Source organism: Paenibacillus sp. LS1 (assembly GCF_026013365.1).
Taxonomy (GTDB): Bacteria; Bacillota; Bacilli; order Paenibacillales; family Paenibacillaceae; genus Paenibacillus.
The window spans coordinates 173,015-230,430 of record NZ_JAPDOE010000009.1; the positions used below are offsets into that span (position 1 = coordinate 173,015).

At 45.6% G+C, this 57,416-nt stretch carries 48 protein-coding genes (1 of these 48 cut by a window edge); 44 read left to right on the forward strand and 4 right to left on the reverse strand.

Annotation, left to right across the window (positions count from 1 at the left end; all coding sequences use genetic code 11):
- The 20 genes from OM416_RS24570 to OM416_RS24665 all read left to right on the forward strand — a co-directional run.
- Window positions 1-355 carry the end of a YheC/YheD family protein gene (locus OM416_RS24570; protein WP_264933948.1) on the forward strand. It extends 407 nt beyond the left edge of the window, so the window shows 355 of its 762 coding nt (coding positions 408-762); its start codon lies beyond the left edge, outside the window; the stop codon is at window positions 353-355.
- Between the two features lie 210 nt (window positions 356-565).
- The gene (locus OM416_RS24575; RefSeq protein WP_319951930.1) at window positions 566-1,729 is read left to right on the forward strand and encodes a GntR family transcriptional regulator; all 1,164 of its coding nucleotides are present in this window, start codon (window positions 566-568) and stop codon (window positions 1,727-1,729) included.
- Window positions 1,730-1,961: 232 nt separating this feature from the next.
- Window positions 1,962-3,263, forward strand: coding sequence for a glycoside hydrolase family 125 protein (locus OM416_RS24580; protein ID WP_264933952.1), 1,302 nt, complete (start codon window positions 1,962-1,964; stop codon window positions 3,261-3,263).
- Between the two features lie 96 nt (window positions 3,264-3,359).
- The gene (locus OM416_RS24585; RefSeq protein WP_264933954.1) at window positions 3,360-4,739 is read left to right on the forward strand and encodes an extracellular solute-binding protein; all 1,380 of its coding nucleotides are present in this window, start codon (window positions 3,360-3,362) and stop codon (window positions 4,737-4,739) included.
- 67 nt (window positions 4,740-4,806) lie between these two features.
- Window positions 4,807-5,673 carry a carbohydrate ABC transporter permease gene (locus OM416_RS24590; protein WP_091016580.1) on the forward strand — a complete coding sequence of 289 codons (867 nt, stop codon included), beginning with the start codon at window positions 4,807-4,809 and terminating at the stop codon, window positions 5,671-5,673.
- Window positions 5,674-5,695: 22 nt separating this feature from the next.
- Window positions 5,696-6,520: a carbohydrate ABC transporter permease gene (locus tag OM416_RS24595; RefSeq protein ID WP_036608291.1), complete on the forward strand. Its 825-nt coding sequence runs from the start codon at window positions 5,696-5,698 to the stop codon at window positions 6,518-6,520.
- 18 nt (window positions 6,521-6,538) lie between these two features.
- On the forward strand, window positions 6,539-9,331 hold the full coding sequence (locus OM416_RS24600) for an alpha-mannosidase (RefSeq protein WP_264933959.1): 2,793 nt from the start codon (window positions 6,539-6,541) through the stop codon (window positions 9,329-9,331).
- 245 nt (window positions 9,332-9,576) lie between these two features.
- The gene (locus OM416_RS24605; protein WP_264933961.1) at window positions 9,577-10,581 is read left to right on the forward strand and encodes a Gfo/Idh/MocA family protein; all 1,005 of its coding nucleotides are present in this window, start codon (window positions 9,577-9,579) and stop codon (window positions 10,579-10,581) included.
- Between the two features lie 24 nt (window positions 10,582-10,605).
- Entirely contained in the window at window positions 10,606-11,529 is a 924-nt protein-coding gene (locus OM416_RS24610; protein WP_264933963.1) for an AraC family transcriptional regulator, read from the forward strand.
- Between the two features lie 12 nt (window positions 11,530-11,541).
- A complete protein-coding gene (locus OM416_RS24615; RefSeq protein ID WP_264933965.1) occupies window positions 11,542-12,639 on the forward strand; it encodes a Gfo/Idh/MocA family protein in 1,098 nt (365 codons plus the stop codon).
- A 312-nt stretch (window positions 12,640-12,951) separates the two neighbouring features.
- Window positions 12,952-13,665: a glycosyltransferase gene (locus OM416_RS24620; RefSeq protein WP_264933967.1), complete on the forward strand. Its 714-nt coding sequence runs from the start codon at window positions 12,952-12,954 to the stop codon at window positions 13,663-13,665.
- A 272-nt stretch (window positions 13,666-13,937) separates the two neighbouring features.
- Entirely contained in the window at window positions 13,938-14,690 is a 753-nt protein-coding gene (locus OM416_RS24625; RefSeq protein ID WP_062834241.1) for a FadR/GntR family transcriptional regulator, read from the forward strand.
- The gene (locus OM416_RS24630) at window positions 14,687-15,898 is read left to right on the forward strand and encodes a M20 metallopeptidase family protein (protein ID WP_264933970.1); all 1,212 of its coding nucleotides are present in this window, start codon (window positions 14,687-14,689) and stop codon (window positions 15,896-15,898) included. Before OM416_RS24625 ends, OM416_RS24630 begins: the two co-directional genes overlap by 4 nt.
- A complete protein-coding gene (locus tag OM416_RS24635) occupies window positions 15,895-17,460 on the forward strand; it encodes an ABC transporter substrate-binding protein (protein ID WP_145147470.1) in 1,566 nt (521 codons plus the stop codon). The genes OM416_RS24630 and OM416_RS24635 overlap by 4 nt, the downstream gene beginning before the upstream one ends.
- Window positions 17,461-17,679: 219 nt before the next feature.
- Entirely contained in the window at window positions 17,680-18,597 is a 918-nt protein-coding gene (locus tag OM416_RS24640) for an ABC transporter permease (protein ID WP_062834244.1), read from the forward strand.
- Between the two features lie 16 nt (window positions 18,598-18,613).
- Window positions 18,614-19,543, forward strand: coding sequence for an ABC transporter permease (locus OM416_RS24645; RefSeq protein ID WP_153028184.1), 930 nt, complete (start codon window positions 18,614-18,616; stop codon window positions 19,541-19,543).
- Window positions 19,544-19,564: 21 nt separating this feature from the next.
- Window positions 19,565-21,583: an alpha/beta hydrolase family protein gene (locus OM416_RS24650; protein ID WP_264933978.1), complete on the forward strand. Its 2,019-nt coding sequence runs from the start codon at window positions 19,565-19,567 to the stop codon at window positions 21,581-21,583.
- Window positions 21,580-22,056, forward strand: coding sequence for a hypothetical protein (locus tag OM416_RS24655; RefSeq protein ID WP_264933980.1), 477 nt, complete (start codon window positions 21,580-21,582; stop codon window positions 22,054-22,056). The genes OM416_RS24650 and OM416_RS24655 overlap by 4 nt, the downstream gene beginning before the upstream one ends.
- Before the next feature lie 163 nt (window positions 22,057-22,219).
- Window positions 22,220-22,582, forward strand: a complete 363-nt coding sequence (locus OM416_RS24660; protein ID WP_264933982.1) for an Asp23/Gls24 family envelope stress response protein — start codon at window positions 22,220-22,222, stop codon at window positions 22,580-22,582.
- 32 nt (window positions 22,583-22,614) lie between these two features.
- The gene (locus OM416_RS24665; protein WP_264933984.1) at window positions 22,615-23,223 is read left to right on the forward strand and encodes a GNAT family N-acetyltransferase; all 609 of its coding nucleotides are present in this window, start codon (window positions 22,615-22,617) and stop codon (window positions 23,221-23,223) included.
- 100 nt (window positions 23,224-23,323) lie between these two features.
- On the opposite strand, the gene OM416_RS24670 is transcribed toward OM416_RS24665, so the two are convergent.
- Window positions 23,324-24,208, reverse strand: coding sequence for a LysR family transcriptional regulator (locus tag OM416_RS24670; protein WP_264933986.1), 885 nt, complete (start codon window positions 24,206-24,208; stop codon window positions 23,324-23,326).
- A 116-nt stretch (window positions 24,209-24,324) separates the two neighbouring features.
- Here OM416_RS24670 and OM416_RS24675 point away from each other — a divergent pair, with 116 nt between their 5' ends.
- The 4 genes from OM416_RS24675 to uvrA all read left to right on the forward strand — a co-directional run bounded on the left by OM416_RS24675 (window position 24,325) and on the right by uvrA (window position 29,857).
- On the forward strand, window positions 24,325-25,764 hold the full coding sequence (locus OM416_RS24675; protein ID WP_264933988.1) for an MFS transporter: 1,440 nt from the start codon (window positions 24,325-24,327) through the stop codon (window positions 25,762-25,764).
- A gap of 200 nt (window positions 25,765-25,964) precedes the next feature.
- On the forward strand, window positions 25,965-26,570 hold the full coding sequence (locus OM416_RS24680; protein ID WP_264933990.1) for a pentapeptide repeat-containing protein: 606 nt from the start codon (window positions 25,965-25,967) through the stop codon (window positions 26,568-26,570).
- 101 nt (window positions 26,571-26,671) lie between these two features.
- Window positions 26,672-27,184: a hypothetical protein gene (locus OM416_RS24685; protein ID WP_264933992.1), complete on the forward strand. Its 513-nt coding sequence runs from the start codon at window positions 26,672-26,674 to the stop codon at window positions 27,182-27,184.
- An 81-nt stretch (window positions 27,185-27,265) separates the two neighbouring features.
- A complete protein-coding gene (gene uvrA, locus OM416_RS24690; RefSeq protein ID WP_264933994.1) occupies window positions 27,266-29,857 on the forward strand; it encodes an excinuclease ABC subunit UvrA in 2,592 nt (863 codons plus the stop codon).
- A gap of 211 nt (window positions 29,858-30,068) precedes the next feature.
- Here the strand turns inward: uvrA and OM416_RS24695 are convergent, their stop codons facing one another.
- A complete protein-coding gene (locus tag OM416_RS24695; protein ID WP_264933996.1) occupies window positions 30,069-31,574 on the reverse strand; it encodes an MFS transporter in 1,506 nt (501 codons plus the stop codon).
- Between the two features lie 139 nt (window positions 31,575-31,713).
- Between OM416_RS24695 and OM416_RS24700 the strand changes: the two genes are divergently transcribed.
- The 9 genes from OM416_RS24700 (at window position 31,714) to OM416_RS24740 (ending at window position 41,799) form a co-directional block, all read left to right on the forward strand.
- Window positions 31,714-32,553 (forward strand): MerR family transcriptional regulator, encoded by an 840-nt coding sequence (locus OM416_RS24700; protein WP_264933998.1) that lies wholly within the window; start codon window positions 31,714-31,716, stop codon window positions 32,551-32,553.
- Between the two features lie 388 nt (window positions 32,554-32,941).
- Window positions 32,942-34,420, forward strand: coding sequence for an Lsa family ABC-F type ribosomal protection protein (locus OM416_RS24705; RefSeq protein ID WP_264934000.1), 1,479 nt, complete (start codon window positions 32,942-32,944; stop codon window positions 34,418-34,420).
- A gap of 208 nt (window positions 34,421-34,628) precedes the next feature.
- Window positions 34,629-35,195 (forward strand): TetR/AcrR family transcriptional regulator, encoded by a 567-nt coding sequence (locus tag OM416_RS24710; protein WP_264934002.1) that lies wholly within the window; start codon window positions 34,629-34,631, stop codon window positions 35,193-35,195.
- A gap of 352 nt (window positions 35,196-35,547) precedes the next feature.
- The gene (locus OM416_RS24715; protein ID WP_264934004.1) at window positions 35,548-36,702 is read left to right on the forward strand and encodes a glycosyltransferase family 2 protein; all 1,155 of its coding nucleotides are present in this window, start codon (window positions 35,548-35,550) and stop codon (window positions 36,700-36,702) included.
- Between the two features lie 37 nt (window positions 36,703-36,739).
- Complete coding sequence (locus tag OM416_RS24720) at window positions 36,740-38,047, forward strand: aminotransferase class III-fold pyridoxal phosphate-dependent enzyme (RefSeq protein WP_264934006.1); 1,308 nt, start codon at window positions 36,740-36,742, stop codon at window positions 38,045-38,047.
- Window positions 38,048-38,088: 41 nt separating this feature from the next.
- Window positions 38,089-39,120 carry a zinc-dependent alcohol dehydrogenase gene (locus OM416_RS24725; RefSeq protein ID WP_264934008.1) on the forward strand — a complete coding sequence of 344 codons (1,032 nt, stop codon included), beginning with the start codon at window positions 38,089-38,091 and terminating at the stop codon, window positions 39,118-39,120.
- 80 nt (window positions 39,121-39,200) lie between these two features.
- A complete protein-coding gene (locus OM416_RS24730; protein ID WP_264934010.1) occupies window positions 39,201-40,445 on the forward strand; it encodes an MFS transporter in 1,245 nt (414 codons plus the stop codon).
- A gap of 79 nt (window positions 40,446-40,524) precedes the next feature.
- Window positions 40,525-41,118: a DUF1349 domain-containing protein gene (locus tag OM416_RS24735; protein ID WP_264934012.1), complete on the forward strand. Its 594-nt coding sequence runs from the start codon at window positions 40,525-40,527 to the stop codon at window positions 41,116-41,118.
- A gap of 39 nt (window positions 41,119-41,157) precedes the next feature.
- Window positions 41,158-41,799, forward strand: a complete 642-nt coding sequence (locus OM416_RS24740; protein ID WP_127548321.1) for an HAD family hydrolase — start codon at window positions 41,158-41,160, stop codon at window positions 41,797-41,799.
- On the opposite strand, the gene OM416_RS24745 is transcribed toward OM416_RS24740, so the two are convergent.
- A complete protein-coding gene (locus OM416_RS24745) occupies window positions 41,796-42,611 on the reverse strand; it encodes an AraC family transcriptional regulator (RefSeq protein ID WP_264934015.1) in 816 nt (271 codons plus the stop codon). The genes OM416_RS24740 and OM416_RS24745 overlap by 4 nt on opposite strands.
- A gap of 294 nt (window positions 42,612-42,905) precedes the next feature.
- On the opposite strand from OM416_RS24745, the gene OM416_RS24750 reads away from it, so the two are divergent.
- The 3 genes from OM416_RS24750 (at window position 42,906) to OM416_RS24760 (ending at window position 45,777) form a co-directional block, all read left to right on the forward strand.
- Window positions 42,906-44,048, forward strand: a complete 1,143-nt coding sequence (locus OM416_RS24750; protein WP_264934018.1) for an NAD(P)/FAD-dependent oxidoreductase — start codon at window positions 42,906-42,908, stop codon at window positions 44,046-44,048.
- Window positions 44,045-44,332, forward strand: a complete 288-nt coding sequence (locus OM416_RS24755) for a hypothetical protein (RefSeq protein WP_264934020.1) — start codon at window positions 44,045-44,047, stop codon at window positions 44,330-44,332. The genes OM416_RS24750 and OM416_RS24755 overlap by 4 nt, the downstream gene beginning before the upstream one ends.
- Before the next feature lie 212 nt (window positions 44,333-44,544).
- Window positions 44,545-45,777: a cytochrome P450 gene (locus OM416_RS24760; RefSeq protein ID WP_264934022.1), complete on the forward strand. Its 1,233-nt coding sequence runs from the start codon at window positions 44,545-44,547 to the stop codon at window positions 45,775-45,777.
- A 106-nt stretch (window positions 45,778-45,883) separates the two neighbouring features.
- On the opposite strand, the gene OM416_RS24765 is transcribed toward OM416_RS24760, so the two are convergent.
- The gene (locus OM416_RS24765; protein WP_264934053.1) at window positions 45,884-47,323 is read right to left on the reverse strand and encodes a DHA2 family efflux MFS transporter permease subunit; all 1,440 of its coding nucleotides are present in this window, start codon (window positions 47,321-47,323) and stop codon (window positions 45,884-45,886) included.
- 281 nt (window positions 47,324-47,604) lie between these two features.
- On the opposite strand from OM416_RS24765, the gene OM416_RS24770 reads away from it, so the two are divergent.
- From OM416_RS24770 to OM416_RS24805, 8 genes are all read left to right on the forward strand, one after another.
- Complete coding sequence (locus tag OM416_RS24770; RefSeq protein ID WP_062834267.1) at window positions 47,605-48,210, forward strand: TetR/AcrR family transcriptional regulator; 606 nt, start codon at window positions 47,605-47,607, stop codon at window positions 48,208-48,210.
- 45 nt (window positions 48,211-48,255) lie between these two features.
- Entirely contained in the window at window positions 48,256-48,789 is a 534-nt protein-coding gene (locus OM416_RS24775; RefSeq protein WP_264934023.1) for a GNAT family N-acetyltransferase, read from the forward strand.
- A 76-nt stretch (window positions 48,790-48,865) separates the two neighbouring features.
- Window positions 48,866-49,540, forward strand: a complete 675-nt coding sequence (locus OM416_RS24780) for a response regulator transcription factor (protein ID WP_264934024.1) — start codon at window positions 48,866-48,868, stop codon at window positions 49,538-49,540.
- The gene (locus tag OM416_RS24785) at window positions 49,537-50,907 is read left to right on the forward strand and encodes a sensor histidine kinase (protein WP_264934025.1); all 1,371 of its coding nucleotides are present in this window, start codon (window positions 49,537-49,539) and stop codon (window positions 50,905-50,907) included. Before OM416_RS24780 ends, OM416_RS24785 begins: the two co-directional genes overlap by 4 nt.
- Window positions 50,908-51,136: 229 nt before the next feature.
- A complete protein-coding gene (locus tag OM416_RS24790) occupies window positions 51,137-52,126 on the forward strand; it encodes an alpha/beta hydrolase (RefSeq protein ID WP_264934027.1) in 990 nt (329 codons plus the stop codon).
- Between the two features lie 164 nt (window positions 52,127-52,290).
- On the forward strand, window positions 52,291-53,274 hold the full coding sequence (locus OM416_RS24795) for an alpha/beta fold hydrolase (protein ID WP_264934029.1): 984 nt from the start codon (window positions 52,291-52,293) through the stop codon (window positions 53,272-53,274).
- A gap of 158 nt (window positions 53,275-53,432) precedes the next feature.
- A complete protein-coding gene (locus tag OM416_RS24800) occupies window positions 53,433-54,887 on the forward strand; it encodes an alpha/beta hydrolase family protein (RefSeq protein ID WP_264934031.1) in 1,455 nt (484 codons plus the stop codon).
- A gap of 39 nt (window positions 54,888-54,926) precedes the next feature.
- The gene (locus OM416_RS24805; protein WP_264934033.1) at window positions 54,927-57,017 is read left to right on the forward strand and encodes a serine hydrolase domain-containing protein; all 2,091 of its coding nucleotides are present in this window, start codon (window positions 54,927-54,929) and stop codon (window positions 57,015-57,017) included.
- Window positions 57,018-57,416 lie beyond the last annotated feature (399 nt).

The window sequence follows — 57,416 nt, forward strand, 5'->3', positions numbered from 1 at the left end:
ATGGGAAGCAACGGGGGTCATCGGCCGGCTGGGTCATCCGAAGAAAATTGTGACCAACTACCATAGTGGTGCCAAGCCAATGAGCATTCACACCTTGCTGAAATCCCATGCTTCTGACAACCGGATTAATGAATTAATCCAGGAGATGAACCGCTTGGGCATTGACATCGCTCGACACATGAGTAAGAAATATACGCGTTTGAAGAGCATTGGGGTGGATATCGGGCTTGATCGAAGTCTAACGCCATGGATTATTGAGGTGAATGCCAAGCCAGATCCCTATATTTTCAATCAGTTAAAGGACAAGACGATGTATCGTAAGGTAATTCGATATGAACGTCAGAACAGACAATAAAAGATACCGGTGTCAAAAAGAAGCTAGAAAATATAAGGTTTTGCAAGGGGCGGATGGGAGTAAGACAGAACCTGTGAAAATGAAGCATCCACCGGGATGCTTTTTCTTTTGCTCTCATAGGACAGAAGGTGAGGCGTCTCTTTCTTCACATTAATGATATAACATGATATATTAGGATGTAGAACATGAGAAGTATGGGTATTTATGGAGGTGCTTGTATTGGGGAAAGACTCGGCATCCAAGCCGATGTATGAACAGATCTTTGAATCCTTGCGCGAACGGATACAGCTTCATCAATATCAAGTGGGTGAGCGTGTTCCTTCGGAAAAGGAATTATGTGATGAATTCGGAGTTAGCCGGATTACGACGAAAAAAGCGCTTGAGATGTTGGTGAGTGAACAATTAATTGTTCGTCAGCCGGGACGGGGTTCTTTTGTAGCTGATACGGCAGATATGTTACAGGAAAGACCTGCCAAATCTGCTCCGCGTGCTGCGGTTAAAGATCCGGAGAAGAAGCTGCTCATTGGCCTAGTCATGACCAACTTCAGTGACATGTATGGTACAGAACTGTTATATGGGATGGAAGAAGCTTCGCGAGAGCATGATTGTTTTCTCGTCCTTAGACGATCCTTCGGGATTCCAGAGCAGGAGGAACAGAGCATTCAGGAACTGCTGGAACTGGGTGTGGACGGATTGATTATCTTCCCCGCACAGGGTGAGTACTTCAGCGATGAGATTCTTAAACTGGTCGTTAACAAATTCCCGTTTGTCCTGATTGATCGGTATTTGAAAGGCATTCCAGCTTCATCTGTCAGTACGGATAACGTAGGCGCGGCGAGAGAAGGGACGAATTATCTGTTCAACCTAGGTCACCGACACATCGCTTTTCTGACACAGCCTCCAGCGAACACCACTCCAATTGAAGAACGAATTGAAGGCATCATTGAGGCTCATCACGATCAAGGAGTGCTGGTAAACAGGGAACTGTGGTTAGAATCTTTTCTTTCGACACTGCCCAGTGTGTTCGATCCTCAAGTCGAGGTCCGTGATGTGGAGACACTGGCGGAACATTTACAGAAATACCCACAGATTACCGCACTCTTTGCTGCGGAGTACCATATTGCTTTACTTGCAGAGCAGGCAGCAGATCAGCTTGGTCTGAGGATTCCGGAAGATGTGTCCATCATATGCTTTGATAGTCCGAACGCTGCCGAAGGCAGTCGTGTAACACATATGAGACAAAGCCAGTTTGATATGGGAAAACAAGCATTCGAAATGGTGCTTCAAAGTATGCAGAACAACGAAACTGCAGTGAATAGAGTCGTTCTTCCTGCCCGCTTGGTGAAGGGGAAATCGACGAGTACGGTGAGATAAAAAGGTGATTTTTAATGGCTTAATATTCATTGTGTTCAATCAGGGGCTTCGTGTAAACGAGGCCTCTTTTTTGTGCGGATAAAATGGGGAGAATTGCTTTGAATGGTATACTATTTAGTGTCGTTTAATTAAAATAACATGCTAATATATAAATAAATATATTGACATAACATTATATTCGTTTTAGGATGATGAAAGCGGTTAACAAACTGGATTACATAAGGAGGACAACATGCTGACACCCAGAGATAATCAAGAAATTTCCCCCTCGATATACGACATGGTTGATCAGGTTAACAAACGTATGCCGGACCATCCGGAACTTAACCAAATGTTCAAAAATTGTTTCACCAATACGATGGCGACCACAATTCAGCGCAAAGAAGATGGAACAACTTTTGTGATTACAGGAGATATTCCTGCGATGTGGTTACGTGATTCTGCCGCTCAGGTCAGACCTTATCTGCTTCTCGCTTCAGAGGATGAAGATATCGCTGACATGATCGCTGGGCTGGTTGAACGTCAACTGAATTATATTCTCCTGGACCCTTATGCAAACGCTTTTAATGAGACGGAGAGTGGAAAAGGACATCAGGAAGACCTGACGCAGATGAATGATTGGATCTGGGAACGGAAGTATGAGATCGACTCACTGGCTTATCCGATTCAGCTCAGTTATCTCCTGTGGAAGAACACGGGGAGAACAGCTCAATTCAATGATACGTTCCGCAAAGCAGCCGAGATTATTATGCAGTTATGGCAAGTGGAGCAGCATCATGAGACGAAATCACCCTATACGTTCCAACGTCTGGATGCTCCCGAAACCGATACACTCAGTCGAGAGGGACGAGGTACTGAAACGGTATACACAGGCATGACCTGGTCGGGATTCCGTCCCAGCGACGATCGCTGTGAATATGGATATCTGATTCCATCCAATATGTTCGCCGTTGTGGCGCTTCGATATCTGCAGGAAATTGCTGAAGCTGTGCTCAAGGATGAATCGCTGGCAGCGACCGCTAATCAGTTGGAGGAACAGATCAACAAAGGTATTCAGGATTACGGCACCGTTGAACATCCGGAATATGGAACCATATATGCGTACGAAACGGATGGGAAAGGCAATCACAATCTGATGGATGATGCCAATGTGCCGAGCCTGCTGTCTTTACCTTATCTCGGATATGTGGAGGAGAACGACGAGGTGTATCAGAATACACGCCGTTTCATTCTTTCCTCGCACAACCCGTATTTTTATGAGGGAACAGCTGCAGCGGGAATCGGTAGTCCACATACACCGGAAGGGTACATCTGGCATATCGCTTTATCGATGCAGGGGCTGACTACAGAGGATCGCAATGAAAAACTAAGATTGCTTCAGCTCATCCATAAGACGGACGCGGATACCGGACTGACTCATGAGGGCTTTTCGGCTAACGATCCACATGAATATACTCGTTCATGGTTTTCATGGTCCAACATGCTCTTTAGTGAACTGATGATGGATTATTGCGGATTCCGCGTACAGAAATAGAATTGCGTACAGAAATAGATAGGGAAGCAAGAGAGAACCTGCGAGTACATCATAACGTTCGGAGTTCGTTGAATTTCGACAAGAGGAGAGCGAATCATGAGAAAAATATCATTGAAAATGCCGGTAGCAGCAGTTATGACATCCTTGCTCATTCTAACTACAGCCTGTTCGGGCGGAAGCTCAAGTACAGGTACAACCAGTGATGGCAAGAAGGAAGTAACCGTATCGTTCCGTTCTTCAGGATCTGAAGATACTCTTACGAAGTTTTTCCAATCAGGTTTGGTAGATCAATTCGAGAAAGAAAATCCGGATATCAAAATCAACATCGCGCCTGTATTGGCAAGTGAGGGTGATTATACGTCCAAAATGGTTTTGCAGATGAAATCGCCTGATACGGCGCCAGATGTCATTGCAGAAGATACCTCCATCATTAAATCCGATGCTGCTGCCGGATATCTGGAGCCGCTGGATACACAGGTTCAGGGATGGCCCGATTGGAAAGAACATATCATCGACAACCTTAAGGCGGGGGTTACAGGTGAAGACGGCAAGGTGTATGGCGTTCCGGCTACCTCGGATACACGCGGGATCTGGTACAACAAGGAACTGTTCCAACAGGCGGGCCTCGAAGTTCCATTCAAACCTGCAAGCTGGGCAGAAGTACTCGAAGCAGCACGTACCATCAAGCAAAAACTTCCGGGTGTGACGCCACTTAATATGATCGTGGGCAAAGCAAACGGTGAGGGTGTGACCATGCAAACGCTGGAAATGCTGCTCTATGGTACGGCGGATACGCTGTATAACGACACCAGCAAGAAATGGGTCGTGAACAGCCCGGGACTGCTGGATTCCTTCAAATTCATAGATCAAGTGTTTAACACGGATAAAACAGGTCCGACCATGCAGGTGGCCTTGAATGGACAAGCTGGCAGTATTGCATTCCAGCAACAGTTCCCACAAGACAAACTGGCGATGGCAGTAGATGGTAGCTGGGCAGGTTCAACATGGGCCGAGAACGGTGCTGCTCCAATCGCCAACGTCGAAGAGAAAATAGGCTTTGCGCCATTCCCAACACAAAATGGGGAAGAACCGGGGGCAACTACGATGTCTGGAGGCTGGGCTTGGTCTGTTCCTGCACAAGCGAAGAACAAGGAAGCAGCTTGGAAATTTATCGAGTTTCTGATGAATAAGGAAAATGCGACTGCACGCGTAGTAGCGGAAGGCAGCCTCAGTCCGCGTAATGATTCCACAGAAGTTGAAGGGTATACGGATCGTCCATATACCAAAGAAGCACAGGAACTCTTGAATGTGGCCCACTTCCGTCCAGCGAATGATCAATATGCAGCGGTATCCGCACAATTGCAAAGCATTGTTGAGAGTATTGCCTCTGGCAAGCTGACGCCGGAAGAGGGAATTACGCAATTGAAGGACAACGTATCCCGTTCCCTTGGCGCGGACAGCATCGAAGAGAAATAAGGATATCGATATATTCGGAGGGGGAGGCACAATCTCCCCTTTTTCCGGTTCGAATGGAGAGTGACTTATGAAAAGGAAAGCACCAGGCTCATTTCTGTTTCTAATGCCTTCCGTACTGTTATTACTTGTGTTTTTCATTGTTCCCATCATTCTGACGATCTGCTTTGCCTTTACGAATATGGCTCTGACCGGGGCGGCAGCCAAGAGTTTGGAATTTGTCGGATTCCAGAATTTCATTAATATGTTCCATGATCCGGACTTCCGCATTAGTGTCTGGCGCACGCTGGTCTTTCTCATCTTCTCCGCAGTGATTGGTCAGGTATTGCTTGGATTCATTCTGGCGCTTCTAATGAAGGAGAAAAATGTGACGTTCCGCCGCGTCATCGGCATCATCGTCATTGCCGGTTGGGTAACACCCGAGATTGTCGTGGCATTCTGTATGGTGGCCTTTTTCAGTGACAATGGTTCATTGAATCAGATTCTCGGCTGGTTCGGGGCAAATCCAATCTCATGGTTGTTCAGTTTCCCTATGGTTAGTGTCATTATCGCGAATATCTGGCACGGCACAGCCTTTTCAATGATGGTCTATCAGTCGGCACTGGATGATATCCCGAAGGAAGTCGAAGAAGCTGCCATTATTGACAGCGCCACCGGGTTCCAGATTGTCAGACACATTACGATTCCAATGGTAAAAGGGTCCATCGTGACCAACATGATGTTGGTTACTCTACAGACACTGGGTGTGTTCACGCTGATCTATACGATGACCGGTGGTGGCCCGGGTACTTCGACACAAACCTTGCCGATCTTCATGTACAACCAGGCCTTTGTGAACTATCAGTTTGGATACGGCACAGCCATATCTCTGGTTCTGTTGTTCATCGGTATTATCGCCAGCCTGTTCTACATGCGATCTATGAAAGTGAAAGTGTAACCATGAAGGAGGTTCGATCCCTATGGTCAAACATGGGCTTCAACGCAAAATCCAGTACGGGATTCTAGTTTTTCTAGGGCTCTGTTTTTTATTGCCGCTGCTCTGGATCATTCTGGCTTCATTTGACCCGAACGCGCAACAGGGCATCAAAATGCCCAGTACCTGGACCATTCAAAATTTTAAGGATGTACTCGGGGATTCGAGCAATCTTCGTTCATTCGGTGTGGGCCTGATTCTGTCGGGAGGGCAAGCGATCTTGGTTGTTCTGGTATCGGTTCTTGCTGCTTATCCATTATCCCGTTATGAAATGAGATTCAAAAAAAGCTTCCTCTTATCCATTCTGTTCATGACAGCTCTTCCGATTACTGCCGTGATGGTTCCGGTATTTCAAATGTTTCTGTTCTTCAAAATGCAAAATAGCATCATTGCCACGATGCTGTTCCTGACGGCATCTTCACTTCCTTACGGCATCTGGATGATGAAAAACTTCATGGATTCGGTGCCGATTGATCTGGAAGAATCGGCATGGATTGATGGAGCGTCCGTGTGGAGTAGTTTGAGACGAATCGTAGCGCCATTGATGTTACCTGGTATCGCAACGATAGCGATATTTACCTTTTCGGGAAGTTGGGGCAACTTCTTCGTGCCCTATATCCTGCTCCAGACACCGGAAAAACTTCCGGCATCGGTCACAATTTATCAATTCTTCGGCAGCCACGGTATGGTTGAATACGGCAGATTGGCTGCATTTTCACTACTTTACACGATGCCTTCGGTTGTGCTATATATCTTCTCCCAGCGTTACATGTCCAAGGGCTTCAGCATGGGCGGGGCAACCAAAGGTTAATGACAGGAGGTACGCAACATGACAACCAAAAAGACGGCACATCTTATCTCGCATACCCATTGGGACCGTGAATGGTATATGCCTTATGAACATCATCATGTACTGCTCATTGAGCTGATGGATAAACTGCTGGACACGCTTGATCAGGACCCGGAATATCGTTATTTCCATCTGGATGGACAGACGATTATTCGTGAAGATTATTTGCAGGTTCGGCCCGAACAGCAGGAGAGGCTCGACCGTTATATTCGTGAAGGACGCATTCATTTTGGCCCATGGTATGTGTTACAGGATGAATTTCTGACCAGCAGCGAGGCCAACTTGCGTAATCTGCTCATCGGTCATCGTGATGCTCGACCTTTGGGCGTGATATCCAAGACGGGATATTTTCCAGACTCGTTTGGAAATATGGGACAGGCACCGCAGATTCTGCAACAGGCGGACATTCATAACGCGATCTTCGGGCGCGGGGTAAAGCCTACGGGATTCAATAATGCCGTGGTTGATGCAGACAGTTATGAATCTCCCTATTCCGAGATGATCTGGCGTTCGCCGGATGGTTCGGAAGTACTCGGAATTTTGTTCGCGAATTGGTACTGCAATGGGATGGAAGTTCCGGTTGATCCGGAGAAAGCCCGAGCCTATTGGGATAAAAATCTGGAAGACGCCGAGAAATTCACATCGACTCCACATCTGTTGTTCATGAATGGTTGTGATCATCAGCCGATCCAGACGGATCTGCCCGAGGCTTTACGCACAGCAGCTGCGTTGTACCCTGACGTGGAATTTATTCACTCCAATTTTGATGATTACATTGAGGCTGTTACGAAGGAAGTCCCTGAGCATCTGGCGACCATTGAGGGGGAGCTTCGCAGTCAGCACACGGATGGTTGGGGAACACTGGTGAATACGGCATCCGCAAGGGTTTATCTGAAACAGTTGAACCAGCAGGGGCAGACACTGCTTGAAAAAGTAGCCGAACCTCTGGCCGCTATGGCCCATATTGCCGGAGTAAAAGATTATCCGCACCATCTGTTGACGCATGCATGGAAGATGCTGATGCAGAACCACCCGCATGATAGCATCTGCGGATGCAGTGTCGATGAGGTTCACCGTGAGATGGTGACCCGCTTTGCGAAGAGCAGACAGCTTGCAGAGAAATTGGTTTCCCAGAGCGCGCAGGCGATTGCTGAGTCTATACAAGTGCAACCTGCTGAGGCTTGGGGAGAGGAAGCGGTGCTGTTCACCGTGTTCAACACGAGTGGATGGAATCGGAATGGGATCATTGAGATGGACCTGATTGTGGATAAAGCATTCTTCCCGGAAGGGCCTAATCCTCAGGCACTTGCGCAGAAGGTGGAAAAAGATGCATTGCCAACGTATCAGCTAGTCGATTCGGATGGACACGTGTATTCGGCAGAAATCAAGGATCTGGGTGCACATTTCGGCTATGAACTTCCGAAGGACCGTTTCCGACAGCCCTATATGGCTCGTAAAGTAAGAGTTACTTTCCAGGCGGCGGATGTACCTTCTCTAGGTTATAAGACGTATGCTCTCATTCCAGTCGCGAAACAAGCAGAAATTGCTGAAGTGCCCCATTCGAGCCAACTCATCCAGGTTCAGGGAATGATGATGGAGAACGGTCAATTGCGGGTGACAGTTGAAGAGAATGGTACGGCAACGATTGAAGATAAGGTCTCCGGTGCTATATACAGGGGATTGAATTCATATGAGAATACCGGTGATATCGGCAATGAATATGTCTACCGTCAACCCGAGGGAGAGACAACGCTGACCACGGAGCATCTGAAGGCAGACCTGCGGATTGTGGAGCAGTCTCCGTATCGAGCAGTTATGGAGAGTGTATTACGCTGGGATATTCCTGCTGGAGCAGATGATCTGTTCGAGCTGGAGAAGCGACAAATGGTTCCTTTTACAGAACGGAAGGCACAGCGAGTTAAGAACACTGTTCCCTTGGTGATTACGACAACGTATACGTTGGAGGCGGGCAGTAATATGGTCAAGGTAAAGGCTGACTTTAACAATCAGGCCAAGGATCATCGACTTTGCGCACTCTTTCCATCAGGACTAGTGACAGAGGATCATTATGCGGATTCCATTTTTGAGGTTGCCAAACGCTCCAATACACCGGCAAAAGAATGGGTAAATCCGAGTAATGCGCAGCATCAGCAAGCATTTGTACATGTGACGGATGGTGATCATGGCTTGATGATTGCGAACAAAGGGCTGAATGAATACGAAATTTTACAGCATGAAGATGGGAGTACGATTGCGGTTACACTGTTGCGTGCCTCTTCAGAGTTAGGAGATTGGGGTGTGTTTGAAACACCAGAAGCTCAATGTCTGGGACATCAGAGCGTGGAATATGCCATTATTCCATTTGCGGGCGATGCTGCGGAGTCAGGTGCATGTGCATCCGCATATGTGTATCCGATTCCTTGGACGACTGTGCAACTAGGGACGCTTGCGTATACATTTGAGCGAGAAAGTCATGCCGGAGCTGATGGGTACAAGGTGGAACTGCCTCTGTCCAAGCAATGGTTGGCGTGGAATACACAGGGTTCGACACTGGCGTTCTCTACACTGAAAATCGCAGAGGAAACCGGAGATTTGATTGCTCGCTGGTATAATTTGAACTCCGAACCGGTTGAGTTAAACGTACAAACTGGATTCGAATGTGCCTCCGTCTATGAGAGCGATGTGCTGGAACGGGTTAAAGACACGTTGGAGGGGCAAAGCCAGACGGTATCGGGGTACAAGATTGTTACACAAGGGTATGCGTTACGGTGAGTTGATTTTTGAATATGATAATTATAGAAACCTCCTGTTCACGGTAGTGTGGACAGGAGGTTTTTGTTATGTGAACTGGTTATGTAGAATATATCAGGGATTTGGACAAGTATATAAATGTCTAATAACATTCATGTCGTGATTTTATACATTAATTGTCGTGAGTTTCTATTAAAAATAGATTAAGTCTGTGATAACTTATAGATAAATGTCAGAATATTATATAGTATGGAGGTAAGACAACAGTGACCATTCGAATTGGAAAAATTAGTTTGTGGCATGTTCATGCATGGGATTACATCAAGCAAGTACAGGAACATGAGGATACGGTCATCGCAGCCGTCTGGGATGAAGATGCCAAGCGGGGGCAGGAAGCGGCTGAACGTTTAAACGTACCCTTCTATGCTTCACTCGAAGATATGCTGGCCAAGGACGACATCGATGCCGTTATTGTAGATGCGCCAACTCGCATCCATGAAGAGGTGATTACCGCTGCTGCAAAAGCAGGTAAACACATCTTTACAGAGAAGGTAATTGCGTCGACACAGGCGGAATCCAACAGAATCCTTAATGAGGTAAAGGCAAGCAAGGTCAAGATGACAGTCTCCTTACCACGACTGAATGCAGGATACACGTTAACGATTCAGGATGTACTTAACCAAGGATTACTTGGCAAAGTAACTTATGTTAGAGCGCGTTTATCGCATGATGGAGCGATTTCTAACTGGTTGCCTGAACACTTCTATGATCTGAAGGATTGTCAGGGCGGTGCGCTGATTGATCTGGGTTGCCATCCGATGTATCTGACCAAACTGTTTCTGGGTCAGGAAGTAACCGCGGTTAACGCGAACTTCGGATATATTACAGGCAAAGAAGTGGAAGATAATGCAGTCGCAACCTTGTTCACGGATTCAGGAGCAGTTGGCGTTGTTGAAGCTGGTTTTGTGAACAGCCATTCTCCGTTTACGATTGAGGTTCATGGTACGGAAGGTACACTTCTGTATGGAACACCTGATGACAAGTTATTGATTCGCACGAAAGCAGCACAGGGACAGTATCAAGAGTGGACTGGACTTCCTTTGGCAGACCAAAGAGAAAGCGCATTCAATCAATGGGTTGCACATATACAGAATGATACAGATGCAACTGAAAACGTGCAGATCGCTATAGAGCTAACCCGATTAATGGAAGCTGCGAATCTCTCTGCCAAGGAAGGGCGCAGAATCGCTCTGAATGAGTTGAAGGATTAGGTTTTATTAGGGAGGTGTGCAATCTTGAGCCTGTATCCTTATGAGAAAATGCTTGAGCGGCAGGATCTCCTGGAGAGACTGGATATTTTAATGGTTTGGGGACATTATGAGATTCGTGTGATGCGATTTCATCTGACTTCTTTTCCAGCGGGCCGAGTTGTGGATTTCCATAATCATGCGGAGTTCGAGTTTCATTTTATCCCAAGAGGTAAAGGTCAAGTTATTTTGGATGATGAGACACATGCACTCTCCGAAGGTATGCTGTATTTGACAGGACCGGGAGTCGTTCATTATCAGGAGGCGGACGCCGAAGAGGATATGGATGAACTATGTCTTCATGTGGATATTGTCCATAAGCCAAGAGAGCATGTGGATCCCTGGGAAGCCGCTGAATCCGAGGAAACGATGGAGAAGCTGAGAACGCTTCCGCTGGCTCCGGTGAATGATTATCATCGAGCGATGCATTGTTTTTTGGAAGCCTATGAGGCTTGTGATCACAAATTAATAGGATATTATACGTCCATTAAACAACTGGTCATCAGCATATTACTTAAAACCGTGCGAGCCTACGACACCGGCGGGAATCGACCGGAAGCCCCTGTGCGGGATATGTCGGTGTATCGCTATGAGTATGCAGTGCAGTATATGGAGGCGAACCACCCTACAGTGGTCACGCTGGAGCATGTAGCTGAGAAACTTCATATTAGCAGCAGACAATTGCAGCGAATCTTCTATCAGGTACAGCCAGAGATGCCGTTCAGCCGCGTACTGGAGGATATTCGTCTGCGCGCCGTGTGCCGCAATCTGGAGGAAAGCAACGTATCCATTGAACAGATCGCTCTTGCTTCAGGTTTCAATAATGCCAACTATTTGCATGCTGTATTTCGCAAACGTCTGGGGATGACCCCGTCGGCTTTTCGTAAAATGAAACAACCAATACTTAAGTGAGGGTGAATATATATGAGTAAAGTATATCGTATCGGAATTATTGGCTGTGGTGGAATCGCGAATGGTAAACATCTGCCGAGTCTGAGTAAACTGGATAATGTTGAACTGGTGGCTTTCTGTGATATCGTTCAGGAACGTGCGGATGAAGCCAAGCAGAAATATGGCACTACTGAAGCCGAAGTCTACACGGATTATCAGGAATTGCTTAAGGATGAGTCTTTGGACATTGTGCATGTGCTTACACCGAATATTTCTCATGCCGAGATTTCTATTGCTGCTCTGGAGGCAGGCAAACACGTGATGTGTGAGAAGCCAATGGCGAAGACATCTGCTGAAGCACAACTCATGTTGGAAGCGGCAGAACGTACCGGCAAGAAACTTACCATCGGATACAACAACCGTTTCAGAGAAGACAGTCAGTACTTGAAGAAGGTGTGCGAAGCGGGTGACCTGGGTAATATTTATTTTGCCAAAGCACATGCGATTAGACGTAGAGCAGTACCAACTTGGGGTGTTTTCCTGGATGAGGAGAAGCAAGGTGGCGGTCCACTGATTGATATTGGTACGCACGCACTCGATCTGACGCTCTGGATGATGGATAACTATCAACCGAAGGTTGTGCTGGGTACGACCTATCATGAGCTTTCGCAACGTGAAAATGCGGCCAATGCTTGGGGCCCGTGGGACCCAAAACAATTCTCTGTAGAGGACTCGGCCTTCGGCATGATTGTGATGGAGAATGGCGCAACGATTATGCTCGAATCCAGTTGGGCACTGAACTCTCTGGATGTGGATGAGGCCAAATGTAGCTTGAGCGGCAGCGAAGCAGGTGCGGATATGAAGAACGGACTGCGCATCAATGGCGAGAAATTCAGTCGTCTATACACGAACGAGATTGAACTGAGTGCAGGTGGGGTAGCTTTCTATGATGGTAAAAGCGAGAGTGCACCGGACGTTGAGATGAGAAAGTGGATTGAAGCGATTGAGAACGATCAGGAGCCTGTGGTCACACCAAGACAAGCGCTGGTTGTATCTCAGATCCTGGAAGCCCTCTATGAATCTGCTCGCACTGGCAAGGCTGTATACTTGAATAACGCTAGCGAAGCATAGAACAGACAGAAAAAATAGATTACAGAACCCTTTGTCCCGTTATTGGGGACAGAGGGTTCTTTAGTGTTTTGGTTACTAGGGCGTGTCTGAAAACTCCGAAGGAAGAAGATTTTGCCGAATTTTCGTTCCAAGCCAGGAAGTTTTCCGCAGGCGTGCCGGGGCACGTCAAGGGAAAGTGACGCAGCAGGGGGCGAAAAGGCGGTAAAAGATGCACTTCAGCGAGTTTTGAGACACGCCCTAGCTATTGGTCCATACCAGACTCTATTTCGGCACATATGATAGGAGAAAATTGAACTGAAAAGAGGGTATGTCTTGACTAAACACAAAACGGGTCATGGTGTTTCCATTGTTGTATGTACCAATCGGCCGCAATTTTTTGACAACATCCTGCAAAATTACAGTCGGCAGCGTTATAAAAGCAAAGAGCTGATCATTGTCCTGAATCATGACAGTATGAATCTGGCATTATACCAAAAGCGCGTTCGAAATCTTGCCAATGTTCATGTATATCAAGTACCGGAGAGCATTTCGTTAGGACAAAGCCTGAATGCTGGGATAACAAGGGCTCGCTTTTCGTTGATTGCCAAATTTGATGACGATGACTACTATTCGCCGTATTATTTGACAGAACAGGTGAGAGAACTCAGGCGGACCAAAAGTGATATTGTGGGCAAACATTCATGCCTAGTCTATTTGGGTGCATCCAAGACACTGTTGGTCAGATCTCCAGCAGAAAAGAATAAACCGGTTGAATTTGTACAAGGGGGCACACTCTTATTCAAAAGGGAGGTCTTGAAAAAAGTCCGTTTCACGGACCGTTCAATAGGGGAAGATGTAACCTTCCTTAGACAATGCAGGAAAAGAGGATTCAAAGCGTATGCGACCTCACCATACAATTATGTCTATCACCGCAGACAGAACAAAAAAAGTCATACGTGGAGAGCGGATGATAGCTTTTACCTGGAGGGAAGCACAAAACTTGCGGTAACAGAGGATTTCAGACCCTATGCTAATAAAAAGTTATAGAGGAGAGAGCTAGATATATTCAACTCAACACTTTACAAAACAGCGATCGGATGGTCGTTCTGTCATCGTAGTGACCCGTGTATGCCGTCAAATAGCGAAAGTAAAGATGCATCTGCTTAATACAGATGCGTCTTTTTTGTGGCAAAATGGTTCAATTTGGAGGTGGTGAAAAAAAAATTATGAATTTACTCGAAAAAAGTATTGCATATAAGTTTAGTCGGAATTATATTAATGGTATAAGGTCTAGACCATATACAGATCGGAGTGTTTAGATGTCCAGTACGTTTTCATTTCGTTTTGAGAAAGTATCTACCAAAAAGGTTAGTGAATTCATTAGGGAACAACTGGAAGAAGCCATTATTTTGAAAGAATTAATGAGTGAAGAACAACTTCCAGCCGAGCGAGATCTGGCAGAGATCTTTAATGTAAGCCGCATTACGGTTCGCGAGGCACTTTCCTCACTGGAAGATAAAGGATTGATTGAGAAACGGGTGGGTGCCAAAGGTGGAACGTTTGTACTGCCTCTGACAGCCAATTCGCATAAACGGACCAGAGAAGAAATTAAACGAGATTGGGCACAGATGCTGAAGGTGTTTGAATATCGAACCATCATCGAGCCGGAGGGAGCTTTTCTGGCTGCTGAGCGGATCACCGCAGGCGAACTGGAGCTGCTTGAGGGCTATATGGAACAAAGTATAGAGCCAGACTGTACAAGGGAATGGTTCAGGGCGCTGGATGTGAAATTTCATCTGACGATTGCCAAAGCGTCAGGGAATCCATATTGCGAGAGAGCCGTCAGACAGATCCGGACCAAAATTAATCCGGCGCTGGATTTGATGCCTTATGATGACCGGATACGTACCGTCAACTACGGTGTACATATGGAGATTCTTGAAGCACTGAAAGCACATGACAGTATCAGGTCCCGGGAGACGATGAAAAGACATATCGAATTCTCTGCTGACGCGATCTATGCCCGTTTGGTTTCTGAATCGGACGAAAATGAAGGGAATGACAGCGAATGAATCGTTCAGAACTAATACAGCTGGCTCAGCCACTACAAGCCCAGTTAAGCGCCTGGCGCAGAGATTTGCATCGCCATCCGGAAATCGGTTACGAGGAGCATCGCACATCCGCTATCGTAGCTGAGCATCTGGAAAGCCTGGGGCTGGAAGTTACACGTAATGTCGGACAGACCGGGGTTACAGGCCTGCTTCGCGGAGAGACAGATGGACCAACCTTTGCCTTGCGCGCGGACATGGATGCCTTGCCAATCCAGGATCAGAAAGCGGTGGAATACCGCTCACAAGTGGAAGGCAAAGCGCATCTGTGTGGACACGACGCTCATACCTCCATCCTGATGGGTGCAGCCCAGCTGCTTACTGGCCTTGGAAGACCGAAATCAGGCAACATCAAATTCATTTTCCAGCCAGCAGAAGAGGGACTTGCAGGTGCAAGAGCCATGATCCAGGACGGTGTTCTGGAGAATCCGAAGGTTGATGCCATCGCTGGACTACACATGACCCCTGGACAGAACACGGGAACCTTGGGCGTAAGTCAGGGCGTTGCATTTGCATCTGCTGATCCCTTGATTATCAAGGTCTTCGGCAAAGGTGGGCACGCAGCTCGTCCGCATGAGGGCATTGATGCAATTGCGGTATCTGCTCAGGTTATCACCGCATTGCAAAATATCGTCAGTCGCATGGTCGATCCGCTTGAACCCGCTGTAGTCACGATTGGCAAAATCACTGGAGGTTATATGGGAACAGCCATCGCCCCGGAAGTGGAGATGATCGGTACGGTTCGTACACTCTCACCTGCCATTCGTGAGCGGATGCCAGCTTTGATCGAACAAGTTGTTAAAGGGGTCTGTGATTCTTTCGGCGCAGGATGCGAAGTTGTTTACGGCGATGGATACCCTGTTGTCGTGAATGATCTCGGTATGGTTGACCTGCTAACAGAGACCTGTAATCAGGTTAATGCGGAGAAGGGATGGAATTATATCAAACCCTCCACAGGGGGCGAGGATTTCGCTTTTTATTGTGAACAGGTTCCGGGTGTGTTTTTCAGACTAGGATCTGGGAATGATGAGGAACGTACCCGCTATCCACTCCACCATCCCATGTTTGATCTTGATGAGACAGCGATGCCTTATGGTGTGGGCATGTTGTCTGCAGTAGCACTTGAATTTTTGGCAAGGAATACAACTTCTGAGGGGGAGCAATCACAATGAAAAAAAGACAATGGACAGGCATGTGGATCACGTTACTGGCAGTCGTAATGGTACTCAGCGCTTGCGGAGGAAAAACGACAAGCACGAATGATGGTGCCGCAACAGAAGGAACGGGCAGTGGAAGCGCAAGTACAACACTGACCATTGCTGCAGCAACAGACATTGAGAGTTTCGATCCGCACAACAACAACAATACATCCAGTGAAGCGGTTCTGGTCAACGTTTTCGATTATCTGATCAAAAATGACAGTGAACAGAAGAAAGTTGCGGGACTTGCGACTTCATGGGATCAGGTAGACGATACAACATGGAGATTTAAGCTGCGTGAAGGGGTGACCTTCCACAATGGCGATCCATTCACTTCGGCAGATGTAAAATACACGCTGGAGCGCGTAGCCAAGGACGAGACACTGAAACAAAACAGCTATTTCAAAAATATCGTAGAAGTTAAAGTGGTGGATGATTATACCGTAGACATTATCACAGATGGCCCAGATCCATTGCTCCTGAATCGTTTGTCCAAGATGGGAGCAGGCATTCTGCCGGCAAAATATATTGCAGACAACGGATTTGATGCTTTCCTGAAACAACCGGTAGGAACAGGCCCTTACAAGTTCAGTAAATGGACCAAAGATGATCGTGTGGAACTGGTGAAAAACGAGAGCTACTTCGACGGTGAACCAAAATGGAATGAAGTGGTATTCCGCGTTATTCCTGAAGCCTCTACACGTGTATCCGAATTGCTTGCTGGTGGTGTAGATGTTGCGTCTTCCATTCCGTCCACTGACATTGCCCGGATCGAAGGCGAAGCAGATAAGAAAATTGTCAAAGCACCAATCCAACGTGTGCTTCAGTTGATCTTCCGTCAAACGGAAGGCAGCATCACGGCTGATCCGAAAGTACGTGAAGCGATTGACCTGGCTATCGACAAACAAGGCATTGTGGACAGTATTGCCGGTGGAGCGGGTATCGTAACTCGCACATCCGTAACGCCAGGCAACTTCGGTGCTGATCCTTCATTGTACAAAACTTCACTCTATGATCAAGAAAAAGCGAAACAGCTCCTGCAAGAAGCTGGATATGCTGAAGGTGAAGCAGAGATGACCATCTCCGTTTCCGCACAGTACAAAGAACAGGCTGAAGTTGTTGCAGCGATGCTGGAACAAGCTGGATTCAAAATTAACCTGGATGTCCTTGAAGCCAGTGCATTCAGTGAACGTTACAGCTCCAAATCATTCAAAGAAATCTTCATGATCGGTATTGGTAACTCCTTGTTCGACGCTTCGAATAACTACAATCGTTATATGTTGGAAGAAGCAAAAGGCGAGTCGGATTACAACAATCCTGAAGTAGAAAAACTGCTTCAATCGGCATTGGTGAACATGGACCCTGCAGCTCGTGAGAAAGAGTATCAGCAAGTACAGCAGATCTTCTCTGAAGAGCGCCCAGCCGTATATCTGTACCAAATGGAAGGTGTCTACGGTACGAATGCTAAAGTGAACTTCGCGCCGCGCAGTGACGAGATGTTCTATGCTGACGAGATAACACCTGTTGCACAGTAACATCGGGTATAACAACCGGTCATTGAAAAGTTAAGGCCGTGAACGGCAGGGACTGGATAACCATGTTCCTGCCGTTCTTTTTTAAGATGATAGAATTTATACGTTTTCAGCGGAGCTGAGGGATTCGATCATCGCAAGACAAACTTCAACTAACTGCGGTCTGTCTTCTGTGAAAGTACGTCGATAAGTGTTTTTCTTTATAAGGGAGGTGAACAAGGAATGGGCAAATACGTACTTAAGTCATTACTACAGATCATTCCGGTGCTGTTCATTGTTTCATTAATTGTGTTCATTTTGGTTCGAGTTACCGGTGATCCGGTTGCGCTAATGTTGCCCGAAACGGCTACCGCTGAAGATCGTGCTGTCTTGACGCAGGCACTCGGTTTGGACCAGCCTTTATATACGCAATACGTGAAGTTTCTTGGCAGTGCGCTACAGGGAGACTTTGGTCAGTCTTTTCGCTATAATCAGCCTGCATTAGAGCTTGTGCTGGAGAGATTGCCTGCCAGCTTTGAACTGGCGGTAGCCGCCATGTTCTTTGCCGTCCTGATGGCTGTGCCACTTGGTGTCATCTCAGCTGTCAAACGTAATACGTTTACCGATCTCATTATTTCCGGAATATCCGTCATTGGTAAGGCGATGCCAAACTTCTGGATGGGGATTATGCTTATCCTCTTGTTCTCCGTCATGTTGGGGGTACTGCCGGTATCTGGTCGTGGAGGATTGTCACATCTGATTTTGCCGGCATTCACGCTTGGTGTTGGACTGGCCGCTCAGATGACCCGGCTGATTCGCTCCAGCATGCTGGAGATTCTGAACCAGGACTATATTCGAACAGCCCGTAGCAAAGGGCTAGGCCGGATGGTTGTCATTGTGAAACATGCGTTTCGGAATGGACTGATTCCGGTCGTAACGATTATGAGTTTGCAGTTTACAAGTCTAATCGGGGGAACCTTGATTACGGAAACGGTATTCTCTTGGCCTGGACTGGGTCAATTGCTGGTCGTTGCAGTCAACACACATGATATGGCGATCGTGCAGGCAGCAGTGTTTGTCATTGCGGTGATCGTTGTAGTAACCAACATCTTGACGGATGTAGCCTACAGGCTACTTGATCCGCGCATCAAATACGACTAGAAGGAGGTGCAATCATATGACAGGCAGCAATGAAATGCCAATTCCGGGTACAGAACAGGAACAAGACAATGGGCGTGCACCAACGGGATTTCGTTATATCTGGCAACAACTGATCATCAGCAAGACCGGAATGTTTGGTGCTGTGCTTGTATTGTTGGTTGTGTTAATTGCCATAGGTGCACCTCTATTGACGAGTCATGATCCGGCGGCGGTTAATCCGCTCAACCGACTTAAACCACCAGCGTGGCTTGAAGGCGGAACGGCCGAATACTGGCTGGGTACCGATAATCTGGGTAGAGACATGTGGAGTCGAATTGTATATGGTGCCCGAGTTTCCTTAATCGTGGGTATGGGTGCAGTGATTGTGTCAGGAATCATTGGTGCCATTCTGGGGTTGGTATCCGGATTCTACGGGAAATGGGTGGACGCTGTAATCATGCGTGTAGGTGATGCATTCATGGCGATTCCAACCATTCTGTTCATGCTCGTTGTGATGGCGATTGTTGGCCCGGGTATTACGACACTGATCTTTGTCATCGGGGTGACGAACTGGGTTCCATTCACCCGTGTGGTAAGAAGTGAGGTCCTTAGTATCAAAGAGCGTGATTTTGTTCATGCGGCCAGATCGATTGGCGCGAAGAATGGAAGATTGATTCTCAAACACATTCTGCCGAATATCCTTTCATCCTTTATTGTGATCTGCGGTATGAATGTGGGCACGACCATTATTATGGAAGCTTCACTCAGTTTCCTGGGTCTGGGTATTAAACCACCCGATGTATCCTGGGGAGGTATGCTCAGTGATGGCAGACAATACGTTGCAACAAGCTGGTGGGTCGCTACATTCCCGGGACTAGCCATTACATTTACCGTACTCGGTGTTATTTTCCTTGGAGATTGGCTGCGTGATGTGCTTGATCCACGTACAGAGACAACCCAAAAATAAACGGAGAAGGGAGCCATCATTATGAATCGAAGACCAATTATGCCGGAGGATCTGCTTCACTATCGTTGGATCAGTCAGCCGGTGATCAGTCCTAACGGACAAGTGGCTTATGTGGAACAGACCATAGATCAGGATAAAAACGAATATAACACACAAATTCGAGGAATTTCCCTCGATGGTGATGAAGATATAGCACTTTCGGATGGACCGAAGGATTCCTCACCTGCTTGGTCGCCGGATGGCACACAGCTCACATTTATTCGCTCAGTGGATGGTGGCAAAGGACTATGGACGCTCCATTCAGATCAAAAAGAGCCGGTCATGCTGATATCTCCCGCACGTAAAATATTGAGTTATATCTGGTCACCGAACGGGCAGTACATTGCGTTTACCAGCAAAGTGCAACCGGAGGACCAACAGAAGAAAGCTGACACCCAACAGAAGTCTGCACCTGTACTGCGAGGTAAAGTCTTCGAGCGTACAACACCGAAGGCGGAAGGGGCCGGCTGGTGGGATGGTCAATACAGCCATTTGTTTGTATATGAGATCAAGAGCGGGGAGATCACGCAGGTGACTTCCGGGCTATGGAATATCAGTGCTCCGGCATGGTCGCCAGATAGCCAGCACCTTTCCTTCATATCCAAGCAAGTGGAGGATGAGGAGCTTGATGCGGATCTGCTGTACTTTACGGATGTATACAGCATTCGATTGGGAGAGAGTGATCTCTTCAAAGTGACGGATTCCAGTCTGGCGATTAGCCAGTTTTCCTATTCACCCGATGGACAGCAGTTGATCCTGATCGCCAGTGATCGCGAATACGGAAGTGGGAGTCACAACAGATTATATGCAGTCCCCGTTCATCGAGGTGTACCCAGGTCAATCGCACCACAAGTAGATATGCAGATTGGTAACGCAGCACTGGGAGATATGAAGTCGGCTGGTGCATCACCTTCTCCTATCTCGGATAACCATCATCCGGAACGTGGTGTATATGTGCTCGGAACGCATAACGGGAATGTGGATGTGTATCGCATTGAAGAAAATGGGGCTTGTCAAGTGGTGACGGGCGCTGGTGAAAAGGATGTGTATCAGTATACCTTAACGCCGGATGGTACCTCGCTGGTTATCGCTGCATTGACTGCTGAACATCCTGGAGAGTTATATCGCGTGGATATCGCCAGTGGTGAAATGTTCAGACTCACCCGCCGAAATGATGAATTCTTGGCTGAATTAGCTGTTAATGTGCCTGTACGTGTAGAGTTTAAGTCTTCCGATGGATGGCCGCTTCAAGGTTGGTTAGCTACACCGGCAGTACGTTCATCCAATGGCAAGCTGCCACTGATTTTGCAAATTCATGGTGGACCTCACGCGATGTATACGGGAACATTCAGTCATGAGATGCAGACACTCGTTGCGCAAGGTTACGCTGTGCTGTGGATCAATCCTCGCGGAAGTATGGGATACGGTCAGGAGTTTGCCAGAGCATGCCGTGGTGACTTTGCCGGAGGCGATTACCGGGATCTGATGGAAGCTGTTGATTATGCCCTAGCTACATATGATTTCCTTGATGCATCACGTTTGGGTGCAGCAGGTGGCAGTTATGGCGGGGTGATGACCAACTGGATCGTAGCGCATACGCACCGTTTCAAGGCGGCTGTAACCCAGCGTTGCATCTCCAACTGGTTGTCCATGTATGGAACGAGCGATATCGGAATTTCCTATGTTCAGGGAGTCATTGGGGGGAATCCGACAGAAAACGCTGAATTCCTGTGGTCCCGCTCACCTCTTGCCCATGCACATCACATTGAGACGCCACTTCTGATCATGCACGGAGAGCAGGATTATCGGACACCGATTGCGCAAGCGGAGGAATTATACACCACGCTAAAACGATACGGCAAAAAGACCAAACTGATTCGTTATCCAGGCTCCAACCACAGTTTACTTAAAAGCGGTAAACCTTCACTTCGGATCGATAGCTTCGAAGAGGTGAATGCCTGGTTCAATCAGTATCTCGGCAATGAGGAGGGGGAGCAATGAGTCGAACTCAGCTGTCCATTCCTGTAGGGCTCCTTGTAGAGAATGTACTGACAAGTGGGGTACCGAGAGAAGTGATTATTGAATACTTACAACGTCGAGACTACTCCCAGTTGTTGCCTCTGGTTAAGGAATCCGCGATGGATTTCGATGAAAGACTACAGACAGCAGCTGACATCGGAGACGATTGGGAAAAAGCGATACGTCACGGTTATGAGTTCAAGTTTTTGCATATTAACGGGTTGAAACGATTGCTCGATTTCCGGTTTGATCGTAAGGTGGATCGGGATTATGTTCAAGATGAACTGTCACTGAAGCATATTTCTCTGACCGCACAAGAGATTGAATTGCTGCAATCGTTAATTGGCAGACAATGGCTCGTGCAAGTAGAAGAAACAGAGACAGCAGAAGAAGGCAGAACAGAGGGCGCGTCATCCTCCCACTTTCCTGTCCGTATTCAATTGAAATTCCCATAATATGACCAGCAGAAGCCGCGATCATCGCGGCTTTTTTGGTATGTACAGGTAGAAATGTGGACGACTGAATTCAAAAGTTGAAATCGGACTTCGTATGATTTATATTTATATTAAATGATATTATTATCTATCAAAAATACAGGCGTAAAAAGGGGGACCTAGGATGTCCATTCAAAATGTTCTGGGAAAAATTCAAATATCGGATGATGTGATCTCCAAAATTGTCGGCAAGATCGCGAATACCACGAGTGAGATTTCCTCCATGTCGACAGGACTTGTAGAAGGGGTCGCCAAAAAGTGGAGCGGGAAAAGTCTGCAAAATGGCATAGATATCCGCAAGGTAGAATCCAGGCTAGAGATAAACTTAAAGGTTGTCGTTTGTTATGGAACAAAAGTGCATGAAGTCTGCAGGGATTTGCAAAACAATGTGAGATTGCATGTGGAACAGCTGACCGGATTAACCATTGATACGGTGAATGTGATCGTTGAGGGGTTATCATTTAACCAACCTGCTGCCAAGCTTTAATCCAATTTCAGCTACCTAGAGGAGTGACAGCGATGAATAAGATTTCCATAACAAAAGCCAGTCCACGATCCTTAGTCGGCGGGCAACTAAATCAGATGGCACTTGAATATATGGCATATTCGCTTGCAGGTACCAAGGATAAAGGAATTATAGAAAAAACATTTAACAAGTTATGGCGTTTGAATCAAAACCGATTCAGTCACCAATACGCTTATGAAGCCAAAATGGGTAGCCAAACGTTGGGCATGATCATGTGTTATCCGACCACTATAATGAACAAACTCGCTTTGCCAACGTTCTCCAAGCTGTTTGAACTTCGGAAATGGAGCCTGATCAAGTATAATCTTCAACATTGGAAAGAGTTCTACTCCATGGTGACATTGAAAGAAGCGGAGAACGACGAGTACCATATTGGAACATTGGCTACATTGCCTGAAAGCAGAGGGCTTGGCGTGGGAACGCAGCTCATTCAATTTGCCGAACAGCAAGCTTTAGTACAAGGTCTATCCAAATCTTCGCTCACGGTTAAAAAGGAAAATGCACGGGCTATCCAACTGTATGAACGTTTGGGATACCAGAGAGTAGGGGAAATCAATAAACCCGCGCTATCGCTGTACCGAATGTCCAAAAATCTGGTGTAGTGCTTTCTAATAAGAATAGATGAAGCAACTGGAAGATCCATATACATAAGCCCGCGCCGTTATCGTGTAATAGTGTGGGCTTCTTTGCAGTCATCTATCGTCAGCCCGTGTTGAGATTCGCGAAATAGGCGATGACATAATCACGAAAGTTCTGGGCAGTGCGTGATAGATAACGTCCCTCTACCCAGGCAAGATAGAACGTTAAATGACAATCAGTACCATCAATATGAAGGTAGGAGAGCGTATCGTCTTCTCTTTGCGAAGCTGCGGGAGCAAAGGCAATTCCCAAACCGGCTTGCACGAGACCTGCAATGGCAGCGGGTTCGTCTCCTTCACATATAATATGAGGGAGGAAACCAGCTTGTCTGCAATACCTATCCGTTATTTCCCGAAATGAATATCCTTGTTTAAGGGATATGAAGTCCTCATTAGCCAGCTCTGCAAGTGAAATCCGGTCGCGTCCAGCAAGCGAATGTGTTGACGGTACGGTAAGCAAGATTTCTTCCGTGATTAGAGGGATATGTTTAATATCTGCACGATCAATGCATTGGGAGGTCAGGAAGAAATCAATTTCGGATTGTTCAAGTAATTGCAGTTTTTCTTTCTCGGTTGAAGCTTGTGTGATCTTGAAGTTGACATCCGGATGTTGCGTAAGGTAGGCAGATAATAATGTCGTTAAACGGTTCAATGTGGTCGTAGCCAGTGAGATTCGACCTTGTTCGTAGCCGGCTAACTCGATGGCTTCTCGTTTTCCTTCTTCCAGATTAGCCAAAGACTGATTGACCCGCTTCAAATAGGCTTTACCACAAGCGTTCAAACGAATCTGTCTGCCGACTCGATCGAACAAGGGAACCCCCACTTCATCCTCCAGACGGGAAATGATCATGCTTAGTGCGGGTTGAGCCATATGCAGTTCATGGGCAGCCTGCGTCATATGTTCGGTGCGAGCTACGGTTTGGAAATATTTCAAATGGGCGATATCCATGGTTGATCCACCTTTTATTGATAATGATTTTATTATTATATTATACGAATATATATATTTTTTCTAATGATGAAACTGAATTATACTTGGAGCAATCTCAATACGGAGGCTCTACAATGACACGACTAACAACTCATTCCTCGATCCAACCTAATGCCAACCCTCATTCCGATAAGCTTATTCTAAAAATTGCATGGGTGGTTGCACTGGGTGTACTGCTGAACCCATTAAATTCATCCATGATTGCTGTGGGGCTCATGAGGATCGGAACAGAATTTCAGGTGAATCTCGCAACAGTGACCTGGTTGCTATCCGGTTTCTATCTGGCAGGAGCCATCGGACCTTCACTTGCGGGCAAACTCTCGGATCTCTTTGGAGCGAAACGAATCTTTCTGAGTGGACTGTCGCTCGTTCTGCTTAGTAGTGTGGTGGCCGTATGGGCACCGAATTTTGGCATGCTTTTGGCCATGCGTATTGTACAGGCTTTGGGTAGTGCTGTAGCATTTCCTGCGGGTATGTCCATGTTGCGAGCTGCTGCCACACAGCAGGGTAGGAAGGATGATCCCAATCGAATTGCTTCAGCTCTGGCGCTGGTTTCGATCATGGCTAATGTCATGGCTGCATTCGGTCCCACACTTGGGGGTATTCTGGTAGGCTCGATCGGTTGGCAATCGATCTTCTGGATTAACATTCCGATCACTTTGGCAACGCTGTGGATTGCTCGTGCATGGTTGCCTAAAGACCAAGTTGTACAAGAGGCAACGATTGCGAATGGAACAGTAGCAATACCTGTTTGGAAACGTATGGACATCCCGGGTATCGGATTATTTGTCCTCATGCTGACAACGCTGATGCTGTTCCTGCTGTCTTTGTCGGACGGTATGACTTGGTGGTTGCTCATCGTTTCCCTGATTACAGGCGCTGTTCTGGTATGGTGGGAAAAGCGTGCAACAAGTCCATTTATGAATATTCAGATGATTGCTTCTAACCGGCGACTGCGGTTTGTCTACGTTCAATATATTGGAGTTAATATTGTTTTCTATTCGTTATTCTTCTGTATTCCGCTATGGCTAGACCAAGTGAAGGGATACGATCCCAAAACAACTGGCTTGCTCATGCTTCCTCTGGCAGGGTTAGGTGTGATCATGACTTCAGTTGCGGTCAAATGCAATAAACGTTTTGGTTATCGTACCACCATCATTGTGGGGAACCTTCTATTAGTGGCAAGTACACTTCTATTATTGTTGCTTGGCGAAAATAGTTCCATGTTATTGATTTTGGTAGTGAATGCCGTACTGGGCGTTCCCAATGGATTCAACAATATGGGTCTGCAAACAGCGCTGTATGATGTCACATCACCGGAAGAGACCGGGGCGGCTTCAGGATTGTACGTTACGTTCCGCTCGATTGGCAGTATCTTGTCCACTAGTTTACTGGGCATAACCTTCGGTGGAGCCATTCGCTCTGAAGGACTACATACCATTGCCCTGATCACTGCGGGTTTGGCTATTCTATTGCTGATGGGTAGCATTTCGAGAGTAAAGCCAAAGGTCTAAATACGGACAATAGTTAAGGAATATACTGTAGGGAAAAAGGCGCTGTTTGCGTCTTTTCTTTATATTTCAGAGATTTTCTCATAAAAAAAGTAACTTGACTTTTGTGGGTCTTTAAGCAGGTACTTGACAGGGGTGTGGTATAGTATAAAAAGTTCTTTAATGAAGAAAGACGGAGAAATATACAATGTGGGGTGTAACCAGTGTATCAATATAAGGATCAGGAATATGAAGCAGTACATTTTGAGGGACGTGATCTGCGCTACGGAGAACTCATAAGTTGTGTTTTCAAACAGTGTACATTCATGAATGCTTCTATGGAAGAAATCGAAACCAGTAACTGTCGTTTTATCGAGTGTGACTTCAAAGGGGCTTCGATGAATGGTTCGATTCATACGGAATCTGCTTTTGAAAATTGCACCTTCGGTGGTGCAAATCTTTTTGCTTCCAAATTCAGCTCTTGCAAGATGACAGGCTCGGATTTCTCGGGTGCGCAAATGGATGGCATTACACTAAGTCACGGTGATTGGTCCTACACAAATCTGAGACATACACGTTTGGGGAAACAGGATCTGCGAGGAATTCGTTTCTTTGAAGCTGACTTTACAGACACGGATTTCACCAAAGCGGATTTGAGAGACTGTGACCTTACCAGAGTCGTATTGAGCAGAGCCAAGATGCAAGGGGCCGATCTTAGAGGGGCTAACCTGGAAGGGATCGACCTGAAATCACTGGATATCAAAGGCGTACGTTTGGATCGCGAACAAGCCGTTCTGTTTGTACGCTCTTATGGTGCCAAAGTAGACTAATCATACTTCGATGCCTGTATGAAGCTCAGTTACGCGTCTCGTGTACTGGGCTTCATTTCTCAAGGCAGTGGCTCGCTTACTGAAGGAAATGGAGGTTATGTATGGAGCAATCACCAAAAAGGTTATTTTATCCGCTGTATGGTGTCTGTATTCTTGAATCTGTAGCACAGGGTGGGGAGCCAGATAACCAGGAGTGGTACTACAACCTGTATTTTCCGAAGCAGGAACTTCGTCTGTACATTCCCGAGCAGCGGGCATTGCAAAAACATATTCGTCCGTTATCCAGTGCAGATTCCTTGTTGAATGCAAGAGCCGATTTTTTTGGAGAGCCTGAACGGTTACCTTTGGACCCATCCAAACGTCGTATACTTTTGCAGATGAAGCTGGAGTCCGGGCTACTTCAAGATCATTTTGCTATTATCAGGGATACGTTGTGTGCGAAAGACTACAGTTTGAAGCTGAATAATAATGACAGATCCATCCTTCATATGGCGAAAGAGATGCTGGTCAATGAGATCATGTATGTGTTAAATCTCGCTACCAAAGATGCTTCCACGTATGTGAAAGAGGATATGGAGAAGCGTCAGCTGGAGTTCAACGTTCATAGATCATGATGAAATTCAGGGATTATATTGGAATAATACAGGTTGAACATTCAGTATGTATTTTGATGGGATACGTAGGAGGAATTATACATGCATAATGTTATACAAGTTCATGGTGCACGAGAGCATAATCTGAAAAATATCGATATTCAAATTCCGCGCGACCAAATCGTAGTCATCACCGGGGTTAGTGGTTCGGGAAAATCCAGTCTGGCTTTCGATACGTTGTACGCCGAAGGGCAGATGCGTTATGTTGAATCGCTGTCTTCCTATGCAAGACAGTTCCTCGGACAGGTCAACAAACCGGATGTCGACTCCATAGAAGGTCTGTCTCCGGCCATTGCTATTGAACAGAAGACAACATCTAACAACCCTAGATCAACTGTGGGCACCGTAACTGAAATATATGATTATTTACGCTTACTGTGGGCAAGAGCTGGAACACCACACTGTCCAACGTGTAAAGGCGAAGTGACGCGGCAGTCGGTTGACCAGATCGTAGATCAGATATATAAGCAACCCGAAGGCACCAAATATATGGTGCTCGCACCCATCGTGCACGATAAAAAAGGAGAGCACCAGCACATTTTTGAACAAGCCAAATTGAACGGTTACGCACGTGTGCGTGTGGATGGGATCATCATGAATCTATCGGAACCGATTCAACTCGACAAGAAGAGAAAACATACGATCGCGATTGTCGTGGACCGACTGGTGGTCAAGGAGGGAGATTCCCAGAGATTGACCGACTCACTTGAGATTGCCATCTCGTTGTCCGGTGATACGGTTGTCATTCATCTGATGGATCGAGGTGAGGATCTGCTGTTCTCACAGAGCTTCGCTTGCCCACACTGCGGATTCTCACTTCCGGAGCTAACACCAAGCATGTTCTCGTTTAACAATCAATATGGGGCCTGTCCTACCTGTTCAGGACTTGGATTCCATCTTCAGGTGGACCCAGGCAGATTGACTCCCGATCTGAGTCCAACCCAAGCGGAGCGAATAGGCAAAGAGATCGAAGGTAATATGTCGGCATTGCCTTGCCAAGATTGTCATGGAGATCGACTGGCACCGATGCTTCTGGCTGTAACGGTTTCCGACTTAAACATTGCAGAGTATTGCAAATTGTCTATTACAGAAGGGATTCAATTTATACAAAAGATGAATCTGTCTCCGGCAAAGGCACAGATTGCTGCCCCGATTGTAACCGAGATTGTGGATCGACTTGTCTTCATGGAGAAAGTAGGCTTGGAATACTTAACCCTGTCTCGAACGGCCGGAACACTCTCAGGCGGGGAAAGTCAGCGTATTCGCTTAGCAACCCAAATTGGATCACGTTTGACGGGTGTACTTTACATTCTCGATGAACCCTCCATCGGCCTGCATCAGCGAGACAATGAACGGTTGTTATCCGCGTTGACAGAGATGCGTGACTTGGGGAACTCCGTGATCGTGGTGGAGCACGATGAGGATACGATGCGGCATGCAGACTGGATAATCGATGTTGGTCCAGGCGCTGGCATCAACGGAGGTGAGGTGGTTGCTCAGGGAACATTGGAGCAGATCATTTCAGAGCAGCGTTCATTAACGGGACAATATTTGTCGTACCAGAAATGGATTTCGGTACCCGAAAGTCGTCGTCCAGGCAACGGACATCATCTGACCATCATCGGCGCAGCGGAGAATAATCTCAAAGACATTACCGTCTCCATCCCGTTGGGCACGATTACCTGCGTCACAGGTGTTTCGGGGTCGGGTAAGTCCAGTCTGGTGAACGAAATTTTGTACAAAAAGCTAGCATCGACACTTCATCGTGCCCACACGCGTGCAGGTAAACATGAGCAGATGGATGGCATACAACATCTGGATAAAGTCATCAGTATCGATCAGAGTCCAATCGGGCGCACGCCACGTTCCAACCCGGCCACTTACACAGGTCTCTTTGACAACATTCGATCCCTGTTCGCGATGACCAATGAAGCTAAAGTTCGGGCATATGGGCCGGGACGGTTTTCATTTAATATCAGGGGAGGGCGATGTGAAGCTTGTACCGGTGATGGATTGATGCGGATCGGAATGCATTTCCTGCCTGATGTGTATGTGCCTTGTGATATTTGTAAGGGGAAACGATATAACCGTGAAACGCTGGAGGTTCGTTACAAAGGAAAAAGTATTGCAGATATTCTGGAGATGACTGCGGACGAAGCTGTTGTTTTCTTTGAAAATGTTCCTAAAATACGCAAGAAAATCGAAGCGCTGTGTAAAGTAGGACTAGGCTATGTACAATTGGGTCAAGCCTCAACCACATTATCGGGCGGGGAAGCCCAGCGGGTTAAACTTGCTTCTGAGCTCTTAAAGCCAGCCACAGGCTCGACATTATATGTCATGGATGAACCCACGACAGGGCTTCATATTGCTGATGTACAGCAATTGATCCACATTCTTCACGTGTTGGCGGACGAGGGGAACACCGTGGTGGTTATCGAACACAATCTGGATGTGATCAAAAATGCGGATTACCTCATTGATCTGGGACCAGAGGGCGGTAGTAACGGCGGGAACATTCTGTGTACAGGTACACCGGAGCAGGTGGCTGACTTCGAAGCAAATTATACGGGGCAATATCTACGGAGAGAGCTTAGGAAAAGTCATGATGCAATGAAAGGTCATGTCCTTAACTAAAAAATCGACACCAGGAAACCGCTCGATGAGCGGTTTTTTTGGTTTCGATTAGCTACGGTACATTTAGATCACAGGTTCAATCCTCTTCTTTGGATAACTTTCTAACGACCAGATAAATAAAAGTGATGCCGATTAATATAATAATTCCATTCGTTATTGGAAACCACATAACCGAATTCACCTCCACTTTTGAGATGCAATATGTGTAGGTTTAACCTTCCGCAGTTTTATTTTTAGCTCGTTTCAACCGCACGGCAACCCAGCTCATGATCAGAGCAGTAATAATCAGAAATACGGTCACACCTGCAATGACGACAAAGAAGGATTGGTCAAATGCAGCAAAGGCAGCATTTCTGAGCGATTCAGCAGACGCTGCAGGCAAGCTTTCGGCAGCGATAAGCGCTTCATCCAGACTGTCCTTCGCATTGGCTGGTACACTAATCCCCGCAGGAATCTTCATAGCGAGTGTGTAGAAAAGGGTAGACATGCTTCCGATGATGGCAATACCAGATGCTCCACCCAGCTCATAACCTACTTCCTCAATGGAAGCGGCCATACCCGCTTTGTGAGGTGGGGCATAACTCATAATCGAATGCGATGCAGCAGTCATCCCTGATCCAAGACCTGCACCAAGCAATGCCAAACCGAGAATCTGCCCGGTAAACCCTGCATTGAAATACATCAGGTACGTCCCCATGCCAAGAGCGGCGATGAAGAGAGAGAAGCTTTTAATATAGACAACATCCACACGGTGCATAATGGCCCCCGTAACAGGTCCGGCAATGAGTGCTGCAACAGGTATGGATATGGTGAATAGTCCAGCTTGAAGCGGTGACATGCCTTCCACCAGTTGAAGCCGCTGGGTGACCATATATTGCACACCCATTTGTGCAAACAAGCCAACCAGTGCGGTAATAAAACCGGTGCTGAATCTTGGGATTTTGAACAAGGACAGATCCAGCATTGGATTGACCCTGTTATTCTGACGGCGAATAAAGATGATCAGGGACAGAACACCGATCACAGCAGCAAGGATAGCAAGTGTGAGAGATCCTTCACGTCTTGTGAATTCCTTAATGGAATAGATAATTCCGACCATGGCAATCATGATCTGAATGGAACTGGTGAAATCCCACTTTTTCGACGAATCCCCCTGATGTTTAGGGATTATTTTCAAGGCGAATATAAACGCGATAATGGCTGTGGGCAGGTTAATCAGAAACACCGAGCCCCACCAGAAGTGTTGGAGAAGTAATCCGCCGACAATTGGTCCCAGTCCTGCACCACCGGATGCAATGGAACCCCATATGCCGATCGCTAGTGCGAGTTCTCGTTCATTCGTAAACGTAACCCGGATGATCGACAATGTCGCTGGCATCATCATGGATGCGCCTACGGCAAGAAGAATTCTGCTCATGACCAGCACAGCTGGTACTGGAGAAAAGGCAGCAACAAGGGAAGCGGCAGAAAAGACGAGCAATCCCAGGGTGAATATTTTTTTATGACCAAGACGGTCCCCGAGCGTTCCCATAGCAGGCAGCAGACCCGCCATGACAAGGGAGTACCCGTTCAGAATCCATAATTTCTCCGAAGCTGATGCACCGAGATCATGGGTCAAGCTGGGTAAAGCCGTGTACAGGATGGTCATATCCATCACAATGAGTAATAGTGCACTTGAGACAATAACAAGAATCATCCAACGTTTGAATTTTGACATGTTTCCCTCCGACGATATGAATAACTTACAATTCCAGACTAAACTATCGGGTAACCCTATAGTCAAACTTTTCTTTGCATACTATAATGCATCTATATTGATAAAACTTAGACCACATATGTACATGGAGGGCCCAAAGATGGCTGGACATCACGCACAACACTTTACCACCAGTGAATTTGCCAAGGTCTGCGGAGTGACCAAACATACCCTGTTTCATTATGACGAGATTGGGCTGTTAAAGCCTGAATATACCAATGACAAGGGCTACCGCTATTATGGTGTGCAACAAACGTATGTGTTGGATGTCATACATGTGCTGAAGAAAGCAGGAAGCTCACTCCAAGAGATTAAGTCGTTTATTCAAAACCAGAATAAGCCATTGTTAATCGAGCTGTTTGAACAGAAATTAAAGGCACTTGAGCTGGAGCAACAACGAATCAAACGTATGCAAAAGCTGCTAAGTGGTGCCATTGAAATGACGAAACAAGCCACGGATGCTTCGCATGAAGGACTGCATATCGAACAATGTGAGCTGGAGTATTTTATTGCAGTTCAACTGGAGCAAGGGGATGGAGATAAGGAATTCTCCCGTAAGTTCACTGAATATCGCAGTCATTGCGAGGAACAGATGATCGACTATGAGTTTCCGGTATGGACGATCTTACTTCAGGAGCACTTTGAGGCAGGAGAGTACTATCCGGATTACTTTGGCAACAAAATAAAAGCTCCCATTTCAGGGGAAACGATATTGATTAAGCCTAAAGGGATGTATGCCGTCATGAATCATCAGGGTTCATACGAAAACATACCTAAGACGTATTCCATCATGAAAGAGAATATAAAAAGAGAAGGACTGCAAGTTTGCGGACATGTGTATGCACTAGACCTGCTCACTTATTTTGCAGAAAGTAATCCCGATGAGTACATCATCAAAATTTATGTAGAAGTGTGTAAGGCTGATATTTCAATGGAGTGAAGGGGGAAGCGGAAAGACGTTGAGTTGATTGAGGTAGCCGTATCTTGACCACTGAATATATTCCATGTTAAGTTTTTTGTATTAAATTTTGAGCGTTCAAAGGGGGATAGAGTCATGACTGAATTAGAGGTTGTAGATGTTTATGTGGACCTGTCAACGAACATGAACAGTGGCATGGTTCACAATATTACTAATCAGAATCCGACACGTTATCCCGTCTATGCATAGATCTACTTGGCGCTGAATGTTATATCGTCAGGTTTCTTTATTGTATAAGCGATCTAAATTCTGATTATGTTCAAATATTAAAGTGAGGGAATCCATGCCATGCTCGATGGTGAAATCCCGTCAATTTACTTTTATATTTCACATAAAAAGGATGATCTGTATGTCATTAATCAACGTTACCAACCTGACCTTTGCCTATGAAGGCAGTTACGATAATATATTTGAAAATATTAGTTTTCAGTTGGACTCCGATTGGAAATTGGGTTTTACCGGAAGGAACGGCAGAGGCAAAACGACCTTTCTTAATCTGTTACTCGGTAAATATGAATATAGCGGACAGATCTCGGCGAATGTTAGCTTTGAATACTTTCCTTTCCAGGTAGAGAATAAGGGAGCCATGACTCTCGATGTCATCAGCGAGATTCATCCTGAATATCTGCATTGGCAAGTTGTGCGCGAGTTTAACCTGTTAAAGGTGTCGGAAGATGTGTTGTATCGGCCTTTCGATACGTTATCCAACGGAGAACAAACAAAGGTGATGCTGGCTGCTTTGTTCCTGAAGGATAATCGGTTTTTGCTCATTGATGAACCGACCAATCACCTTGATCTTCATGCGAGACAACTCGTCAGCAATTATCTTCACAGCAAGCGTGGATTTATTTTGGTATCACACGATCGCTCCTTTCTGGATCACAGCGTGGACCATATCCTTTCCATCAATAAGAGTAACATCGAGGTTCAGAAAGGCAATTTCTCCGCTTGGTGGGAAAATAAAAGAAGACAAGATCAGTTTGAACTTGCGAGCAATGAGAAATTAATCAAGGATATCAAGCGATTATCCGATTCAGCCAAACGGACCGGTGGATGGTCGCATGAAGTTGAAAAAACCAAAAATGGTACGAGAAATTCCGGTTCCAAGGTGGATAAAGGATATATTGGGCACAAGGCTGCCAAAATGATGAAACGTTCCAAAAATATCGAACAAAGGCAGCAATCTGCGATTCAAGACAAATCCAAACTTCTCAAAAATATTGAAAGTGCAGAACGTCTACAGATTCATCAGCTGGATTTTCACAAGCAGGAACTTGTCGAATTGGAGCATGTGTCGATATCATACGGGTCTAATACTGTATGTAAGGATGTCAGCTTCACGGTTGAAAAAGGGGATCGAATTGCTCTATACGGTAAAAATGGATCTGGCAAATCAAGCATCCTTAAACTGATCTGTGATGAAGCTATCCCTTATACAGGTCTTTTCCGAAAGGATCATCAGCTTAAAATCTCGTATGTGTCGCAGGACACGTCCGATCTAGGAGGACATTTATCCGAGTATGCGGCCACACAGGGGATTGATGAGAGCTTGTTTAAATCGATACTCCGAAAGTTGAATTTTACCAGACTGCAATTGGAGAAAGATATCTCAACGTTTAGTGCTGGTCAAAAAAAGAAAGTGCTCATTGCCAAAAGCCTTAGTGAGAAAGCCCATTTGCACATATGGGATGAACCACTCAATTTTATAGATGTCATTTCACGTATGCAGATCGAAGATCTGCTGCTGGAATACTCGCCAACCCTGCTTTTTGTAGAGCACGACAGTGAATTTTGTGCGAATATTGCAACGAGAATTATCGAATTGTAAGCAACGGACAAGATAAAAGATGACCATGTTAAGAGCCGCCAAATGGCGGCTTTTAAGCTTTATGTTTACATTACATATATAAGAGGTAACATATTACCTTCAAAATGCGATATCGTGAGAATATATGCTATAATTTTATAATCTCATCCAATCATTTGATGGATGACTAGATCAATTGTAGAATAATTCGCCAAGAGGTGTACTACCAATGAAAAAGGAAATGACAACAATTAAACAAACCAGGCTACATTCCATTCTGGACGAGGCCACCAAATTGCTGATTGAAAAACCGAATGCTTCTATGAATGAGATTGCAGAATCTGCAAAAATCGGGATCGCTACGTTACATCGATATGTGGAAAGTCGCGAACAGCTTATGGTATATCTGGGATTACGCGCAATTGAGGTGGTCAGTGAGACCATGAAAGAAATCCAACTGGATGAGGAGTATTGTGAAAAGTACATACCCGAACTGATTGAAGCGCTGATTCCATTAGGCGACAAAATTTATTTTTTGGCTCATGACACCACCATTAACTATAATCCCGAGATTGAGGGAGCCGATCTGAAACTGAGAGAACCGGTACTGCATGCAGTCGGTCTGTTACAAGAGAAAGGTTATTTCCGCTCCGATCTCGATAAAACCTGGATTGTCGATGTGCTGTACTCCATCATGTTCCTGACATGGCAGCAGGTTGTAAGTGGTCATATTGCGAGAAAAGCAGCCCCTGCGCTTGTGGTAGATACGTTTTATCATGGATTTAAGCAGCGTTAGTCAAGGACAATTTAACGAGAAACAATAGTAGATTCCATCAAGCGAACACCCCCAAAAAGACGACTGTATCGTGTGATACGCAGACTCTTTGGGGGTGTTTTTTTGTGTTCACAACAGCGTTTCTCAGTGCGCAAGCATCAAAGACTTGCATTTTTTACATATTCAAATATTAACAGAGTTCAGAATTTAAGATTTCAAGTTTACAAAAAATGATATAAATTTCTAGTAGATTCAAATCATTACCAAATAAAGACAAAATTTTTAAATGAGGGGGCCGGACAGAAACACCTGCAATTATGTACTTCGAAACAGCTTATGTACTCATTCCATCAACCCAATCAGGAGGGATTCCATGCTTTACACCATTATTGTGCCAGTCAACCAGGACTATAACATTTTGAACCTGTTCACAGATTCGTTGCTCCGGACGGTAAGTCCATCCACTCAGATTATTTTCATCAACGATGGTTCCGGCTCAGCAGTGTTTCAACATCTGGATAAACTGAAGCAAGAAGTAAGAGAAGGTGTGACCATCGAGATTCTTCAGCATGATTTTCCACTCGGTTGCGCCGTGTCGATTAATAGCGCACTTAGCCTCGCCAAGGGAGAGTACATTTTCTTCCTGGATTCCGACACCATTCTTCAACCGAACTGGCAACCGATGATGAAAGAGACACTGGATAGCGATATTACGATCGGCATGATTGGAGGCGTTCTGTTGTATCCTCAAACCGGAGGCGTGCAGCACTGCGGCATTGCTTTTGCGGATACCATCGGCCGACACCTGTTCCTGAACGCATCCCCTGATGATATCCCGAAAGAAACCTTCTCCGTTCAACTGGTGGTGTTCGCCATGTTCGGCATGAAGCGGGAGGTCTACGAGACCATCGGCAACCTTGATGAGAAGTTCTTTAATGGATACGAGGATTTCGATTATCAGATGCGGGCACGAGCTGCCGGATACGATACGGTTATTAACCCGAAAATTCAAGCATATCACTGGGAACGCAGCAGCGGGATTCACCGCAACTTCAACCGCAAGAACAATCTGGCACGTTTCTGGAAAAAGTGGGGCGGTCAAATCGAAGCTGATGTGTGGCCCTTCGTTTTCAGTCATCTAAAAGCACAGCTGGAAAGCCAAGAGGAATACCAGCATCTGCCGATTGTCGGCATTGACCTTGCCGAGGTTCGAAGTGATGCGGATACATTCTGGACCAAGCTGGAGGAAGCTGACTTTGCACCTGTTGCCGAAGTACGTGACTATTCCAATCGCTTCAATTCCAACGGAGCCATCTGGCTGCCGCAGGTACTGGGTAAGGAACTGATTAACAGTGAGAACCGGTTACTGTTTTTGGTGGACAATTTCGCCCGTCTGCTGGAGAACCGCTACTGGATTGAGATGAGACATGCTCATCGAGCCAAGGATCTGATCATCGATCTGTATGGCAATGTGATTACGATGGATCGCATATACGATGGATGCTGGCCTGGAACCAAAGTTCGCTAATTCACTCACAACGAATGTAAACAGGGAGGTACTTAAGGTGAAAGAAAAAGAGAGCACGCTGGACCGTGCCGTAAGATTTACCCGTAATCTGGAGTGGTTGGAGCAAGTCGAAAAGGTAATTCCGAGCGGATGCAGCACTTTAGCCAAAGCACCTGAGCGTTTATTCCCCGGGCATACACCCGTGTGTTGTGCAGAGGCTTATAATTCCCGATTTACAGATATCGACGGTAACGAATGGCTGGATTGCGAGATGGCCATGGGTACAGCATCATGGGGCCATGCCAGACATGAAGTCCAACTCACCGTCATTCACCAGTTGAAAAAAGGGACAAGCTTTTCGGTTCCGGCCGACATCGAGCTTGAATGTGCGGAGTTGATTTTGGAGCGGTTCGAGGGTCGTTATCCGTCGCTGCGCTTCACCAAAAGTGGTGCCGATGCAGTGAGTGGGGCTGTACGTCTGGCCCGTGCTGCAAGTGGCAAAAGCAAGGTTATTGCGACAGCTTATCATGGATGGCACGATTGGTCCGCCTACGGCTATTATGGTGGGCAGACGAAAGAGCGAGGCATTCCAGTAGATATAGAGCGTTCAACGATCTGGGTCAACAAGCCTACTGCGGAGCGAATTGAGGCCCAGATTACCTCATCTCCCGAGGATATCGCATGTATTGTTCTATGTCCCAACGAGTGGAAAAGGGACGCGTTGGAGGAAGTCGTAACCCTATGCCGATCTCTTGACATCATTATCATATTCGATGAGGTAACTTCCGGTATTCGAATGGGCAAGCAGGCTACAGCGGGAGAATATGACATCTGGCCTGATCTGCTCTGTATCTCCAAAGGTATGGCAAACGGTTTACCGCTCGCAGCAGTGATGGGGCCTGAGCACTTAATGTCTCTGTCGGGACAGGTCAGATTCAGTAATGCCCATTCCAGCGAAACGACAGCGCTCGCGGCAGCCATTGCCTGTGAACGGTTAATGAAAAATGCGAAGGTCTGGCCGACTTGGCGTGATCCGGCAACACGGATTATGGATCGTCTGGAATCTGAACTTGTGTTACTCGGATTGACGGATCAATTGGAAGTGAGGGGGACGTATGCAAGCTTCTGCATTCAATCCCTGGCCGAGGATAACTTCCAAACCGACCCTTTCCGTGAGTTCATGGTGAAGAAAATGGCACATTTCGGCATTTTCACCAAAGGCTACTTTATTTTCTCCGATGCCCATACACGGGAAGAATTGGTGTGGGTCGAGGAAGCTTTGTTGCAGATCCTGTCAGACTGGAAAGAGATTCAGAAGCAGGAACATCTTCATTCCATGCAACTTTCGAAAACGTTTGAAGCTTAATCCATAAATAGAAATCGACAATCGACTAGGAGGAATATTCAATGAAAGCACTCGTATATCAGGATCTCAAACAGGTAACTTACCAGGAGATTGAGGAGCCAACCATTCAAAAGCCGAATCAAGTGAAAATTAAAATCTATGGTTCAGGCATCTGCGGGACAGATCTGAATATTGTCAAAGGCAAAGTACCGGCGAATAAAGGAACAATTATCGGTCATGAAGGCGTGGGCACAGTAGTTGAAGTGGGCGACGAAGTTCGTGGATTCAAGATCGGTGATCGGGTATTGGTTGATCCCACGCAATCTTGCGGTACCTGCTCATACTGCCGCGAAGGTCTGTTCATCTACTGCGAGAATTTTGATGACTATCAAGTAGGCATGACGACGCACGGAACCTTTGCTGAATATTTTGTTGGAGACGAAAAGTATATCTATGCCATCCCGGATTCCATGAGCTGGGAAACGGCCATGATGATCGAACCACTGGGATGTGTTCTGCAGACGTTCATGAAAGCTGGAGTTAAGCCAAGTGACTCTGTACTCGTCCTCGGTTCCGGTGCCATCGGTTCCCTGTGTCAGCTTGTGAGCAAACGATTGGCAAGGCTTACGGTAGGCACGGAAGTTGATCCATACCGCAAAGAGTTTGCTTCAGAGATCGCGGATCATGTCTTCTATCCTCAGGATCTGACACTGGATAAAGTATACGAAATCAATAATAATAAAAAGTTTGATCTGATTGTTGATGCTGTTGGGAACCAGCTTCATGTCGGCTTTGAATTGATTGCAAAAGGCGGCAGAATTATTCCTATGGGATATGACGACAGCTATGAGGTGACGTTCAAATCAACAGCCGTGATTAATGATGGCATTAGTATCATCGGTGCAGTTGCTAATCACTCGATGATCAGTACGGCACTGAAATTTGCCCAAAGCATTCCAGAACTGGAGCAGATGGTGACAGCCAAGGAACTGCTGAGCGATTATGAGCAGGCTTTTAATGGAACGATTGGTTATGACATGCATTCTGGAGAGAAATTGCCGATGAATTCGGTCAAAACGGCTCTTATCCTATAAGCATGTAGACATTAGCGGGTTTGCCGCTGCGAGAAGTTGGAATTCGCAGCGGTGAAAACCGCAGAAGGAAGGGATATCGATTGAAATTGCTTCAAGATTTGCCGAAGAATCCACGCTACTCCATTTTCCTCGAACCGGTATGGGCCATTCCGGGCACGATCGTTCTCTTCTATGCTCCTTTATATATGAAGGAAGCCGGACTTTCGGATATTGAAATCGGTTTAATCAATTCGGTGAATCTTTATTTTGCCTTTATCTTTCAATTGTTTGCGGGTTCCATTACGAATAAGTTGGGGCGCAAACGAACAACGCTTATCTTTGATCTGCTTGCCTGGAGTGTTCCCATGTTCATCTGGGCCTTCTCTCAGAACTTCTGGCTGTTCCTGATCGCCTACTTACTGAACGCAACATCCAAGTTTGTAACGGTCGCCTTTAACTGTCTGATCATAGAGGATGTGGAGGAACATAAACGATCGAAGGTATTTGCCATTCTCAACATGATCATTACAGGTGCCGGGGTATTAACGCCTATTGCCGGGGTGGTCATTGCTAATTATGGTATTGTGCCAACACTCGCCAGCATTTACTTTGTCGGGGGCATCCTCATGACGGCCATGTTCTTCATTCGTAACCGATACACGGATGAGACCGAGGTCGGCAAGGAACTTATGGGCTTGCATAGTAAAACCCGCGTGCTTCAGAGTTTGGGTTCAAGTCTGCGCCTGTTCGGTAAGTCATTTTACAAACGGAGACTGTTCCCGATCATTCTGATTACCGTGTTGTCCAATCTGATTTTACAGCTGAATTTCTTCCAGGTCATTTTCTTCAAGGAACAGTTGAAGTTTGATGACCGTGTCATTTCGTTTATTCCGGTCGTGACCGCAGTGACCGTCATGTTGCTCTATCTGGTCATCATTCCGCGATTGAAACGGCGTTCGGAGGAAAAGTATGTTGGTTTTTCCATCGTGCTTAGTACGGCCGGGGCCATCCTGTTTCTATTGATTCCTGTGGGGAATATAGGGATGTTGTTTCTCACGCTAATCGTGCTCGCTGCGGGTAACTTCATTTTGCAGACGTACCGGGATTCCCTGCTGATGAACCGATTGGGTACGCATGAGAAAGCCGACATGTTCTCGGCCGTGCAGACGGTCATGACGCTAACAGCCATTCCATCCGGATATCTGACGGGTTTGCTCTACCATCACAATCCAACACTATTGTTCAGTGTCATTCTTGGTCTATACGTTGTACTTATGGTCATCATGTTCTTCCTGCCAGATCCGCAAAAGCACTCCCAAGTGCTGGAACCTTACAAAAATATGTAGAAGAAGGGGTTTTCTGTATATGAAGCGAATATGTAGTACAGAAAAAACTAGAACATATTTCAACTTGGGAGGCTAAGAAATGACTAACGTAATGACAACAGAAGCACGGAAACAATGGAACTGGATGAACGAGCCCGAAACCTGGTCCTATACGGATCAGGGAGGTGTGCTGGTGGAAGCGAAGGCGGACACCGACTTTTTCCAGGACCCTGCGGGCAAGCACATTCGTGCAACCGCACCATTTCTGTCCATGCCTGTGCCTGAGGACTTCGAAATCACAACCCAGTTAACCGTGGATATGAAAAATCAATATGATTCCGGATGTCTGATGGTGATGGGGGATGATCTTAACTGGTGCAAAATTTGCTTTGAGTATGATGGAAAAGCACCTACCATCGTGTCAGTGGTCACACGTGATGGTTCATCCGATGATTGCAATTCTGTGGAAGTCTCCGTACCTAGTCCCTATCTGCGTATACGCAAAGTAGAGGGCTGCATATCATTCTTTTATTCACCCGATGGGGATGAGTGGAAACTAATTCGTTATTTCGGCATGCCGACACAAGGGGAACTTCGAGCTGGATTAGTTGTTCAGTCGCCGACTGGAACGGGCTGTACGTGTCACTTTTTATCCGTGAACGTTACTCATCCGGACTTGACCGCACGCTTCTAATCCGCTCCCCCGGCCGATCATTGGAGGGAGAACAGGTTCATGGTAAAAGCATTTATATTTGATTTTGATGGACTCATTGTGGATACAGAGACGCCTTGGTACTATGCGTTTCGCGATATTTATGAAGAACATGGAGTTGAACTTGGTCTGGAGCTTTGGTCGAAAAATGTGGGGACATCCTTTGAGGAGTTTCATCCATTTCTATATCTGGAGCAGGCGCTCCAAAAAAAGATAGATCATGATCATATCAAATTGCTCTCTGAACAGAAATACGAAGTCTATTTGGGACAGGCCGCTATTCTTCCAGGGGTGTATGAATTGCTTCAGTCTGCGAGGGAAAAGGGGATTCAGCTTGCGGTTGCTTCCAGCTCCACACGGGACTGGGTGCATGGTTACTTGCAGAAGTTAGGCATTTTCGATTATTTCACAGTCGTTCATACATCCGAGGATGTGAAGCGAGTGAAACCGGACCCAGAACTGTACCTTCTTGCTCTCCAAAGTCTTGGGATCGAGGCTTCCGAAGCGATTGTGTTCGAAGATTCACCTAATGGCTTGAAAGCAGCCAATGCGGCAGGTATTCGTTGTATCATCGTACCTAACGAGGTAACACGTGGTCTGGAATTCGCCATGCATGAGCTGCGGTTATCCTCGCTGGCCGAGATCGATATGGAGGCTCTTTAATCCAGATACTGTTTGCGTAGCTCGATAGGGGAGATCCCTTCGTATTTTTTAAACACTGATCCAAAGTAACTGGCACTGTTGAAACCAACGGCTTTGGCTATTTCATGAGCGGTAGTGGCATCATTTTCAATGAGCATTTCCTTGGCTTTCAACAACCGATATCGTGTCAGATACTCCAATGGAGTCATTTGAAACTCTTTTTTGAATATCCGATTCAGGTGCTGTTCGGTTACGTCCATCTGCTCAGCCAACATGGGGAGAGAGATATCCTGATGATAATTTTCTTTGATAAAAGTAATGAGTTCATCCAATCTTAATCGGGCATCAGAACGTTCGTAAGCACTATAGCGTTCACCTTCAATGGTTATTCTGACCAAAAGCATGTACAGTAACGCGGATACGTGCCAGATCTTATCCTTGTGCCGGGACTGCAGCGCCAACGTAATTTCATGCAACAGGATATGAAGCATCCCATCCGGCTTGAAGGCGCGCAGCTCCCCGATCTGCAAGGTATGCAAGAACCGTGGCAATAAATAGCCATTGAAAGACAGACAATCAAATCGTAATGAATCACTCAGATTGTGGTAACGGTAGGTTACCTCCGGGAACAAGATGAGAGCGGTTCCTTTTTTGATCGAAAATTCATGATTCTTTGCTGCGATTCGCCCTGTTCCTCCGATGCACTGTACAATGCTGTAATCCCGTGAATGGTCGCTCCAATTCATCAATTCATCAACGGTCAACTGGTTTTGCCCTGTAATCATGAGCGGCATATCGGTATCCAGTGGATTCCCCATGCTAGGTTTCGGCATCGTCGTGTTATTCCTCTTTTCGTTAAAGGATCATGTGCGTAAGTGGCGTGGTTACAGCGTTAAAAGAAACCTAGAAAGAATTATATTACATAAATGTAATTATTTTAATGGATTGCTGACCGATAATAAAACGTTTTCAAAAATATAATCTAACAACTCTTTATTCGATGCATTAGCATGAATCGTAGCTTGATCAGTCTCTATATATAGATCTAAAAGTACGCCTGCCTTGCCAACAGAATGCGAAACGGTATACGCTATAACGAATGAGTGATTAAGGAAAGGGATGCAAACATGAAGAAAGTCATCGTAGTCGGATCGGGTATTCTGGGGGCATCAACAGCCTATCAATTAGCCAAACTGGGCGCAGAGGTCATCATCATAGACCGAAAAGATGTAGGACAGGCAACGGATGCAGCTGCCGGTATCATCTGTCCATGGCTGTCACAGCGACGCAACCAGGACTGGTATCAGCTCGCCAAGGCTGGTGCGCGGTTCTATCCTGGCATCATAGCGGAGCTTGAGAGTGAAGGAGAAACGGAAACCGGATATGCTCAAGTGGGTGCACTCAGCATTCATACGGATGTGGACAAAATCAACAAGATGGAAGAGCGGGCCCACCTTCGCAAAGCAGATGCACCGGAGATTGGTGAGATTACACTTCTTGATGCAAAAGAAACCCTTGAGCGTTTTCCTCTGCTGGAGGAACATTATGGATCGGTACATATCAGCGGTGCTGCACGTATAGATGGACGGGCGCTGCGCGATGCCTTAATCCGGTCTGCACAGCGGAATGGAGCTGAAGTGATCCATGGAGACGCCACGCTTCAATATGAAGCAGATCGAGTCATGGGTGTGACAGTTAATGGTCAGCGTTTCCTGGCAGATGAAGTCATTGTCTGTGCGGGTGCATGGGCGAATGCACTGTTGAAGCCAGTCGGCATACACTTTAAAGTGCACTATCAAAAGGCTCAAATTATGCATCTGCATGTCACGGATGGGGAGGATACGGGCAACTGGCCCGTGATCATGCCACCGTCTGACCAATATCTATTAGCCTTTGATCAACAGAAGATTGTAATTGGAGCCACTCATGAGAATGATGTGGAGGGTTATGATACAAGAGTAACCGCAGGGGGCATGCAGGAAGTTTTGAATAAAGGTCTGGAACTGGCACCTGGTCTTGCAAACAGTACATTCCAGGAAGTACGAGTTGGGTTCCGTCCGTTCACACCTGGCTTTCTGCCTGTAATGGGGGTTGTGCCAGGCTGGCAGGGTCTAATTACAGCGAACGGACTTGGAGCCTCTGGCCTGACAATGGGCCCTTTTATCGGGAGTCAACTGGCGAAACTAGCTCTCGGCATGGAACTGGATATCGATATTGAGCCATACACTGTGGGCAAAGCAATGGATGAAATTGAAAGAGGTGAGTCATGACATATTCACAACGTTTATCTGATGGAGCGAACTCGTCCGACATCATACATTTGGAGCATCAGATCGGTACGACGAAAGAAGAACTGCGAATAGCCTTGGAGAAACAAGAAACATATGAACGCGAATTGGCCGATTTGAAGTCATCACCAATCGGGAGTGCATCGAAAGAGGGTTCGGACGAGCAAGTCTTAATGGAGAAGGCAAGCCACACGCAGAACTTGATTGAAACCCTGTCTGCACAGCTGGATCAGCTTCAGGAAGCATTGGCGAAACTGGGCGATTAATCGATTTGTATCGCTTAACTCTTTGGAACACTGATAAAAATATACGATGCGTATAAAATGAAAACCCCTTATAATAAGGGTTTTTTCTGATTTGGTTCGAATGATGTATATCAATAAATGAACTAGTGGTATAAAATGGAATCAGGTGCTGAACTGTCAATTCAGGTACCGATGTAACCAATCACGAAACTATTCTGAGAGGTGGCTTCCGAATGTACAAAGAAGTGATACGCGTTGAGGACATCACAGGGTTCCAGTCCAGATCTGAAGAGTTTTTTCCACTGCACTGGTTTCGAAAAATGCTGTCCGAACATCCTGTGTATTATCACGAAGATACAGACACCTGGAATGTGTTCAGATACGATGATGTGAAGCAGGTCCTGAGCAATCATGCTTATTTTTCAGCTGAAGGAACCCGAACAACCATTGCGGTGGGAGCGAAGAACAACGAAGGCACACCTCCGGACAAATTAAACATTTCAAGTATTGATCCGCCCCGTCATCAAAAAAGTCGTTCGTTGTTGTCCGCTGCTTTTACACCCCGTAGTCTGAAAAACTGGGAGCCACGTATTCGCAACATTGCGCAGCAGCTGGTAGCCGATATTGAGCCGAATACGACCATTGATATTGTTCAAGCGTTGGCTGCTCCGCTGCCTTCGATGGTTATGGCTGATCTGCTCGGCATCCCTCTCACAGACAGCCATCGCTTCAAGAACTGGGTAGATATTCTGTTTCAACCCACCAATCCGAACACGGCTGAAGAGAGTGAACTGAAAAAGCAGACTGCAGCGCAAGAGTACTATCAATTTCTGTACCCGATTGTGGTTCATAAACGATCCCATCCTGGTGAGGATATCATTACGGATCTGTTGAACGTTGATGTTGAGGGGGAGAAGTTCACGGAGGATGAGGTTGTTCGCACGACCATGCTTCTGCTGGGAGCCGGTATTGAGACAACAAGCCATATGGTTTCCAATACGTTCTATTCCTTCCTGTACGATGACCCGAGTCTGTATGGTCAACTAAGACAGAATCCCGAGTTGGTTCCGCTCGCAGTGGAAGAAATGCTTCGTTATCGGTTTCATAATGCCAAGCGACATCGGACTGTGAAGCAGGATAACCAATTGCTCGGAGTAGACTTGAAAAAAGGAGATGTTGTCATCTCCTGGATGAGTGCAGCGAATATGGACGAGCAGATGTTTGAAGACCCATTTGAGCTAAACATTTATCGTCGGAATAACAAAAAACATCTTACCTTTGGCAATGGCCCACACTTTTGTCTGGGTGCCCCGCTGGCAAGAATGGAACTAAGCATTGCCTTAACTGCATTTGTAGAGAAGATTGCTCGGATTGAACCGGTGGAGTCCTTTGATCTGGAGAATAATCTGGCCACTTCAGCTCCGGGACAGTCGTTAACCCATCTGCCAGTGAAGATCGTTGAGTAGAGGGAAAGGTTTATACTGGATACATTATAAAAAGCGGCAGATCAGACGTAAACGTCTTGATCTGCCGCTTTACTTTGCTATGCAAGCAAGTATGAGGATGGACAACTTAATTTGAATTCATGGAAACTTTTTGTCTAACAACCTGTTTGATTTCTTCCTCTTTCGCTTGTTTGGTGCGTTTAATAAAGAAGGAAAGAACCAATCCCACGACAGCGATACCGATAATCACGACATAAGCATCATTGATACCCTGGATCATGGATTCTGTGGCAAGCTGTTGTTGAGTAAGGCCATTGGCTGCACCAGTTGCCATCATATCCTGTACGTGTGCCGTTGTACGGGAAGTCATGACACTCACGAGCAATGAAGTACCTACCGCACCCGCAACTTGTCTGACGGTGTTGGAGATGGCTGTACCATGTGCGCCGAGTCTTGGTGGCAGTTGGTTAAGTCCCGCCGTTTGAATCGGCATCATGAGCAAAGCCATACCAATTCGGCGACCGGTTGACATTAATACTAGGTAACCATAACTGGTTGAATCCGTTAAATCGATGAAACCAATTGTCGTCACGATGGTGATCACCATCCCGATCACAGCCAGCCATTTCGCGCCAAATCGGTCAAACAATTTTCCGGCTACAGGCATCAGGAATCCCATGACAAGGGCACCCGGAAGAAGTAATAATCCGGACTCCAGTGCGGTGTAACCACGTGCGTTCTGGAGATACAAGGGAAGCAACATCATGTCAGCATACATGATCATCGTAATTGCGATACTGATGACCGTGGTCAGGGAGAACATGTTGTACTTGAAAGCCCGCAGGTCAAGCAGCGGAGTATCTGAAACGAGCTGACGCCATGTGAACAGCGCAAGAGAAACAATACCAGCAGCAATACAGATAAGTACTTCTGCACTTGACCATCCCAGACTTCCTGCTCTGCTGAAGCCATACAGCAATGCGCCGAATCCGATGGTCGATAGCACAACACTCATCGTGTCGAACTTTGTGCTGACCCGTTCGGATACATTCTTCAGGTATACAAACGCAAAGGCAATGACAATAAGAGTTAAAGGAATCATGCCGTAGAACATCGTTTGCCAAGAGTAGTTCTCCAGAATATAACCGGCAAGAGTAGGCCCGATTGCTGGGGCGAAAATGATGGCAAAACCAACCATACCCATGGCAGATCCTCGTTTTTCAGGAGCAAACAAGGTCAAAATAACGTTCATCAAGAGCGGCATGATAATACCGGCGCCCGCTGCTTGAATCATGCGTCCTGTCAGCAATGTACCGAAGTTGGTTGCAAGAGCGGAAACAATGGTACCAATCAGGAAAATAAACATGGAAGCTTGGAATAATTGCTTGGTTGAAAAGCGTTGCATGAAGTAGGCCGTGATGGGGATCAGCACCCCGTTCACCAGCATGTAACCTGTCGTTAACCATTGTGCTGTTGCGGCTGAGATGTTAAAATCACCCATCAACTCCGGTGTAGCGACACTCATGATCGTTTGATTCAACGTTGCAAGGAAGGCTCCCAAAATCATGATAAACAGGATGGGGCCTTTCTTAACGGATAATTCTTCTTGTACTCTAGCCTGACTCAATCCTTTTCATCCTTTCAATCCACGCGTGACTAAATTTACAACGTGTTGTATAGTTTACATTGTATTTATTGAATTATATACATATTCGGACAGATTACAATTTACGTTATCGTGTGTTTTCGTTGTTTATTTTACACAAAAATCGAATTTGTTGTTTAAACGAAGAATAAACGACTGTTTGTTTAAAATTGTAATGTTTAAAATTTGAAGGAGGGATACATGTGAAAGACGAGAAGAAATCAGCCGTAGACCCAAGAATATTGCGAACGCGTCAGTTAATTCGAGGTGCATTTGTTGAATTGCTGCAGGAAATGGATATTGAAAAATTGTCAGTGAACAAAATTGCCGAACGAGCTACGATCAATCGGGTAACCTTCTACCTGCACTATCGCGATATTACAGATATGATGGAGAAGATGGCTGACGAGATGATCGAGCATATTGAACGGATCGTGGATGAATATGCCCCTCATTTTGAGAAGCAACGGACAGAAGAGGCATGGCCTGTTCTGGTTAAGTTACTGGAGCATTTTGCAGAGAACGCCTCATTCTATCAGGTGGTACTTGCCACGAAGCGCACACCGATCTTTACCGAACGACTGCTCAAATTGTTGAGTACGCTGGTCAAAGCCAAAATTGATCGGGTGGAGATGGAGGATGAACTCGAAGAATCCGGCATTCATAAGGAGATTGCAATCTGGTACGGTTCTTCCGCCCTGATTGGTACCATTGTCGCCTGGTTGCGGAACGACATGCCTTATTCCCCGCATTTTCTGGCGAAACAATTCTCGTTGATTCGCTCTTACTCTTATAATGACCTGATATAATCAAACTACAATTACACCTAACGTTAGTAAAGGAGGAATAATGTAATGAAATATAGTGCAGAACGTATCTATGTGAGATTTTGGAATGTGGAAGATACCTCATTACTTCTGGATCTACAAGTTCGTAATCGTACGGAAATTGAGAAAATCTCTGCGAGTAATCGGGACGAGTCTTTTTATAGTTTGGAGGGACAAAGAACACTCATTGAGAGCTGGAACAAGAAGAGAGAAGAAGGGAATCGTTATTCCTTTGGTATTTTTCTACATACAACGGATGAACTCGTCGGTGAGATTTCTTTGTTCGAGATCATATTGGATTCTACCCCAAAATGGATCGTTGGTTATGTAACGGATATTCTGTATCAAGGCAAAGGATATATGAGTGAAGCTCTGCAATGTGTGCTGGAATTTGCCAAGCATGAAACTGACATCACTCGACTTGAAGCTGGTGCTGTACCTGATAATATAGGCTCCATCCGTGTCCTTCAAAAAGCAGGATTCAAGGAGTATGGCTCACAGCCTGTGCCAATTCAGGGAACGTTGAAAGAACATACCATGTTTGCTGTGGATATACTATAAGCAAGATGTTTTACTATTTACTATATATAAGTTGAACTAATCACTTACACGATAATGGAAAGGACAGAAAAAACCTATGGCTACTATACTCGTTGCTGACGACGATGCGAACATTCGCGAACTTGTCTGTCTATTTCTCAAAAACGATGGATTCACCACTGTGGAAGCTGCGGACGGTAAGGAAGCTCTCACCGTGTATGGCGAAACGACAGTTGATCTGGTTGTGCTTGATATTATGATGCCTGTCATGGATGGTTGGGCACTGTGCAAGGAACTCCGGAGAGCCAATCCCGACCTCCCGTTACTCATGCTGACGGCGAGAGGAGAGACTTGGGAGAAGGTGAAAGGGTTCGAACTGGGTACGGATGATTATTTGACGAAACCGTTCGATCCATTGGAGCTGACCGCTCGTGTCCGAGCATTACTGAAACGATACAAAATCGGCTCCACACATACAATCCAGTTTGGGAACGTTATTTTGGATCGTCAGACGTATAAGGTGACGAGAGGTACGGAGTCGCTTACGTTACCACTTAAGGAGTTTGAACTTCTGTATAAGCTTGCTGGAACACCAGGACAAGTCTATACACGTGAGCAATTGATCGATCAGATATGGGGGATTGATTACGCCGGAGATGATCGAACAATAGACGTACATATTAAACGCCTGCGCGAACGATTCGCAACTACACCTGATTTTCGGATAGAAACGGTGCGCGGGCTAGGGTACAGACTTGAGGTCCATGAATGATCCGATCCATATATATTCGTGTGGTCCTGACCTTTCTGGGGTCTGTCATCGCTGGTACGATCATTTCATTTTTTGTGTCTACCTGGATATTCGAAGAAAAATTGAACGAAAACGCTCAAATTAACCTACGAAACTTCGGACAAGACGTTGTGCAGATTTATAAGGCCCTCCCAGTGAGTGAAGCGGACTTGTACGTCAGTGGAATGAAACAGCTTAGTTCCTATCATATTCGAATTTACGAACCTTCGGGTGAGTTCAAAAATTATGGAAAGCTTAACGGACATAAGTCTGCTGCTGTGACGAGCGAGCAACTTAAGAAAGTATTAGATGGCGGCGTTGTTCAAGAAACAACGAGTGGAATTGCTACAGGGTTCCTAGGTTTACCATTGAAAACGGAGATGGGAACGAAAGCGATATTTTTGGAAACACTCGCACCGCCTTCAACCTCTTTTGTGATCAAGTGGGGTTTAATTTTTGCAAGCTGTTCGTTGATTGCAGGAAGCTTGTTGATTCTGGTTGCTTCTGTATATCTGGTGAGACCCATCAAGAAATTGACCAAAGCGACCAAACGGATTGCAGCTGGAGATTTCAACGTCAAGCTGAACATCAAGCAAACGACTGAGATTGGTACGTTGGCCCGCAGCTTTGAAGAAATGATGCATGATCTGAAGCAGTTGGAGCAGATGCGCAGGGAATTCGTTACGAATGTTTCGCACGAGGTTCAGTCTCCACTCACCTCGATATCCGGTTACGCTTCAGCACTGAAGCAAGTTAACCTCTCGGAGCAAGAGCGAAACCGTTACCTGGATATTATCATCTCCGAAGCGAAACGAATGTCCAAAATGAGCGATAGCCTGCTCAAGCTGAGTTTACTTGAGTCGCAGTCCCAACAATTACGGCTGAGCTCCTTAAGCCTTGATGAACAGATCAGGCGGGTCATCGTGGCGCTTCAGCCGCAATGGTCTGGGCGCAACATTCATTTCGAGCTTGATTTGGAGAACGTTAAGGTAACGGCTGATCACGATCAGTTAAATCAGGTATGGACGAACATCCTCGGAAATAGCATCAAGTTCTCCAAGGATGGCGGTATGATTAAAGTCAGTATGGAAGAGGATTTCAAAAATGTGACTGTTCGAATAACCGACACGGGCATTGGTATTCCCCTTGAAGACCAGAAGCGTATATTTGAGCGCTTTTTCAAGGCAGATCGTTCCCACAGTCGTAAATATGACGGAAGTGGAATGGGACTTGCCATCGTTAAACAGATCGTATCGCTTCATCAGGGTGACATCCGAGTGGAAAGCGAACCTGGTCAAGGAACGACCTTTATTATTACGTTGCCAATCCATCCACCAACGGATAGTTAGGCTCATAGTATAGGCCGATGCATAGGCCAATGAATAGAATATCCTTTGGAGTAACTAAAGCGAATTCTCATGCCGTGTGTAACATGCAAGTTTCCTTGTATGTTACATATGGCATTTTTTTGCTTGTTCATATTCCGTTCATATTAAGGTCATAGGGAGTACATCTTTGTTAGTTAGGCTTGAATTAGCGGCCTGTTAGGCCAATAAACACAGATGAGGATAGGAGCAGATGAATGTGAATCAACAAGCAGAGAAAGAAGTGCAGAGTAAAACAAAAACAAAGAAAGTGTTAAGCATCTTGTTTAAAGTGTTTGGCGCAATCGTTATCGTAATCCTACTTTTTATAGCCACGGTGTATACCGTTAACAAAATCAGTAGTTATTCGGAGCAAAAAAGAATGGAGCCGTATGGTCAACATGTATCTGTGGACGGGAAAAATATGAATGTGTTTATTCAAGGTGAAGGTGAGGAAACGATTGTGCTTCTGCCTGGTTTTGGAACGGCGTCACCTGCACTTGATTTTAAGCCACTTATTTCAGAGTTATCTCCATATTATAAAGTCGTCGTGGTTGAACCCTTTGGTTACGGGTTGAGCGATCAGACCGAAAAGGAACGCAGTACAGCGAATATCGTCAGTGAAATTCATGAAGCGTTACAGAGTCTACATATTGATCGTTACATCTTGATGGGTCATTCCATCTCGGGCATCTATAGTCTGGATTATGTGAACAAATATGCAGATGAAGTAAGTGCATACGTTGGGCTGGACACCAGTGTTCCCGCGATTAGTGAACAGAAGGTTGAAGCATCAGAAATCGTACCGATTCAATGGTACCGTAACTTGGGTTTCCCACGTTTGCAATTGAAAATGAGTGATGATCCATATGCTGGGCTACCGTATGATGAACAAACCAAAGAACAATTGAACATTTTGATACAAAAGAACATGTTTAATCCAACTCAATTGAACGAGATTGTAAGCATGTATTCCAACTTTAAAACAGCTGAACAGCTAACGTTGCCTGTCAATCTCCCGGTTCTTTTCTTTGTACAAAAGAATCATCCGGCAGTGGACAATTGGGTTCCTGAACACGAGAAGTTAATAGAGGACTCTGTGCGTGGTGAAATGGTTCTGCTGGAAGCAAATCATTATTTATACCGTTCCCATGCCAAAGAAATAGCTGAACAATTAAGGAGTTTTATGGTGGGAGTTCAATAACTCCATCAGGTATAGGCTCCCGTGCCAGTAACGTCGCAACATTTTCTTGCTTGTTCATATTCAGTTCATACTGACGTCATGGAGAGTACATTTTCATTGGATAAGATTTCATTAGCAGCAGAGAAGACAACCGAACAAACAGTTCAAGACAGGAGAAGATCAGATTGACACAACCAGAAGGAAAGAAAGCCAAGAATAGAACCAGGGTCAAGAAGATACGAAATATTATACTTAAAGTACTAGGAGCAATCTTAATCGCCATTATTCTTTTTCTAGGTATTGTTTATATCACCAATGTGGTCAGTAGCAATTCAGAGGCGAAAAAGATAGAACCTTATGGTCAGCATGTGTCTGTAGACGGGAAAAATATGAATGTGCTCATTCAGGGTGAAGGCAAGGAAACGATTGTGCTTCTGCCTGGTTATGGAACCGCAACACCAGCGCTTGATTTCAAGTTGCTTATTGATCAATTATCACCATATTACAAAGTTATTGCTGTTGAGCCATTTGGTTATGGATTAAGTGATGAAACTGAAAAAGAAAGAACCACAGAGAATATCGTAAGTGAAGTTCATGAAGCTCTGCAACAACTTGATATTCATCAGTACATGCTCATGGGTCACTCCATTGCAGGCATTTACGGCATTGACTATGTGAACAAATATCCGGATGAGGTAACTGCTTTTGTCGGTATTGATAGCAGTGTTTCAACACAACCGAGTATTACAGATGCCAAGTTCCCATTAAAAACGTTTGCTCTTCTCCGAAATACAGGTCTCTTAAGATTAATGATGAGTGCGGGTGCTGACCCCTATGAGGGGCTTGCATTTGATGATCAGACGGTTGAGCAGATGAAAATGATCTCGAATAAAAACATGTATAATCCTACGTCATTAAACGAGATGGATCATATTTATTCCAATTTTAAAGGTGCTCAAGGTTTAACCTTCCCTAAAGATCTTCCACTTCTTCTGTTTGTACAAGCAAATAATGAAGGTGTAGAAGGATGGATACCGCTGCATGAAGGGCAGATCAAAGATTCGGTACATGGGAAAGTAATCACCATGGATGGCGAACATTACTTGCACCATACGTTATTCAAAGAAATAGCTGAAGACGTTAGAGCTTTTATGAACGAAGCGAAATAAATAGGGTGTAAAAGTATACTCGTGACTTAACAGATATGCATTAAAGAATATGAAGAACCGTCCTGTAGGACGGTTTTTCCATAATATGATTAATTCGGCCGTTGCCGTGATGAGAGAGAGAGAGAGAGAGAGAGAGAGAGAGAGAGAGAGGAATTCAAATGAGATTATTTGAGATACTTTTAGTTCTGTCCTGTTTTGCTTTACTCGTAAACCTACTTTTTATTAAACGAAGTGCTAAGAAAACAGGATTGGGTTTGGGTATAGGAAGTAGTGTTATATTCGTAGTTCAATTGTTGGTTGAAGGATACCGATGGCAGTTGCTTTTGGTATATGTCATGACGGCCTTATTCATAATCATCGTTTTATTGAGACATTCCCAAAAGATGAACAATCTAAAAATAGGGAAGCTGTTGAAATATAGTTTATCTTCCTTAATCGTCATTCTGCTTGTTGGTTCTACTGTCTTGTCTGTATACTTACCAGTCTTTAATTTGCCGAAGCTTGATGGTCCAGAGAAAGTAGGTACTCAAACATTTCATTTTACAGATCAGAACAGAGATGAAGTATTCACTGAAGATCAAAGCGATAAGAGGGAGCTAATGGTCCAAGTCTGGTATCCTACTGAGAACATGAATAATAATAAGCGTGACACGCTGTTCCCAAAAGATAAAGAAATGTTCAAAAAGTATATTCAGAGCTTCTCTACTTCTTTAAAACTGCCTGAATTTGTGCTCGACTACTGGAAGTATAGTCAAACCAACTCTTATGAAAATGTAGAATTATTACCTTCTGCAAGTCCTTATCCCGTGGTACTGCTATCTCATGGCATGGGAACCAGTAGAGTTCTACATGCATCACAGGCCGAGAATCTGGCCAGTCATGGTTTTGTCGTGTTCACCATCGATCATACGTATAGCACCTTTGCTACCCTTTTTCCAGATGGCCGTGTAACGGATTACAAAAAAAGTACGACTACACTAGATGAACGTACAAAAACAGGGAATATATGGACGAAAGACGTGGAGTTTGTAATCAATCAAATTGAAAAGCTGAATTCAGGTGCAATCGAAAGTCAGTTTAAAGGAAAAATTGATCTAGATCACATCGGCGTGATGGGACATTCTTTTGGGGGGGCAACCGCGTTTAATGCAACGTATTTAGATCAGAGAATCAAGGCCGGTGTTAATATGGATGGGTCGCTATATGAAGTGGAAAATAGAGATGATATAAACAAGCCGTTTATGTTTATCAGGTCGGGAAGTTTTGAAGACTGGTTAGCCAATTTTGAAAAGGATAGAGCTTCGGATGACGAAGTAACTAAATCTCTTTCAGATGAGCTGCACATTATGAAAAATGTGATCAATCAGGGGGGAAGTGTGATTTATATAGAAGGAACCCAACACTTCAATTTCACGGACCTTCAATTCTATTCGGAGCTGATTAAACTGTCCGGGATCACAGGAGACATCAATGGTAAAAGAGGGTCAAACATCGTAAACCAATATGTACTCGATTTCTTTAACAAGCAACTGAAAGGAACGGGTGGAGATCTGATTCAGGGACCGAACGACTTGTATCCGGAGGTGAAATTTGTAGACCCAGAAGAGCTCTAATCAACCAAAACAAACATGTAAACTCAGGAGATGATGTGAATGGGACGACAAAAGGGAAAACGAACTTCAATCACCACCTTAACGCTGGTGCTAACGATGTTAGCTCCAATGTCAGTCATGGCTGCACCAGCTACGAGTAAAAACAGCGATCTGACGTATGAACCAACCAAGAAAATAGTAGCGGAGAAAGCAAAGATCCTTACAGAGACGTACGGAACAACCAGTGTGCAATATGCATTAATCGATGATGGAGAGATTGTGGTGTCTGGTCAGACAGGTAAGAACGATCTAAAGGACAAGGTACCGCTTACTTCAAATACGTTCTATGGCATTGGATCAACTAGCAAAATGTTTCTTACAGCCGCTGTGATGAAGCTTGTTGACCAGGGGAAAATTGATTTGGATCTGCCTGTTGTGAACTATATACCTGAATTTCAGATGAAAGATCATCGCTACACCCAAATTACACCACGCATGCTGTTGAATCATTCCTCCGGTCTGCTGGGCAGCACTGGCAGCAATGCCACATTGTACGGGGATAATGATACGTATTCACATGATACGTTTCTGGAGCAATTGGCGAATCAAAACCTAAAGGCTAGTCCCGGCGCATACTCGGTGTATAGTAACGACGGTTTTACATTAGCAGAGATTATGGTTGAACGTGTGAGTGGCGTGAGCTTTACCGCATTTATACACCAATCTTTTACGAAACCTCTGGACATGAAGCATACCAAAACACCACAGGATGTGGTAGACCCGGCAGACATGGCGGGAATCTATTCTCCATTGGTTGAAGGTCAGCTTCCACAAGAGAATTATAATATCATCGCTACTGGGGGCATTTATTCCACGGCTGAAGATCTTGTGAAATTCTCACGAATCTTTACGGGAGAGGTCGAAGGTATTCTTTCCAGTAAGTCGGTCGAAGCCATGGCGCAAGAAGAATACAAAAGAGGCATGTGGCCGGAGGATGGCGACACTTCCATATCTTACGGGTTAGGTTGGGATAGTGTGAACTTGTTCCCATTCAGTGAATATGGCATCAAGGCCATTACGAAAGGTGGAGATACGATATCGTATCACTCCTCATTAATCGTACTGCCGGAATACAATCTTGCTGCAGCCGTTACCTCATCAGGTGGGACAAGTGCCAAGGATCAGTTCATTGCGAGTGAATTGTTACTCAGCGCACTTGAGGAAAAAGGTATTATTACAGAACGGAAGCCGGAAAAATCATTTGGGGTGCCAGTGAAGGCAGATATGCCTAAAGAAATAGGCACGTATGCCGGCATATATGGTGCCAATAATTCGGTTAAGAAGATCGAAATGAATCATGCTGGACAACTGACTGTATCCTCACTCACAGCTCCGAGTAATCCGGCTCAAGAATACACATATACAGCGGATGGTACTTTTGTTAACGATGCAGGTACAGAAAAGTTGAAATTTGTTACGGAGCAGAATGGAAGTACGTATCTTTGGTCTCGATCTTATATATCCTTGCCAGGACTTGGACAGTTGGCTTTCTCAGAATATACGGCGGAGAAACTGGAAGCTAATAAATTATCGGAAGATATTACCGCCTCATGGGAAAAGCGTGAAGGTAAAAGATATTACGTGATCAATCAGAAATATACATCAACGGTGTATCTCCATTCATCACCAATTCTCTCTTTTCATATGAACGAAGAGAGTCCAGGGTATATGTCCAATAGTAAGATTGTTGGAGCCAACAAAGCAGTCACTGAGCTGCAAATCCCTGGCATGGCTGGACGTGATTCAAAAGAGATTTATTTCGCTGAAAAGAACGGAGTAGAGTACATCACAGCGGTAGGTAGCGTATATGCCAGTGAGGAATTTGTACAACCACTCTATTCGGGCAAACAATCTGAAACTACGATTCAAGCAGACGGTTATGCCAAATGGTTTTCGATACCAGCAACGGTAAAAGGTAAAGTCATGACGGTGAAAATGCCTGCAAATGGCGCCTTTGCCGTATATGATCAAAAGGGTGTGTGTATCAATCACACCGTGGTCAGCGGTAAGTATGAGGTTGTCTTACCAGAAAACGGCCACATTGTATTTGCAGGTGAGGTGGATTCGAAATTTAAAATTTCATTGAAATAGACGAAGTCTAGTAAGGTAGCATTCTGAAAGTATCAAGAACATTAACGGAAAAAAGTTGCAGAATGGTATTATCCCCTTTAAGTAGACACTTAAAAACCCTCATAAAATCAGGAGCGTTCAAGTGACTTTTGGAGGGGATATTTTATGAGTTAACCCATAAAGGGATCAGTTATTTACCCAAAAGTGTGGCGTATATTGTAAGGTGTTTTTACGCTTTCTTCAACGCAATTGGAAGCATAATTTTGTCTTGAGTCACCCCCCATAGAACTCAGAATGATACTCAAGTAGACATCAGGTTAAAAAGTTTGGCTGTCTTTCAGTTAAGCTCAAGGGCAGATTAACGCTATAAGCCTCTTAGGATTAGTATGCTTAAGTAAAAGAAGTGTCCTCATGAATTAT

Excerpts from the sequence above, each read along its gene's own strand:
- OM416_RS24645 (WP_153028184.1), top strand. The coding sequence starts at position 18,614 with ATGACAGGCAGCAATGAAATGCCAATTCCGGGTACAGAACAGGAACAA.
- OM416_RS24660 (WP_264933982.1), top strand. The coding sequence starts at position 22,220 with ATGTCCATTCAAAATGTTCTGGGAAAAATTCAAATATCGGATGATGTG.
- OM416_RS24715 (WP_264934004.1), top strand. The coding sequence starts at position 35,548 with ATGCTTTACACCATTATTGTGCCAGTCAACCAGGACTATAACATTTTG.
- uvrA (WP_264933994.1), top strand. The coding sequence starts at position 27,266 with ATGCATAATGTTATACAAGTTCATGGTGCACGAGAGCATAATCTGAAA.
- OM416_RS24745 (WP_264934015.1), bottom strand. The coding sequence starts at position 42,611 with ATGCCGAAACCTAGCATGGGGAATCCACTGGATACCGATATGCCGCTC.
- OM416_RS24630 (WP_264933970.1), top strand. The coding sequence starts at position 14,687 with ATGAATCGTTCAGAACTAATACAGCTGGCTCAGCCACTACAAGCCCAG.
- OM416_RS24740 (WP_127548321.1), top strand. The coding sequence starts at position 41,158 with ATGGTAAAAGCATTTATATTTGATTTTGATGGACTCATTGTGGATACA.
- OM416_RS24780 (WP_264934024.1), top strand. The coding sequence starts at position 48,866 with ATGGCTACTATACTCGTTGCTGACGACGATGCGAACATTCGCGAACTT.
- OM416_RS24625 (WP_062834241.1), top strand. The coding sequence starts at position 13,938 with ATGTCCAGTACGTTTTCATTTCGTTTTGAGAAAGTATCTACCAAAAAG.
- OM416_RS24755 (WP_264934020.1), top strand. The coding sequence starts at position 44,045 with ATGACATATTCACAACGTTTATCTGATGGAGCGAACTCGTCCGACATC.
- OM416_RS24785 (WP_264934025.1), top strand. The coding sequence starts at position 49,537 with ATGATCCGATCCATATATATTCGTGTGGTCCTGACCTTTCTGGGGTCT.
- OM416_RS24750 (WP_264934018.1), top strand. The coding sequence starts at position 42,906 with ATGAAGAAAGTCATCGTAGTCGGATCGGGTATTCTGGGGGCATCAACA.
- OM416_RS24790 (WP_264934027.1), top strand. The coding sequence starts at position 51,137 with ATGAATGTGAATCAACAAGCAGAGAAAGAAGTGCAGAGTAAAACAAAA.
- OM416_RS24635 (WP_145147470.1), top strand. The coding sequence starts at position 15,895 with ATGAAAAAAAGACAATGGACAGGCATGTGGATCACGTTACTGGCAGTC.
- OM416_RS24580 (WP_264933952.1), top strand. The coding sequence starts at position 1,962 with ATGCTGACACCCAGAGATAATCAAGAAATTTCCCCCTCGATATACGAC.
- OM416_RS24670 (WP_264933986.1), bottom strand. The coding sequence starts at position 24,208 with ATGGATATCGCCCATTTGAAATATTTCCAAACCGTAGCTCGCACCGAA.
- OM416_RS24800 (WP_264934031.1), top strand. The coding sequence starts at position 53,433 with ATGAGATTATTTGAGATACTTTTAGTTCTGTCCTGTTTTGCTTTACTC.
- OM416_RS24675 (WP_264933988.1), top strand. The coding sequence starts at position 24,325 with ATGACACGACTAACAACTCATTCCTCGATCCAACCTAATGCCAACCCT.
- OM416_RS24710 (WP_264934002.1), top strand. The coding sequence starts at position 34,629 with ATGAAAAAGGAAATGACAACAATTAAACAAACCAGGCTACATTCCATT.
- OM416_RS24595 (WP_036608291.1), top strand. The coding sequence starts at position 5,696 with ATGGTCAAACATGGGCTTCAACGCAAAATCCAGTACGGGATTCTAGTT.
- OM416_RS24600 (WP_264933959.1), top strand. The coding sequence starts at position 6,539 with ATGACAACCAAAAAGACGGCACATCTTATCTCGCATACCCATTGGGAC.
- OM416_RS24765 (WP_264934053.1), bottom strand. The coding sequence starts at position 47,323 with ATGATTTTGGGAGCCTTCCTTGCAACGTTGAATCAAACGATCATGAGT.
- OM416_RS24725 (WP_264934008.1), top strand. The coding sequence starts at position 38,089 with ATGAAAGCACTCGTATATCAGGATCTCAAACAGGTAACTTACCAGGAG.
- OM416_RS24590 (WP_091016580.1), top strand. The coding sequence starts at position 4,807 with ATGAAAAGGAAAGCACCAGGCTCATTTCTGTTTCTAATGCCTTCCGTA.
- OM416_RS24650 (WP_264933978.1), top strand. The coding sequence starts at position 19,565 with ATGAATCGAAGACCAATTATGCCGGAGGATCTGCTTCACTATCGTTGG.
- OM416_RS24760 (WP_264934022.1), top strand. The coding sequence starts at position 44,545 with ATGTACAAAGAAGTGATACGCGTTGAGGACATCACAGGGTTCCAGTCC.
- OM416_RS24805 (WP_264934033.1), top strand. The coding sequence starts at position 54,927 with ATGGGACGACAAAAGGGAAAACGAACTTCAATCACCACCTTAACGCTG.
- OM416_RS24665 (WP_264933984.1), top strand. The coding sequence starts at position 22,615 with ATGAATAAGATTTCCATAACAAAAGCCAGTCCACGATCCTTAGTCGGC.
- OM416_RS24655 (WP_264933980.1), top strand. The coding sequence starts at position 21,580 with ATGAGTCGAACTCAGCTGTCCATTCCTGTAGGGCTCCTTGTAGAGAAT.
- OM416_RS24615 (WP_264933965.1), top strand. The coding sequence starts at position 11,542 with ATGAGTAAAGTATATCGTATCGGAATTATTGGCTGTGGTGGAATCGCG.
- OM416_RS24735 (WP_264934012.1), top strand. The coding sequence starts at position 40,525 with ATGACTAACGTAATGACAACAGAAGCACGGAAACAATGGAACTGGATG.
- OM416_RS24685 (WP_264933992.1), top strand. The coding sequence starts at position 26,672 with ATGGAGCAATCACCAAAAAGGTTATTTTATCCGCTGTATGGTGTCTGT.
- OM416_RS24640 (WP_062834244.1), top strand. The coding sequence starts at position 17,680 with ATGGGCAAATACGTACTTAAGTCATTACTACAGATCATTCCGGTGCTG.
- OM416_RS24700 (WP_264933998.1), top strand. The coding sequence starts at position 31,714 with ATGGCTGGACATCACGCACAACACTTTACCACCAGTGAATTTGCCAAG.
- OM416_RS24775 (WP_264934023.1), top strand. The coding sequence starts at position 48,256 with ATGAAATATAGTGCAGAACGTATCTATGTGAGATTTTGGAATGTGGAA.
- OM416_RS24695 (WP_264933996.1), bottom strand. The coding sequence starts at position 31,574 with ATGTCAAAATTCAAACGTTGGATGATTCTTGTTATTGTCTCAAGTGCA.
- OM416_RS24705 (WP_264934000.1), top strand. The coding sequence starts at position 32,942 with ATGTCATTAATCAACGTTACCAACCTGACCTTTGCCTATGAAGGCAGT.
- OM416_RS24585 (WP_264933954.1), top strand. The coding sequence starts at position 3,360 with ATGAGAAAAATATCATTGAAAATGCCGGTAGCAGCAGTTATGACATCC.